The following is a 57,527-nucleotide window of genomic DNA, read 5'->3' as shown; positions in this document are numbered from 1 at the left end:
CACATCTGTTGAAAACAAAAACAGGGAGAACGTCATGAGCGTCAAACCCATTCCCGAGGGGTATCACAGCATTACCCCGTATCTCGGCATCCAACAGGCCGCCGAGGCCATCGAGTTCTACAAGAAAGCCTTCAATGCCAGCGAAGTCATGCGCCTGACCATGCCCGACGGCAACATCGGCCATGCCGAGCTGCGCATCGGCGACAGCGCGATCATGCTCGGCACGCCTTGCGACCAAGGGCCGTTGAGCAATCCACAGCAGGCGGTGTCGATCGGCTTGCACCTGTATGTCACCGATGTCGACCAGTCCTTTCAACAGGCGCTGGATGCCGGGGCGCAAAGCGTCTCCGAGGTCAAAGACCAGTTTTACGGTGACCGCAGCGGCACGCTGAGAGATCCGTTCGGCCATCTGTGGTTTCTCGCCACGCACAAAGAGGATCTGAGCGAAGAGCAGATTCGCCAGCGTGCGATGGAGATGTTCAGCCAAGGCTGAGGGCTTTTTTGCCTCGGATCGACCGGCAAAAATGCACTGCCGATGTAATTGCGAAACATTTACTTTCATATCCGCTTTCGGGATTTTCTTCGCTCATCCGTCTTATAGGAATGCAGGCCGTTCGCGTAGGCAAAAGCCACGAACGGCCTCCCGGGGAGTTCCGTGCTGCGAAGCCCGTAGCCCGGCCCCTTCCACCGCAATCAAGACGCGCAATCATGTCGAAGAAATCCCGTTCCAAACTGTGGTTCCTGGTGCATAGCTGGCTGGCGTTGCCGATCTGGTTCTTTGTATTGATCGTCTGTGTCACCGGCACGCTGGCAGTGGTCAGCCAGGAGATTGTCTGGCTGGCCAACCCGCAAATGCGCGCCAGTCAGCCGTCGGACGACGCGCCGCGACTGAGCTATGACCAGATTCTCGCCGCGATCAAACAGGCCGAGCCGCAAACCCTGGTGCAGAGCATCAATCGTCCGGACGAGTCGCACTTTGCCCTCGACGTCGAAGTCAGCTACCCCGACGGGCGCTCGTTGACGGTCTATGTCAATCCGTACACCGGCGTCATCCAGGGCACCGCGCCGGCCTTCGATTTCAAGGCGTTCACCCGCGCCCTGCATGGCTGGTGGCTGGTGCCGTTCACCAATGGCTACAGCTGGGGCTGGTATCTGGTGTCATTGCTCGGCGTGCCGATGCTGGTGTCGCTGATTACCGGGCTGGTGGTGTACAAGCGCTTCTGGAAAGGTTTTCTGCGCCCGACCCTGCGCGTGCGCCACGGCGCGCGGATTTTTTGGGGCGACTTTCATCGCCTGTGCGGCATCTGGTCAATCTGGTTCATCGCGGTGATTTCCATCACCGGCATCTGGTTCCTGATCAAGGCGATCCTGTTCGATAACCAGATTTCCATTTCCAGCGAACCGATCATTCCGGCGATGTCCCGCGAAAGTGTGCCGATCTCGGCCGCCGGCACCCCGCCGCCGCGTATCAGCCTGGATCGCGCCATCGAAATCGCCCAGCAGAAGATTCCGGGCCTGGAAGCCAGCTACGTCAACCTGCCGGGCAATGCCTACTCGCACATGAGCGTCAGCGGCCGTGGCTGGTATCCGCTGATGTATCAGACCGCGACTCTCAACCCGTACAACGGCGAAATGGCCTCCTCACGGTTGCTGTCCGATCGGTCCTCGCTGGAATTCGTCACCGAATCCATGCGCCCGCTGCACACCGGCGACTTCGGCGGCATCTGGATCAAATTGATCTGGTTCTTCTTCGGTCTGTTGCTGAGCATGATGATTCTCAGCGGCCTGCTGATCTGGACCAAGCGCACCGCGTTGGCCACCGCCAATGCGCTGAAACGCGAGGACAAGAAAAACCGCGTCACCGCCCAACCGGCGCTGCGCCATGAAACTTCGGAGGCGAGCCTGTGAACAAAGCCATCTCGGTCACACCGCCCTCGCGCCTGTCGCGTTTCTGGCACAAGTGGCGTTTCCACATCAATGTCCTGCTGTTGCTGATCCCGCTGGGCTTCATGCCGAAATACTTTGCCGATGCTTCGCTGTTTCGCGGCGACAGTGGCCTGGGCCAACGGGAAATAGGCACGGTTCAGGTCGGCCCGTGGAGCCTGCGCCTGGCCGAACTGCGTGACGAGGCGCCGCACCTTAGCGGTCCGGCTGGTTATATGAAGGATTTCACTGCCGCCGTCTGCGATACCTGTGTCGAACAGGTCAAGGCTACTTACCTGCGCATCGGCAAGCCGCGCAGTCTGCGCGCCGCTGGCACGATCTTCTTCGGTACGCCTTATCGCATGGGCACGCAAATGCCGATCCCGGCAAAGACCAAACCTGACGCCGAGCTGTGGATCACCATGGAAGGCTGGGACGGCAGCATGCACCAAGCCGCGATTCCCCTGAGCCAAGCCTCCCCCGCCACGGTTGCGTGGCTGAACAAACAAGGAGCCAAACCATGACTCGCTCACCCCTTCAGACCCGTTTGCTCGCCAGCGCCGCGCTGCTGCTGAGCGCCGGTTTCAGCGCCAGCGCCCTGGCGCACAACCCGATGTGCGAATGCAAAGCCATCGATGCCGAACAGATCAAATGCACCGGCGGTTTCTCCGACGGCAGCGGCGCGCCCGGGGTGACCCTCGATGTGATCGGCTATGACGAAACCATTCTGGTGCCGGGCAAACTCGGTGACGACTCAACGCTGACGTTCAAGAAACCCGGCAGCGAGTTCTATGTGCTATTCGATGCCGGCCCAGGCCACGTTGTGGAAATCGACCAAGCGGATATCGAAGCCCCATGAGTAGCCCGACGACGCAAGTGGTACGCCCGGCCGGCGCCGGTCATGAAACCCTCAATGTGCTGCTGTTGTGCCTGCTGATTCTCGCGGTCGCCGGCTCGGTGGTGGCGTGGCGCGGGGTTTCCCATGAACCGGAGCCGGTCGCGAGCAACCAGTACGACGCCCGCCGCGATCTCAGCGCCGCCGAGCAAGGCATCTATGCCGACCTGCGCGTGACCCTCGACGAAATCCGCTTGCTGCGCGAAGAGCAAAAAACCCTGCCGACGCCACAAATGCTCGCCGACGAAGGCTTCGCGCCGTTCGCGCAGGACGCCAGTTCGGTCAGCCGTGGTGGTCACGCATGGCAGATGCTCGCCGACCGCGCGTATTTCGGCCGTAGTGCGACGCCTGACGTCGCCGGCTCGTTTCTGATGCGTGTCGGCACTGACGCCAACGCGGCGCCGGACATCTGGCTGAACCGCAGCGCCGATTCCGCGCCTGCTGAAGATCTGTCTGACGCCGCGCTGTCCGCCGCTGGCTGGAAACAGATCGTCGCGCAATTCGATGCCGGGGTTACCCGCGAACATCGCCATTGATTCCTCGCCTTTATCCGAGAGAAGACTGCTTGCCCATGTCCATTTCATCTCCTCGCCGTTCCTTGTTACGCCTGTTTCTGCTTGGCCTGTGCGCCTGCCTGCTGAGCTCGTTGGCCAGCGCCGAGCAAGGCAAACGCCTGCGTATCGGCATCACTCTGCATCCGTATTACAGCTACGTCGCCAACATCGTCGGCGACAAGGCAGAAGTGGTGCCGCTGATTCCTGCGGGCTTCAATCCGCACGCCTACGAACCGCGCGCCGAGGACATCAAGCGCATCAGCGGACTGGACGTGATCGTGCTCAACGGCGTCGGTCATGACGACTTCGCCGACCGGATGATCGCCGCCAGCGAAACACCCAACGTCAAAACCATCGAAGCGAACGAAAACGTGCCATTACTGGCAGCCACCGGTGTCGCTGCGCGCGGCGCCGGCAAAGTGGTCAATCCGCACACGTTCCTGTCGATCAGCGCCTCCATCGCCCAGGTCAACAACATCGCCCGCGAGCTGGGCAAGATCGATCCGGACAACGCCAAGATCTACACGCAAAACGCGCGCGCCTATGGCAAACGCCTGCGGCAGATGCGCGCCGACGCTTTGGCCAAACTGACCCAGGCACCGAACGCCGAACTGCGCGTGGCCACAGTGCATGCGGCTTACGACTATCTTTTGCGCGAATTCGGTCTGGAAGTGACGGCCGTGGTCGAGCCGGCCCACGGCATCGAGCCAAGCCCGAGTCAGCTGAAAAAGACCATCGACCAGTTGCGGGAACTCGACGTCAAAGTGATCTTCTCGGAGATGGATTTCCCGTCCAGCTACGTCGACACCATCCAGCGCGAATCCGGGGTGAAGCTGTACCCGCTGTCGCACATTTCCTACGGCGAATACACCGCCGACAAGTACGAAAAGGAAATGACCGGCAACCTCAACACCGTGGTTCGGGCGATTCAGGAGTCGGGGGCATGACGTCGAAAGAAACCCTGATCCCTGACAACACCGATAACCCGGTGGGAGCGAGCCTGCTCGCGAAGGCGCCGGATCAGGCAACATCTTCGTTGAATGACGCACCACATTCGCGAGCAGGCTCGCTCTCACAGGGGATAACCGGGCCGGCGCTGGAGTTTGCGGATATCAGCCTGACCTTGGGGCGCACGACGATTCTCGACAAGGTCAGCTTCCAGGTGCAGCCCGGCAGCGTGCATGCGCTGGTCGGCCCCAACGGCGGTGGCAAGAGTTCGCTGATCAAGACCCTGCTCGGGCAGATGCCGCATCAGGGCCAGCTCAGTCTGCACTGGCCCGGCGAGCCCGGCACCATTGGTTACGTTCCGCAGGCGCTGGAGTTCGATCGTGGCCTGCCGATGACCGTCGACGATTTCATGGCCGCCATGTGTCAACGCCGCCCGGCCTTTCTCGGTTTGAGCAAACACTACGCCGGCGCCATCGGCGAAGCACTGGAGCGCGTCGGCATGCAGGACAAGCGCAAGCGGCGCATGGGCGCGCTGTCCGGCGGCGAGCGGCAGCGGGTGCTGCTCGCGCAGGGTTTGATTCCGGCGCCGCAACTGCTGGTGCTCGACGAGCCGATGTCGGCCCTCGATGAGGCCGGGATCCAGGTGTTCGAACGCCTGCTGACTGACTGGCGCGCGGCGGGCATCACGGTGTTGTGGATCGAACATGACCTGGAAGCGGTAGGTCGGCTGGCCGATCGGGTTACCGGTCTCAACCGCCGCGTGCTGTTCGATGCCACACCGCAACAGGCGCTGACTCCGGAACGTCTGCTGACGCTGTTTTCCACCCATCCACGGAGCGCGGTCTGATGAGCTACGAAGCCTTTCGTTTGATGGTCCAGGGTTGGGCATCGTCAGGTTATCTGCCCGAGGCGCTGGCCTACGGTTTTGTGGTCAATGCGCTGCTCGCCGGCCTGCTGATCGGCCCGGTGCTGGGCGGGCTCGGCACGCTGGTGGTGGTCAAGCGCTTCGCGTTCTTTTCCGAAGCAGTCGGCCATGCCGCGTTGACCGGTGTCGCCATCGGCATCCTGCTCGGCGAACCCTACACCGGCCCGTACGGCAGTCTGTTCGGCTACTGCCTGCTGTTCGGCATCCTGCTCAATTACCTGCGCAACCGCACCGGACTGGCACCGGATACGCTGATCGGCGTGTTTCTCTCGGTGTCACTGGCACTGGGCGCGAGCCTGCTGCTGATTCTCGCCGGCAAGATCAACGTGCACATTCTGGAAAACGTGCTGTTCGGTTCGGTGTTGACCGTCAACGGCAATGACCTGGCGGTGCTGGCCATCGTCGGTTCGCTGGTCATGGCCCTCGCCCTGCCGCTGTACAACCGCATCATGCTCGCCAGTTTCAATCCGCAACTGGCGGCGGTGCGTGGCGTAGCGGTGAAGACCCTGGATTACCTGTTCGTGATCCTGGTGACCTTGATCACCGTCGCGGCAGTGAAGGTGATTGGCGCGATTCTGGTCGGTGCCTTGCTGGTGATTCCGGCGGCAGCGGCGCGCTTGCTCAGTCAGTCGCTGAAAGGGTTTTTCTGGTGCTCGGTGCTGATCGCTACCGTCAGCACCCTGTGCGGGATTCTTGCGCCAATCGTCTTCGATCTGCCGATCCCGTCCGGCGCTGCGATCATTCTGGTCGCCGGCATCGCTTTCGCCCTCGCCGCCATTGCGCGCGGCGTCGTCCCCAGCCTGAAAGGGAACCTTGGATAAATGGCTTTTTCATTGCGTAACCTGACTCTGGCCATGGCCCTGTGTGGCGTGGTCTGCACTCCGTTGATGGCGGCTGAAACTGCGAAACCGTTACGCGTTCTGGCCTCGTTACCGATCACCTATGGATTGGGCGAAGCATTGCTCAAGGGTACCGACGTCAAACTTGAACGTGCGGCGCCGGCCAACCTGCCCGGCAGCCGCCAGACCGCCTATTTCACCGGCCGTGGCGCTCCGGCGCTGAGCAAACTGGCCACCGACGCGGACGCGGTAATCGGTCTGCGTTCGCTGTGGGCCGATGATCCGCTGTACCCGATCGCGCGGCGCAGCAATATCCGTATCGTCGAAGTCGACGCTGCGCGCCCGGTCGACGGCGCCCTGCCCGGCATCGCCGTGCAGCCGGGCCTGCAGGTTGATGGGCTGAACAGTCAGCCATGGCTGGCGAGCAACAACATGGGGCGCATGGCCGATGTGATGGCCGCAGACCTGGTGCGCCTGGCACCGAGCGCCAAGCCTGCAATCGAAGCCAACCTGGCGGCGTTGAAACAGCGTTTGCTGAAACTCAGCGCGGACACCGAAGCGCGTCTGGCCGAGGCGGACAACCTGAGCGTGATGAGCCTGAGCGATCACTTCGGCTATCTGATTGGCAGCCTCAACCTTGAACTGGCCGGACAGGATGCGCGTCCCGATGCCGATTGGACCCCAGAGGAGTTGAAGAAGCTGACAGCGACGCTCAAGGACAATGACGTGGCGGTGGTGCTGCACCATCGCCAGCCAGCGGAGCCGGTGAAAGCAGCGATTGCCGAATCCGGCAGCCGCCTGGTGGTGTTGAGTACCGATGCGGCGGATCCGCTGGCGGAGCTGGAGGGGAATGTGGATTTGTTGCTCAAGGGGTTGAGCGGAGCGTAGTTTTAGTAAGTCCGCGTTATCGTTCTTCGCGAGCAGGCTCGCTCCCACAGTTGAAATGCGATCCCCTGTGGGAGCGAGCCTGCTCGCGAAGAGGCCCGCACCCACAACGTCACTCTCCAGACATGAAAAAACCCGCTGACCATCACTGGTCCAGCGGGTTTTTTATGCCCGGTCGCTTATTGCGCCGCGACTTGTGCATCCATCTTCTGGCGCAGGCTCAACGGACGCATGTCGGTCCAGACTTCTTCGATATAGGCCAGGCATTCCTTTTTCAGGCCGCTCTTGCCCACGGTGCGCCAGCCTTGCGGCACAGCTTTGTAATCGGGCCAGATCGAGTATTGCTCTTCGTGGTTGACCACGACCTGAAAGAGGATGTCCTCGCGGTCGAATACTGACGTCATGCTGGTTCTCCATCGTTGTAAGGTCGGCTGCACAAAGAATGCAGCCGGGTATGTAGAAAGAACGTTCGCCGCGCGGAAAAATTTACAGCGCGGCGCTGGCAGCGGCCAATGCGCGACCGAAAATCTCGGCCACCCGGTCGATTTCCGCGGCAGTGATCACCAGCGGCGGCAGGAAGCGCACCACCGCGCCATGGCGACCGCCCAGCTCCAGAATCAGGCCACGCTTGAGGCACTCACGCTGGACCAGCGGCGCCAGACGCGCAAACGCTGGCGGATGACCGAGCGCGTCGGGCGCGCCGTTCGGGTCGACCAGTTCAACGCCGAGCATCAGGCCACGCCCACGGATATCGCCCAGCTGCGGGAAGTCGCGTTGCAGGATGTGCAGATGCTCGCTGAGTCGATCACCCATGGCGGCTGCGTGCTCGCAAACCTTGTGCTCCACCAGATAGCGCATCACCGCTGAACCGGCGGCCATGGCCATCTGATTGCCGCGGAACGTGCCGGCATGGGCGCCCGGTTGCCAAGTGTCGAGCCAGTCGCGGTACACCACCACCGCCAACGGCAGGCTGCCACCGATAGCTTTGGACAGTACAACCACATCCGGAACGATATCCGCGTGTTCAAAGGCAAACATCTTGCCGGTACGGGCGAAACCGCTCTGGATCTCATCAACGATCAACGCCACACCGGCCTTCTCGGTAATCCGGCGCAAGCCGCGCAACCACTCGATGTCCGCCGGTATCACGCCGCCCTCGCCCTGCACCGCCTCGACAATGACCGCCGCCGGCAATTGCACCCCGGCCTCGGGATCGTTGAGCAGGCTTTCCAGATAACTCAGATTGGCGTTGACGCCCGCTGCGCCGCCGAGACCGAACGGGCAGCGGTAGTCGTAGGGAAAGGGCATGAACTGCACGCCGTTGCTGAGCAAGGCACCCAGTGGTTTTTTCGGCCCCAGGCTGCCCATCAGGCTCAACGCCCCCTGACTCATGCCGTGATAACCGCCGGAAAATGACAGCACGGTGCCGCGCCCGGTTGCGGTGCGCACCAGTTTCAGCGCTGCTTCCACGGCGTCGGTGCCGGTCGGGCCGCAGAACTGGATCTTCGCTTGCGCCGCCAGCTCTGTCGGCAGCAGCCCGAACAGGTCCTGGACGAATTGATCCTTGACCGGCGTAGTCAGGTCGAGGGTGTGCAGCGGCAACTCATCGGCCAGCACTTGCTGGATCGCCTCGATCACCACCGGGTGGTTATGCCCCAGCGCCAGCGTGCCGGCTCCAGCCAGGCAGTCGATGAATGTACGTCCTTCAACATCCTCGACATACAAGCCCTTGGCACGCTTGAGCGCCAAGGGAATACGCCGAGGGTAACTGCGCGCGTTGGACTCCTGCCGGCTCTGCCGCGCCAACAACGGTGATTCGTTGAATTCGAACAACGTTTCCGCCGGCGCCGAGGCGACCCGGGCCGACGACGCTTCGATAAGACTGGTGGCGACTGACATCTCTCGACCCCTCAATTCGCTATGGATAGTGACCAGAACAGCACACCGACAGGTGCGCGTTCCGGTCGCGGGGCGCACTTGCAGGTTTTCCTGTTCTGGAAACGCTTCAGCGCGGTTCGGATTTACACCCTTGATCGAGTTGTCCGGCCGGTGAGGACAAAGGTTTGCGCAGCGGCACGGTTTGCAAGCCGTTGGAAAGACCGGGTGGCGCTGCCTGTTGGTAACCCAGGTGCCGATAGAACCCCTCGGCGGTGCGGGTGCTGTTGAGGTGAGCATTGCGCACACCGCGAACCCGCAACCAGCCTTCGACATTCTGCATCAGCGCCCTGCCGACGCCTCGGCGGAAGGATTCCGGCTGGACGTAACACAGCAGGATTTCGCCACTGACCCGGGCCATGCCGACACCGACCGGTTTGTCATCAAGCAAAGCGACGCAGAGATAGAAATGTGGGTCGGCGAGCCGGCTACTGATGAAATCGGCGGAGGAGCGGTTGAGCCAGTGGTTGACCAGAAGCGGATGGTTGCGGTGATCGAGTGCACATCCGATGCGGATCGAGCGCTCGACTATACGGTTGATGATGCCGGTGTCGGCCAGGGTGGCCGAACGTACGCAGACGGGTGCTTCCATGGCGCAGTTCCCTCAATCCATTGAGTCAAAGCTGGGTTGACCTTAGCCCCAACCCTGGCGGATAGCGAACGCCGAGAAGTTACATTTGATGTGGCAGAACATGTTTTTTTGTGGGAGCGAGCCTGCTTGCGAAAGCGTCGGACCAGTCAACGTCGATGTTGAGTGAGTTACCGCATTCGCGAGCAGGCTCGCTCCCACATGGGACGGTCAGAGGGCTTGCAACGGCATGGTCAGTTCGACCCGCAAGCCATCGGGGCGGCTGTCGAAATGCAGGGCGCAGTCACAGCGCTGAACAATCGCCTGGACAATCGCCAGACCCAGCCCGCAACCGGTGCTCTGCCCGTTGCGCCAGAAGCGTTGGGTCAGATGCTGCAAATCATCTGGCGCAATGCCAGGACCATGGTCACGCACGACAAAACGCACGCGATTGCCGATGTTTTCCAGATGGACCTCGACCGCGCAATCTTCAGGCGTATGGCGCAGGGCGTTGTCGAGCAGGTTACGCAGTGCAGCAATCGCCAGCACGGCGGGCATTTGCAGCGGCGCGGCGGACAGGTCGTCCGGCACGTGCAGTTTGATCCGCAGCCGTTCACCGCCGGTGGCGTCCTGGATCGCCAGTCGGGCCACTTGCTCGGCGCTGCATTGCGAGCCGTCATCGAACGACAGACTGCCTTCGACCCGCGCCAGCAGCAGCAACTGTTCAAGGGTGCGATGCAGGCGATCGGCGCCCTCCTCGGCGCGGGCCAGCGATTGATCGCGGGCACTGCCGTCGGTCATGCGCGCGACTTGCAGGTGGGTCTTGATCGCCGTCAGCGGACTGCGCAGTTCATGCGCGGCGTCACCGGTCAAGCGACGTTCACGCTCGATGGTCTTGCCGATGCGCTGGAACAATTGATTCTGGGTTTCCAGCAACGGCTTCAATTCGCTGGGAAACGCCTGCAACTGCAATGGCTCAAGGGAATCGGCATTGCGCCGCATCAGCGCCTCGCGCAGACGATTGAGCGGAGCCAGCCCCTGACCGATGCCCAGCCACAGCAGGCACAGGCAACCCAGCAAGGCCACACCGACCGGCACCGAAGCGGCGAGCAGAATCGACATGTTCAAGGCTTCGCGTTCGATCTGCCGATCCGCCGTAGTGATGCGCACATCGCCCCGGGCCAGGGTGAAACTGCGCCACGGTGCGCCGTCGATCATCTGATCGTGGAAGCCCATTTTCTCGGCTTCCAGCGCTTGCTCGGGGTTGTTGTGGCTTCGCGCGAGAATCTCGCCGCGCAATGAGCTGACCTGACAGGCCATGCCGCCGGGAATGTTCAGCTGTTCAGCACTGAAGTGGGTGCCCTCACCTTTGCTCGGCAGCGTCGGCAATTGCTCGAGCAAGCCGGCGACCATGCGCGCGGAGGCAACCAGACGCTGGTCGAGAGAAAACATCATCTGATTGCGTAGATCGCTGAGCATCCACGCCGCCGCCAGCGCCCAGATCAACGCGAAGGCAGCGCCGAGCGTCAGACTCAGGCGCAGGCGCAGACTCATCACTTGCCTTGCTCTCCGCCATCGGCAGGCCCGAGGCGATAGCCCAGACCACGCACGGTTTCGACGATGCCTTTGCCAAGCTTGCTGCGCAGATGATGGATATGCACGTTCAGTGCGTTGCTTTCCAGTTCGTCGTTGAAGCCGTAGACGCTGTCCTTCAGTTGCTCGGTGGACAGCACCCGGCCGCGATTGTGCAGCAATGCCTGCAACAGCGACTGCTCGCGGCGCGACAGGTCCACCGGTTGCCCGGCGAGGCGGGTTTCGCGGCTGCTCGGGTCGTAAGTAAGCGCGCCATGCTCGATCAGATTGACACTGCGCCCGGCCACTCGGCGCAACAGGGTTTGCAGGCGAGCGAACAGTTCGCGCAGGTCGAAAGGCTTGAGCAGGTAGTCGTCAGCGCCGGCCTGCAGACCGTCGACACGATCGGTCACCGAGTCACGGGCAGTGAGGATGAGAACCGGGATTTCCAGGCCGCTCTGCCGCAATTGCTGGAGCAACTTTAGGCCATCTTCGTCGGGCAACCCGAGATCGAGAACCATCACGTCGAATTCGGCGACCTTGAGCATCGCCCGCGCCTTGGACGCGGTATTGACGTGCTCGACGGTCAGGCCCTGTGCCTTGAGCCCGGCGACGATGCCGCTGGCGATCAGCTCATCGTCTTCGCAAACCAGTACGTGCATAGGGGCTCCGGAAATAAAAAAGGCGAGTGAAGCAGGCAAGGATTAAGGGGCAATTATGGCGGCACACGTCGACTTCGCAAAGCTGCAAGAGAATGCAATCAGGTTGTCGCAGCCCAGCAACCCACGCGAGCCTGCCATGCAAACTTTATCACCCCGCTATCCATTCAGAAACAATTCCAGCCTTTATCGCCATCGCAACTTCATCTAGTTTCAACTGGCAACTTCAACCCCACACTTAAATGGACTTTTAAACATGACCAACTTGAATAACTTTGTTGCCATAGACTGGCGCTCCGGCCCTGATCGTATTTATTTTTTCTTCAAGGACACCGATACCTATTCGCGCTTTGATCTTGGCGACAATAGTGTCCCGTCCAATTATCCAGCCGCCACGGCAGGCAACTGGGACAACTTTGCCCCGTATACCAAAGATCTGCGCTTTGGCTTGACTACCACTTCCTTCGGCTGGAACGCCGGAAGTGACGAGGATATTGCCTGGCTTTTCTTTTATGACGGAACAACTCCGATGGTCTGCAAATACGATCAGGACAGCGATAAAGTTGCCGCCTTCTACAAGGTAGCCGACTCGGTATGGAAGCCGATTCTTCCATATTTTGACAAGATCATCGCCGGCACCTGGTTTCAACTGACCGGCCACCCTTTCCTGTTTCGATTCATCCTCGATGACGGCCACTACTTGTCTTTCGACTACAAGGCCAAGACCGTCAAGTACAACCGTTTCGGCGAATATCAGCTGGCCGCGCTGAAACCTTACAAGGACCGGATAATCACCGCGGCGCAGAATGACCGGACATTTGCAGACAGTTACTGGTATATCTTCCTGACCAACAATCAGTACCTCACTTACAACATTCAGTCCGACCGACTCGTTGCCGGCCCCAGAACCATTGATGACGGTAATTGGCCCGGCCTGCTGCGCGGCTGATTGGTCAATCCCGGCGAGCCTAGTAGGATAGGGTTAATTATCGGTTAATCGCCGCCGCCCATCCTGCACCCCACTTGCACAGGGACAAGGCTCCTCCATGCGTCATTTTTTTCTTCTGTTTGTTCTACTGGTTTCCGGTCTGGCTCAGGCCGGAAACAATCCGTTCGAGTCCAAGCCGGACTTTTTACCCGTCGACAAGGCATTCGTACTCACCTCCGAGCTTCTGGACTCGGGCGAAACCCAGCTGTTCTGGCAGATCACTGACGGCTACTACCTGTATCAGAAACGCCTGAAATTCGACGGGCTGGCCGCCGATCAGCAGCCGGTGTTGCCTGAAGGCGAATCCCACAGCGATGAGTTTTTCGGCGAGCAGCCGGTGTACCGCCAAGGCCTGGAAGTGAAAATCCCGGCAGCGGCCAGCGGTCAGATCAAGGTCAGTTATCAGGGCTGCGCCGATGCCGGTCTGTGCTATCCACCGCAAACCCGGGTGATTGACCTGGGTGGCAAAGCCGCAGCAACAACAGGCGCTGAAGCCCCGGATCAGGCTTTGGCCAGCAGTCTGCAACAACGGGCGCTGGGCTGGAGTCTGCTGGTGTTCTTCGGCCTTGGCCTGCTGTTGGCGTTTACCCCGTGTTCGCTGCCGATGCTGCCTATTCTCGCCGGGATGATCGTCGGCAGTGGCGCCACACCACGGCGCGGGTTTGCCTTGGCCAGCAGCTACGTGATCTGCATGGCACTGGTTTATGCGGCGATGGGCGTGATTGCTGCGCTGCTCGGTGCGAACCTGCAGGCGTGGTTGCAGAATCCTTGGTTGCTCGGCGCATTTGCCGCCATTTTCGTGGTGCTGGCATTGCCGATGTTCGGCTTCTTCGAGCTGCAACTGCCGGTGGCCCTGCGTGATCGTCTTGAACATGCGTCGCGCAGCCGCAGCGGCGGCAGCCTGATCGGCGCCGGTGTGCTGGGCGCATTGTCCGGTCTCTTGGTCGGGCCGTGCATGACCGCGCCACTGGCCGGCGCGCTGCTGTACATCGCACAGAGCGGTAACGCGTTGCACGGCGGTCTGATTCTGTTTGCACTGGGCATCGGCATCGGTGTGCCGCTGTTGCTGCTGGTCACCGTGGGCAACCGCTTCCTGCCAAAACCCGGGGCGTGGATGAATCTGCTCAAGGGCATATTCGGCTTCCTCTTTCTTGCCACTGCATTGTTGATGCTGCGCCCGGTACTGGACCCTTCGTTGTGGTTGGGGCTGTGCGGCGCTCTGCTGTTGATCGCCGCTTACAGCGCCTGGAAACAATCCGCAGGCTTTGGCCGCGTCGCACAGGTGTTTGGCGCCCTGTCCTTGTTGCTCGGTTTGTGGGGCAGCTTGTTGGTGATCGGTGCGGCGGGCGGCAGTGATGATCCGTATCAGCCATTGCAGGTCTACAGCGCCGGCCCTGTCGCCAGCGCGGCGCCGGCGGGTCACGATGCCTTCACCACGATCAAGGAACCTGCCGCCCTGCAACGCGAACTCGATGCAGCCAAGGCTCAAGGCCAGTGGGTACTGCTCGATTACTACGCCGACTGGTGCGTGTCGTGCAAGGTCATGGAGAAGAAGGTGTTCGGTGAAGCCAAGGTCATGCAGGCCCTGAGCGATGTGCGCCTGCTGCGCCTGGATGTGACCGCCGACAACGCTGCCAGCCGCGAGCTGCTCAGTCGCTATAAAGTGCCGGGGCCGCCGACGTTCATCTGGATCGGCGCTGACGGCGAAGAACGCCGCAGCCAGCGCATCACCGGCGAGGTCGATGCCGATACCTTCCTGCAACGCTGGTCCGCCACCCGAGATGCCAACTGATGCTGACGTTCACCCTCGGCACCTTCGCCATCGCGCTCAACCACCTGCTGCTGATCAGTGCTCTGGCGCTGGCGACATTTGTCGGCTGGCGGGTGGCCAAGCGCGGCGGCGATAACCCCGAGTCGGCGCTGTTCAGCCTGTTCTTGCTGGGCATGCTCGCGGCGCGCATTGCGTTTGTCGCGTTGTACTGGTCGCACTATCGCAATGACCCGTGGCAGATCATCGATCTGCGCGACGGCGGTTTCCTCGCCTGGCCCGGAGTGATCGTGCTGTTGCTGGCGGCGTTGTATCGCGGCTGGCGTCGGCCCGCTTTGCGTCGACCGTTGGGCTTCGGCGTGGTCAGTGGCGTGGCGTTCTGGCTGCTTGCCAGCCTGTCGCTGAATATCTACGAACAGGGTACGCGGCTGCCGGATATATCCCTGCGCAACGCCGCCGGGGAAAAGATCAAGCTCAGTGACTATCAGGGCGGCCCGCTGGTGATCAACCTGTGGGCGACCTGGTGCCCGCCGTGCCGACGAGAAATGCCGGTGCTGGAAAACGCCCAACAGCAGCGCCCGGATCTGACGTTCTTGTTCGTCAATCAGGCCGAAAGCATGCAAAGCGTGGCAACGTTCCTGGAAACCCAGGGCCTGAGCCTGAACAACGTGCTGTTCGACCGCGGCGGCCGTCTCGGTCAGGCCGTTGGTTCCATGGCGTTACCGACTACGCTGTTCTATAGCCCGGACGGTCGCTTGCTGACCAGTCATCTCGGTGAACTGTCGAATGCCAGCCTCGCCCGCGCCTTGGAAACCTTCGACACTTCGCCTTCAAGCCCGAATCAGGCCGTTGCCCCGGCCACCTCTGCAAGGAAACTGCCATGCCCCGCCTCCGCCACCTGCTGACGCTGACCCTGGGCACTGCCCTGCTGCACTTGCCGTCGGTACAGGCTGCTGAAGAACTGCCTGCGGCGATCAAAAAGATCGAAGCCAAGGGCGCGAAAATCGTCGGCCAGTTCGACGCCCCCGACGGCCTGCGCGGGTACGCCGCGCAATACCAGAACCGCGGCATGGCGCTGTACCTGACCCCGGACGGCAAACACGTCGTGGTGGGTAACCTGTACGACGCCGATGGCAAGGACCTAAGCAGCGAGCCTTTGCAGAAACTGGTCTACGCGCCGATGTCCAAGGAAGTCTGGGCCAAGTTCGAGGCGAGCAACTGGATTCAGGACGGCAACAAGGATGCACCGCGCACGGTGTACCTGTTCAGCGATCCGAATTGCCCCTACTGCAACATGTTCTGGGAACAGGCGCGGCCATGGGTCAAGGCCGGCAAAGTGCAGTTGCGCCACATCATGGTCGGCATCATCCGCGAAGACAGCCCGGGCAAATCAGCCGCGCTGCTGGCGGCGAAAGACCCGGCCAAGGCCCTGGAAGATCACGAAAAGGCCGGCAAGGGCAGCGCGCTAAAGGCCATGAAAGACATCCCGGTCGCCGTGCAAACCAAACTCGCGGCGAACATGCAGTTGATGGAAGACCTCGAACTGCAAGCCACCCCGGCGATTTTCTACATGGACGACAAAGGCGAACTGCAACAGCAGCAAGGCGCGCCATCGCCGGACAAGCTGGTGAAGATTCTCGGGCCTAAGTAGCTTTTTCATTGCTTGGACCGGCCCTTTCGCGAGCAGGCTCGCTCCACAGTTGACGCATTCCCTCAGCCAGAATGCGATTAACTGTGGGAGCGAGCCTGCTCGCGAATGAAGCTCACTCGGTGTGTCAGTTGCGCTCGGCCAGAAACGCCAGCAGCGCCTCAGTGACAAACTCGGGATTCTCCAGATTGGAGATATGCCCCGCCTCCGGTACCAGCACGCACGGGCAACCAATCAATTCAGCCATTTCCCGTGCTTCCGAGGGTGGTCGCGGTTTGTCCTGATCGCCGCACAGCACCAGTGTCGTCGCCGGGTTCAGCTCGCTCAGACGTGGCAACAGGTCGTCGCGGCCAAACGTGATGCGTCCCATCGGTACGATGCTGTCGCGCAGACGCTCGGGCGAGTAGCTCTTCAATTTCGCGCGGAAGTCCTGATATAGCGCCGACTGCGGGTCGATGCCCGGGCGGAAGAAGATCGGTACGACAATGTCGAGCAATTGTTCGGAGATGGTGCCGCTGTCTTCGATCTGCTTGAACAACGAGAAGTAATACTGCCGGGTCGGTTCCGGCTCGACGCCGACGTAGGTGTCCATCAGCACCAGACCGTTGAGACGTTGCGGTGCGGACAGTGCCAGGCGCACGCCCCACATGCCACCGACGGATAGTCCGACGAGGGTGACGCGATCAATGTCCAGATGATCGAGCAAGGCCTGCGTCTGACGGGCAATGTCGTCCAGCGAGGTTGTGCCTTCGGGTAACTTGCCGGACTCGCCATGCCCCCACAGATCCACGGCAATGACGCGATAGTGCGGGTTCAGCGCGGCGATCTGCGGCGCCCACATCGCCTGGTCCCAAAGGTAACTGCCGGCCAGCAACACGGCGGGGCCGGTGCCTTGATCAATGTAGTGCAGTGCTTGTCCGTCAACCGTGAAAAAGGGCATCGACCACCTCCGCGAGAAAAAACAGAACCGGCAGACTGAGCTGCCGGTTGTTGATCGTCAAGGATGGAAATGTACGGCAATGTACAGACGCCATTCGCGAGCAGGCTCGCTCCCACAGGGGTTTTGTAAACAACACAGATCCTGTGTGGGAGCGAGCCTGCTCGCGAAGCGGCCGGCCCAGGCGCCGGAGGACTACAACCCCTCCAGCTCCGCCATCAGATCATTCAACCGATCAACCTTCTCCTCTGTAATGTCGCTGGCCGCCAGCCCACCGATGTATTCGGCCAGTTCCTCCACCGTGCTGCATTCGAACATTGCGCGCAGCGGCACGTTGCGTTGCAGGGCTTTTTGTACCCGCGATGCAATTTGCGTAGCCAGCAACGAGTGCCCGCCCAGTTCGAAGAAGTTGTCGCGCACGCCGACCTTTTCCACCTTCAGCACCTCAGCCCAGATATCAGCCAGGGTCTGCTCCAGCTCATTGCGCGGCGCCAGATAATCCTCGCTCTGCAACTGACCGATCTCCAGCGTTGGCAAGGCTTTGCGGTCGAGTTTTCCGTTAGCATTGAGTGGCATCTGCTCCAGCCACAGCCAGTGCAGCGGCACCATGTATTCCGGTAGTTCGGCGCGCAGGCGCTGCTTGATCCGCTCCAGGCGTTCACCCGGATTGAGCGCTGCATCGGCCGCGACCAGGTAGCCCACCAGATGCTTGCCGTTGACGCCTTCCTGCACACCCACCGCCGCGTCGCGCACTTCCGGTTGTTCATGCAGGCGCGCTTCGATTTCACCGAGCTCGATGCGGTAACCGCGAATCTTCACTTGATGATCGACGCGGCCGACGTATTCCAGCACGCCGTCGGTGCGGCGCCGTGCCAGGTCACCGGTGCGGTACAGGCGTTCGCCCGGCGCGCCGAACGGATTCGGCACAAACACCGGCGCGGTGCGCAGCGGATCGCTGACGTAACCGCGACCGACGCCGGTCCCGGCAACACACAACTCACCCACCGCGCCCAATGGCACCAGTTCCAGCGCGCCATCGACCAGGTACAGCAAGTTGTTATCGGTCGGCGTGCCGATCGGCAAGTAACTGCCGCGCGTTGAAGCCATGTCGACACGGAAGAACGCCACATCATCCGAGCATTCCGCCGGGCCGTAAGCATTGACCAGACCAATGTCCGGGTAACGCAGCAGCCATTGATGGGCCAGTTCCGGCGGCATCGCTTCACCGGTCGGCAGCATCCAGCGCAAACCATCAAGGCTCAAACGCTCGGAGCCGAGCATGCCCTGAATCAGCGACGGCACACTTTCCAGCACGGTGATGCCCTGCGCCTGTACATGCGCCAGCAGACCTTGCGGATCGTGGGCAATCGCATTCGGTACGATGTCGACCCGTGCGCCGAACAACGGCGCGGCAAGGAACTGCCAGACGGAAATGTCGAAGCTTTGCGAGGCGGTCTGCGCGATCACATCGGCCTCGCTCAAGTCGAGGTACGGGCGTTTGCTCAACTGGTTGTTGAGCATGCCGCGCTGCTCGACCATCACGCCTTTTGGCAGACCGGTCGAACCCGAGGTGTAGATCACATAGGCGAGATTGTCCGGGCCGCTGTGAATGCCGAGATTGTGCGTCGCTGCCACCGATGCCTGGACCTCTTCCCACACCAGCAGGCGCGGGCGATTCGAACAGCCAAACTCTTCGAGCAAGGTCTGCGCCTGCTCTAGGCAGGCTGCGCTGCACACCAGCAACGGCGTGCGGCTCAGCTCGATGATGCGGCTCAGGCGCTGGCTCGGCAGACCCGGGTCCAGCGGCAGGTAACCGGCACCGGCCTTGAAGCTGCCGATGATCATGCCGAGCAGGTCGAGATTACGCTCGGCCAGCAGCGCCACCGGTTGATCCATGCGCACACCGGCAGCGACCAGGGCATGGCCGAGACGGTTGGCGTTGTGATTCAGTTCGGCATAGCTCAATTGCTGATCGAGGCAACTGGCGGCAACGCGCTGCGGATGCGCCGCGACCTGCGCTTCGAACAACGCCACGTAGCTTTGCTCCAGCGGATAGTCATGGCCGCTCTGGTTGCAACCGTGCAGCAGGAAGTCGCGCTCTTCGTCGCCCAGCAGCGGCAAATCGGCCATGTCGCCATGGAAGCCGTCGACCAGCGCCAGCAGCAGGCGCTTGAACTCACTGAGCATGCGCTCGACCGTCGCCTCGTCGAAGTAACGCTGGTCATAGGACAGGTGCAGGCCAAGGTCATCGCCCGGGTAACATACCGCCGTCAGCGGGAAGTTGGTGTGGGTACGGCCGGAATCCGAGGTCGCATTCAGGCTCTGTGCACGATCAAGCACCGAGACTTCCACCGGGGCGTTTTCGAAGACGAACAGGCTGTCGAACAGCGGCTGGCCTTTGGGCAATTCGCTCTGTTCCTGGATGTTTACCAGTGGCAGGTATTCGTACTCGCGCAGTTGCATGTTGCTGTCGAGCAACGCGCTGAGCCATTGACGCACGCTGCTGCGCTGATCGTCCGCAGGCATCTTCACCCGCAGGGCGATGCTGTTGATGAACAGGCCGACGGTGCGTTGCATTTCCGGCATCTCCACCGGCCGCCCGGCCACAGTCACGCCGAAGAGCACGTCGCGATCGCCGCTCAGGCGCCGCAAAACCAGCGCCCATGCAGCCTGGGCGAAGGTGTTGACGGTCAGTTGATGGGCCTGCGCCAGTTCCCGCAGCCGTGCGCCGTCCTCGACATTGAGGCGGGTGTAGCGGTCGCCGACGATCATGCCGCCGCTTTCACCGGCGTGTTCGCGCAGGAACGGCCGGTCGCTCGGGATCGGCGTGGTGCGCTCGAAGCCTTGCAGATTCTGCCGCCACCACTGCCGCGCCTCGGCCAGGCTCTGGCGTTGCAGCCAACCGATGTAATCGCGATAACGCGGCGGCACGCTCAACTGCGCTTCACGACCTTCACCGAGGGCGGTGTAGATCTCGAAGAAGTCGTTCATCAGCAGAGAACGGCACCAGGCGTCGATGAGGATGTGGTGGTTGCTCATCATGAACCAGTAGCGCGCCGCGCCGACCTTGATCAGGCGCAGGTGAAACGGCGCCTGATTGAGCAGATCGAACCCGGCTTCGCGCTCGCTTTTCAGCAGCGCTTGCAGCTGTGGTTCCTGCTCGGTTTCGGCGACGGCGCTCCAGTCCAGATACTCGATCGGCGTGCGCCCCGGCATGTGAATCACTTGCAGCATGTCTTCGCCAACGTTCCAGCAGAACGAAGCGCGCAATGCTTCATGGCGAGCGACCACCGCTTGCCAGGCCTGGGCGAAACGCTCGGGGTCGAGCTCGCTGTTGATGCGATATCGATCCTGCATGTAGTACAGACCGGTGCCCGGCTCGAGCAAGGTGTGCAGCAACATGCCTTCCTGCATCGGCGTCAGCGGGTAGACATCTTCGATGTGCGCGGCCGGCACCGGCAGCGCATCGAGTTGCGCCTGAGTCAGTTTCGCCAGTGGGAAGTCCGATGGTGTCAGGCCGCCGGCCTCGCCTTGCAGACAATGGGCGATCAGGCTTTGCAACTCACCGAGGTAGGCGGCGGCCAGATCGTTAATGGTTTGCGCCTCGTAACGCTCGGCACTGAAAGTCCAGCGCAGCAGCAGTTCTCCACCGTAAACCTGACTGTCGACACTCAGCTCGTTGGGCAACGGCGCCTGCGGATCGTGGGCTGCACCGATTGGCTCATCGAGAGGACGGAACAGCGCATCGCTGCCGAAGCTCTGGTCGAACTGGCCGAGATAGTTGAAGGTGACCTGCGCCTGCGGCAGCGCGGCCATGCTCTGCCGGCAGCCGTCATCGGCCAGATAACGCAACACGCCATAACCGAGACCTTTATGCGGAACGGCGCGCAGTTGTTCTTTGATCGCCTTGATCGAAGCACCCTGCCCGGCGGCCTCTTCGATATTTTGCGGAGTCAGGCGCAGCGGATAAGCGCTGGTGAACCAACCGACGGTGCGGGTCAGGTCGATCTCGTCGAACAGGGTTTCGCGCCCGTGGCCTTCCAGTTGAATCAGTGCCGAGGGCTGGCCGCTCCAGCGGCACAGCACACGGGCCAGCGCGGTCAGCAGCAGGTCGTTGACCTGAGTGCGATAAGCGCTCGGTGCCTGTTGCAGCAACTGCCGGGTGCGCTCGGCATCGAGGCGTACGCTGACGGTTTGCGCATGGCGATTCTGCCTGCCGCCCTGCGGGTTTTCGCAAGGCAAATCGGCGCTCGGCCCGGCCAGTTGCGCTTGCCACCAACCGAGTTCTTCACGCAGGGATTCGCTGCCGGCGTAGGCCTGCAAACGCGCGGCCCAGTCCTTGAAGGCGCTGGTTTTCGCCGGCAGTTTCAGCGGCTGCGCAGCGTCGAGTTGGCGATAGGCGGTTTGCAGATCATCCAGCAACACGCGCCAGGAAACGCCGTCGACGACCAAGTGGTGGATGGCGATGAACAGGCGTTGCTGAACATCCGCAACATCGACCAGCACTGCGCGCAGTAACGGGCCGTTTTGCAGATTCAGGCTGCGTTGCGCGTCGGCGAACAGAGATTCGCACCGATCCAGCGAATCGACGCTGACTTGCCTGAGCACATCCTCATTCGTCAGCGCTTGATGCGTCGCTTGCCATGCTTCATCGGTTTCAGTGAAACGCAGACGCAGCGCATCGTGCTGCTCGATCACGGCCAGCAAAGCTTGCTGCAATCGTTGCGGCTCGAGGCGCGCAGTCGGTTCCAGCAACAGCGCCTGATTCCAGTGCTGGCGCTGGGGAATGACCGTATCAAAGAACCAGTGCTGAATCGGCGTCAGGCGCGACTCGCCGACCACCAGGCCCTGCTCGGCCGTCACTTGCTGGGTGCGGCTGGCCACGGCGGCGAGCGTTTGCACGGTCTGATGCTGGAACAGGTCGCGCGGGCTGAAATGAATGCCCTGCTGACGCGCGCGGCTGACCACCTGAATCGACAGAATCGAGTCGCCGCCGAGTTCGAAGAAGTTATCGTTGAGGCCGACCTGCCTGACGTTAAGCACATCGCACCAGATCTGCGCCAGGGTCTGCTCCAGCTCATTGCTTGGCGCGACATAGTCCTGACGATTGAGCTGCGGATCCGGCGCCGGCAAGGCGCGGCGGTCGAGTTTGCCGTTGGCGGTCAGCGGCATGCTTGCCAGCAGCATCAGCTGGGCCGGCACCATGTAGTCCGGCAGTTGCGCCTTGAGGTGCGACTTGAGCGCTTCGCGCAGTTCAGCCTGTTGCGCTTCGCCGTGTCCGGCGACATCGGTAACGAGATAACCCACCAACTGCTTGCCACTCGGCGCATCCAGCGCCAGCACCACCGCTTCGCGGATCGAAGGGTGATCGAGCAGGCGCGTTTCGATTTCGCCCAGCTCGATGCGGAAACCGCGGATTTTCACTTGATGGTCTATCCGGCCCAGATACTCGACCAGACCATCGGCACGCTGGCGCACCAGGTCGCCGGTGCGGTACATGCGCCCGCCATCAGCGGCAAACGGGTCAGCGACAAAACGCTCGGCGCTGATGCCCGGGCGGTCGTGATAGGCCTGAGCCAGACCGGCGCCGCCGACAAACAATTCACCGGTCGCGCCTTGCGGCACCAAGGCCAGATCGGCGTCGAGAATGTAGGCGACTCGCGACCCGATCACGCTGCCGATCGGCACACTGCCGGCGCCCTCTTCCAGTACCTGCGGCGCCAGACTGGCCAGCGGCATGACCACGGTTTCAGTCGGGCCGTAAGCATTGAAAAACTGCGCCGGTTGGAATGCCGCGCGGATGCGCTGTAGATGCTCGCCGGTCAGCGCTTCACCGCCGGTGATGATCATCCGCACCGGGAGGACTTCATTCTGCGTGGCAAGGAACTGCGCCAACTGGCTGCCGTAGCTCGGCGTGAAGCCGAGGACGTTGATCCGATGCGCACGAATCAAGCCGCAGATTTCTTCCGCGTCCCACTGCCCTTGCGCCCGCAACACCACCTGCGCACCGCTGAGCAGCGGCACCAGCAAACGTTCGGTGGCGGCGTCGAAGTTGATCGAATAGAAATGCAGTTCACAGTCGTCCGGGCGCATGCCGAAGCGTTCGATCACGGCCTGGCAGTGCATGGCGATTTCACCGTGGGAGACCACCACGCCTTTCGGTTTGCCGGTCGAGCCGGAGGTGTAAATCAGATAAGCCTGATGTTGCGGCAGGCTGATAAACGGCAGCTCGCTGGCCGGGTAGTCGGCCAATCCCGGGCTGTCATCTTCCAGACACCAGCGCGCCACGTCTGACGGCAAGTCACCCAGGGCCTGAAACATCGCCCGATCGCTGAGCAGCAGGCCGATGCGGCTGTCTTCGATCATGTAATGCAGACGGTCGAGCGGGTACTCCGGATCCAGCGGCACATAGGCGCCGCCAGCCTTGAGAATCGCCAGCAGGCCGATGACCATTTCCAGCGAACGCTCCAGCGCCAGACCGACCCGCACCTGCGGGCCGACCCCACGCTCACGCAGCGCCCAGGCCAGACGATTGGCACGGGCATCGAGTTCGGCGTAGCTCAGGGTCTGTCCGGCGAAGGTCAGCGCCGGCGCGTCTTGGCGCGCCAGTGCCTGTTCGGCAAACAGATGATGGATGCACTGGTCGAGACGATGTTCGCCCGGCTCGACGCCAAGGCTGTCGAGCAGGTGCTGTTGCTCGGTGTTGTCGAGCAACGGCAGTTCGCTGAGGCGTTGCTGCGGATCAGCGATCAACGCTTCAAGCAGGTTGCGCCAATGCCTGGCCATGCGTTCGATGGTCGGCTCGTCGAACAGATCGGTGCTGTAAGTCAGGCAGCAGCCGAGGCGATGGTCGAGGTCGGTGACTTCCAGATTGAGGTCGAACTTGGTCGCCCGCGCATCGTTGGCCAGATACTCGACAGTCATCCCAGCGAGCGTGCGGCTCTGCTGGAATTCCCAGCGCTGCACGTTGCACATCACCTGGAACAGCGGGTTGTAGGCCGCGCTGCGTGGCGGCTGCAAGGCTTCGACCAGATGATCGAACGGCAGATCCTGATGGGACTGGCCTTCGATCACGGTGTGGCGCACCTGCTCGAACAGTTCGCCGACCGACATCTGCCCGTCGAGCTGGCAACGCAGCACCTGGGTGTTGAGAAACGCCCCGATCAGCCCTTCACTCTCCGGGCGGATACGGTTGGCCACCGGCGCGCCGATGCGCAGGTCGGTCTGGCCGCTGTAGCGGTAGAGCAGCGTGGCGAGTGCGGCGGTCATGGTCATGAACAGGGTCAGACCGTTTTGCGCATTGAACGCCCGCACCCGCGCAGCGAGATCGTCGCTCAGATCGAAACGGAACAGCTCGCCCTGATGGCTCTGCACCGGTGGACGCGGGCGGTCGCCGGGCAGTTCCAGCAGCGGGTGTTCGCGACCGAGTTGCGCGGTCCAGTAGTCGAGCTGGCGCTGGCGCTCGCCGGACTCCAGCCACTGGCGCTGCCAGACGCTGTAGTCGAGGTATTGCACCGGCAGCGGCGCGAGCGGTGATTCGCGTTCATCGACGAACGCTTCATACAACGCACTGAGTTCACGGGCAAAGATGTCCATCGCCCAGCCTTCGGTGACGATGTGGTGCAAGGTCAGGACGAAGTAATGCTCGTGTTCGGCAGTCTTGACCAGGCAGGCGCGCAGCAGCGGTCCGGTTTCCAGATTGAACGGCTGGTGCGCTTCTGCATCAGCCAGTTGCTGGACTTGTAGCTCCCGGACTTCTGCCGGCAGGCTGGAGAAATCCTTCCAGCCCATGCGCACGCCGGTCTCGGCATGCACCTGTTGGCGGGCGACGCCATCGACACTTGGGAATGTGGTGCGCAGGGTTTCGTGGCGCAGGATCAGCGCCTGCAACGCCGCCTCGAAATGCTCGACATGCAGCACGCCGCGCAAGCGCGCCATGCCGCCGACGTTGTAAGCCGGGCTGTCCGGTTCCATCTGCCAGAGGAACCACATGCGCTGCTGCGAATAGGACAGCGGCACCGCTTGGCTGCGGTCGATTTTTGCAATCGGCAACTGTTGATTGGTGCGGCCGCTGGCCTGGATCAGGCGAATCTGTTCGGCGTAATCGCCCAGTTCGCTGTGCTCGAACAAGGTGCGCAGCGGCAGTTCGACGTCACAGGCCTGACGTGTGCGTGAAATGATCTGCGTGGCCAGTAGCGAGTGACCGCCGAGGGCGAAGAAATCATCACGCAGGCCAACCTGCTTCAGACCCAGCACTTCGCGCCAGATCGCGGCGAGCTGTTGCTCCAGATCGCTGACCGGCTCGACGTGTTCACGCACCTGCCACTGCGGCTCGGGCAAGGCGCGGCGATCGAGTTTGCCGCTGGGGCTCAGCGGCATCGCATCAAGGCGCAGCAATTGTGCGGGCACCATGTATTCCGGCAGCTCGGCAGCGAGGGCATCTTTCAGCCGAATAATTTGCTCATCGGCATTTTCATGCGCATCGGTCGCCGTGAAGTAGCCGATCAGTTGCGCACCGGCAGCGGTTTCCCGCACCAGGACCACGGCTTGGGCGACGCCATTTTGCGCCAGTAGTCGCGCCTGGATTTCTTCCGGTTCGACGCGAAAGCCACGCAGTTTGACCTGCTGATCGAGACGGCCGAGGTATTCGATCACGCCATCCGAGGACCAGCGCGCACGGTCGCCGGTGCGGTACAAGCGGGCGCCCTGCTCGCCCAGTGGATCGACGACGAAGCGTTCAGCGGTCAACGCCGGACGCCCGAGATAACCACGCGCCAGACCGATGCCGCTGATGCACAACTCGCCCGGCACGCCCGCTGGCACTGGATTGAGATCGGCGTCGAGAATGCGGCAGACCACATTGCCCAGCGGCCGGCCAATCGGCGAGCGCTCACCATCGGCAGTTGTACAGTGCCAATGGGTGACATTGATCGCGGTTTCAGTCGGGCCATAACGGTTGTGCAATTGCACCGCCGGCAGTTGCGTCAGCACACGGTTGCGCAACTCGGCGGGCAAGGCTTCACCGCCGGAAAACAGCCGGCGCAGGCTGGTGCACTCGGCACTCAGCGGCTCGTCAATGAACAGCGCCAGCAGCGGCGGGACGAAGTGCAGCGTGGTCACGCCGTATTGCTGGACCCGTTGCGCGATGCGATGCGGGTCGCGGTGCTCGCCGGGGGCGGCAAGCAGCAGACGCGCGCCGCTGATCAGCGGCCAGAAGCATTCCCACACCGAGACGTCGAAACTGATCGGCGCTTTTTGCATCAGCACATCGGCTTGGTCGAGACGGTAAGTGTCCTGCATCCATTGCAGGCGCTCGGCCAGCGCGGCGTGGGTGTTGCCGACGCCTTTCGGTTGCCCGGTGGAACCCGAGGTGTAAATCACGTAGGCGAGGTTGTCGCCGTGCAGGTGCAGGCCCGGTGCCTGGCTCGGCCATTTATCCAGGTGCAGCGCATCCATGGCGATCACGCTGACGCCATCGCTGGCCGGCAGACGCTCGAGCAATTGCGTCTGGGTCAGGAGCAGTTCGACGCCGCTGTCGCGGAGCATGTACGCGAGACGCTCGGCCGGATAATCCGGATCAAGCGGCACATAGGCGCCGCCGGCCTTGATGATCGCCAGCAGACCGATCAGCAGTTGCGGCGAACGCTCGGCGGCAATGGCCACGCACACGTCCGGGCCAACGCCTTTGTCGCGCAGGTAATGGGCGAGCCGGTTGGCTTGCGCGTGCAGCTCGGCAAAATCCAGACTACCGCCGTCCCACACCAGCGCGGTGCGTTGCGGGGTGTTGCGCAATTGTTGCTCGAGCAGTTCCGGCAGCCATTGTTGCGCCGGGGTGCACGGAGCGACGCTCCAGTCCTTCTGCTGATTCTGCTCGCTGGCGGCCAGCAAGCGCAGATCGCCGATGGCCTGCTGTGGCTGTTCGCAGACTTCGCTGAGCAGATTATGGAAATGCTCGGCCAGACGCTCGATGGTCGTGGCCTCGAACAGTTCGCTGGCGTAGTCGAACGCCAAGCTCAGGCGCCCGTTGCGATCCTCTTCGCTGTGCAATTGCAGATCGAACTTGGCCTCGCGACTGTGCCACGGCAGTTCTTCGGCGAGCAGACCCGGCAGGCGCTTGAGCGCACTGAGGTCGCGCTGCTGATGGTTGAACATGACCTGGAACAGTCCCTGTTCGCGGGCCTGTGGGAACGCTTCGAGCAGTTGTTCGAAGGGCAGATCCTGATGGGCCTGGGCGCCGAGTGCGGCCTGGCGGGTCTGGTTCAGCAGCTCGGCAAATGTAAGGCGCGAATCGATTTGCGCACGCAACACCTGGGTATTGATGAAGAAGCCGATCAGGCTTTGGGTTTCCAGGCGCGGACGGTTGGCGTTGGGCACGCCGATGCGAATGTCGCGCTGACCGCTGTAGCGGTGCAGCAAACTTTGCAACGCAGCGAGCAGAAGCATGAACGGCGTGGCTTCGTGGGCCTGCGCAGTCTGACGGATCGCCTCGCTGAGTTTGCTACTCAAGCGCACGCTGTAGCGTGCGGCGCTGTGGTTGTGTCTGGCCGAGCGCGGGTGATCGGTGTCCAGTTCCAGTGGCGGATGCTCTTCGCCCAACTGCGCTTTCCAGTACGCCAGTTGCCGCTCGCCCTCGCCTTGCGCCAGCCATTGCCGCTGCCAGTTGCCGTAGTCGGCGTATTGCACCGGCAGCGCTGCCAGCGTCGCCGTTGCACCTTGGGTAGCGGCGGCATAGAGACGCGAGAATTCGTCGAGGAGAATATTCAGCGACCAGCCGTCGGCGATGATGTGGTGCAGGGTCATCAGCAGTTGATGTTCTTCGTCATCGAGACGCACCAGTGTCACCGCCAGCAGCGGGCCTTTTTCCAGATCGAACCGAGTGCGCGCCTCGTCTTCGCGAATCTGCTCTGCACGGGCTTCACGCTCGGCCATTGGCAGGTCGCTGATGTCGATCAGTTGTAGGTTGAATTCGGCAGCAGCAAGCACTTGCTGCAATGCCACGCCGTCGCGTTCGAAGAAACGTGTGCGCAGTGATTCATGGCGTTCGATCAGTTGCTGGAAGCTGCTGCGCACGGCGTCTTCGTCCAGCTCGCCACGCAGGCGCAGGCCGCCGGGAATGTTGTAGGCGCTACTCTGTGGATCGAGTTGCCAAGTGATCCACAGACGGTTTTGTGCCAGCGACTGCGGCATCGGCTCGCTGCGCGACAAGGTGCTGATCGGACCTTGAGCGCTGCCGCCGTCCTGGTTTAGCTGCGCCACAGCGGCGGCGAAGGCAGACAGGGTTGGCGCTTCGAACAGCAGGCGCAGGCTCAGCTCGACACCGAGTGCTTCGCGAACCCGCGCGACCACTTGCGTGGCAGCGATCGAGTTGCCGCCGAGCAGAAAGAAATGGTCGTCGCCACTGACCTGCTTGACGTTGAGTTGCTCGGCCCAGATTTGCCCGATCAACGCTTCAAGGTCCGAGGTGCTGCTGATCGCGTTTTCCGTTGCGGCTGTGATTGAAGGGAACAGCGCGTAACTGTCGAGGCTGCCATCAGCCAGACGATTGCGGCACGCCGAGCGCTGCAGTTTGCCGCTGGAGGTTTTCGGCAACGCGCCCGGATTGAGCAGCACCACCACGCTTGGCGCCTCCTGATATGCCTCGGCCACGGCTTGGCGAATGGCTTTGATCAGCGCATCTGGCGCAAGGATTTTCTGCACGCTGCGGCTGATTTCCGCAGCGATGCCGATGCCCTCTTCGCCGTTGTGAGTGACCGCGAACGCCGCCACGCGGCCCTTGCGCACCACTTCGACTTCGCGCTCGACAGTCTGCTCGATGTCCTGCGGATAGAGGTTGTGTCCGCGGACGATGAGCATGTCTTTCAGGCGCCCGGTGACGAACAACTCGCCCGCACGGATAAAACCCAGGTCGCCGGTGCGCAACCAGGTGCGGCCGGCGTGCTGGACAAAAGTCTTGGCGCTGGCTTCGGGGTTGCGCCAATAACCGTGGGCGATGCTCGGGCCGGCGGCCCAGACTTCGCCGACGGCGTTATCGGCGAGTTCCTCGAGCGTGTTGGGTTCGACTATCAGCATCGCGTGCTCAGGCTGGCTGATGCCGCAACTCATGACCGCGCTGCCGTCGCCCGGCTCGGCGCGGTTTTGCGCCAGCGCCTGATCGTCCACGCGCAGCGCCGGGATGCCGGTGCCGCGCGGTGTGCCAGCGACAAACAGGGTCGCCTCGGCCAGACCGTACGAGGCCATGAAACTGTTGTCGCTGAAACCGCAAGCAGCGAATTTTTCCGCGAAGCGCTCGAGGGTATCGAGACGGATGGGCTCGGAACCGGAATAGGCCACGCGCCAGCGGCTCAGATCGAGGCGCTCAAGGGCCGATTCGCTGACCCGCTCACTGCACAAACGGTAGGCGAAATCCGGGCCGCCGCTGATGGTGCCGCCGTATTCGGCGATCGCTTCCAGCCAGCGCAACGGCCGGCCGAGGAAGTAGGCCGGCGACATCAGAATGCACGGCACGCCGCTGAATATCGGTTGCAGCAGACCACCGATCAAACCCATGTCGTGATACAGCGGCAACCAGCTGACGATGACGTCGTCCGGGTTGACGTTGATGCCGAAACCGTGACGGATCAGCAGTTCGTTGGCGACCAGATTGCCATGGCTGACCTGCACGCCCTTGGGCAGCGCGGTGGAGCCGGAAGTGTATTGCAGAAAGGCGATGTGTTCGGGCGGCAGGCTCGGCTCAACCCAGCGTTCGGCCAGTGCGCTGTCGAGGGTGTCGACACACAACAGCGGCGGCGCGCCGTCGATTTGTTGCAAGGCATCGCGCAGGTCGGCGCTGGTCAGCAACAGCGTGGGCTCGGCGTCGGCGATGATCGACAGCAAACGCTCCTGATGATGACGACGGGTGGATTCCGGCGGATAGGCCGGCACCGCAATCACACCGGCATACAGGCAGCCGAAAAACGCCGCGACGTAATCCGCGCCGCTGGGAAACAGCAGCACCGCACGCTCACCGAATCCAGCCTGAGCCTGCAACGCAGCGGCGATGGTGCGCGCGCGTTGATCCAGTTCCAGATAGCTGAGCACCACGGTTTGCTCCGGGTTTTCGGCGAGAAAACGCAAGGCCAGTCGGTCCGGCGTCAGGGCCGCGCGACGCTTGAGGGCATGGACCAGGGTGCTGGGGAGTTCGAACGCGTCGGTCATGAGGTTTCCTGCCTGAATTCGGCTTGCAAGTGGAATCGGGTGGCTGCGTCACACCTGTCGAGAGGCGTGCGGGGCGCGGTCTGTGCCGACCGCGCAAGGCATCGGAATGCGCTGAGGCCGGGGATCTGCACCCGGGCCATTCACCAATGAGAACGGATGGAGTGGGGAAATAATTAGTCGGCAGGCGCGACGTCCAGCGGGGCTGGGGTGCGGCGGCGTGTCGCAGGCGGCAAAACACATCGCCTTACAGCAATACCTCTCTTTCTCATTTGACAATCATTATCATTCAACATAATTTGTCGCTCGATGTGTAGGACGGCGCCGTCCCCCGAGGCCCTCCCACTAACCTATTGGCAGCAAGGTGATTTCCATGACGGAACGAGTATCCACAAGCAGGTGCGATTCACCGCTACTTCAGGCATTCGTCGACAATCGACTGATTCTGGTCAAGATTGCAGCCCGCATTACCGGTTGCAGGTCTCGTGCCGAAGATGTGGTTCAGGATGCGTTTTTCCGACTGCAATCGGCGCCGCCGATCACGTCGTCGATCAAGGCTCAGCTGAGCTACCTGTTCCAGATCGTGCGCAACCTCGCCATCGATCACTACCGCAAGCAGGCGCTCGAACAGAAATACTCAGGCCCGGAAGAGGAAGGCTTGAACGTGGTGATTCAGGGCGCTTCGCCGGAAACTTCGCACATCAACTTCTCGACCCTCGAACACATCGCCGATGCGCTGACCGAACTGCCCAGCCGCACCCGTTATGCCTTCGAGATGTACCGCTTGCACGGCGTGCCGCAGAAAGACATCGCCAAGGAACTGGGCGTATCACCCACCCTGGTCAACTTCATGATTCGTGATGCGCTGGTGCACTGCCGCAAGGTCTCGGGCAGTCGGCGGGATGCGGTGATTGCGGGTCGTCGTTAGGATCCGGATTTTGCGTCAAGCCATTCGCGAGCAGGCTCGCTCCCACACTGGATTTGTGTCGTTCATCAAACCCTGTGGGAGCGAGCCTGCTCGCGAAAGCGACCTCAGTTTCAAACGAAACCCGAGGCCGAACGCATCAGGCCAGGCTGCACCGATCAAAAAACCGCTCCCGCCCCAGAATCATCAACGCCGCGCGCTTGTGCGGAAAATCGAATTCCTTCTCGCAGTGAAAGCATTGGTTGTGCATATGGTCGATCATCTTCGCGTTGTCGGCACGCGGTTCGGCGACCACGCGCTGGGTCCGTGGATCATCGAGAAACAGGTAATGCACCAGCGCCGATAACCAGCTCGCCACTTTGTGCGGGCCGCGATGACTTTCTTCGCCGACCAGCATGTGAATGCCACGGTCGTAATCGCCGGCATCGTAGAACGGCGCGATGCGATCTTCCTTGGCCCAGTAGGCTTCGAAATAAGCGAACGGCTGATCATCGAAACAGCCGATCAGCGTCAGCGTGTGCGGATCGGCATCGAGCTTGTTGAGATAGTCGCGATGCTGCTCAAGGCTGCCCTCCTCCTGCCAGAAACTCGCCACGCGCGGGCTGTTCTGCCAGCGATTGAAGCGCGACAGATCTTCCTCGATTTCCAGCGTTCGCAAGGAAATCCACGCGCCGAGCCGCGCATCGAAACGCCGGTAGACTTCACCGCGCGGCTTCACCGGTCGCAGCGGATGGCGCTTGCCATGGCTGATAACCATTTGCTGCGGATAGCTGCCGGTCAGTGAAGTGCCCAGCCACGGCTGCGGCAGTTGCCAGAACAGCGTGCGCTCGCAGCGATACTCACCGGCGACTTCGGTGTTGATCAGCAGACCACTGCGCAAGGCTTCGGTCGGTGGCTGATCGAGTTGCCAGGTCAATTGCTGGCACGCCGGGTCACGGGCGAACAACCAATAACAGGCGGCCCACAAGGTTTGCCCGGGCGGCAGGGCAAAACGTTCATCAAGCTGAATCGGGCCATTGGCCTCGCGGTCCAGGCGCAGCCGAATCAGCGGTTGCCCGTCCAGGCTCAGGCTCAAGCGGCTCTCGGTAGCATCAGCGATCAAGCGACTGCCCGAGGGCAACGCCAAGGCAGTCAGGTCATTCAGATTGGACATGGGTAGGGCTCACGTAATCGTCGACAGTTCAACGAAGTGACGTGAGCCGGGAAGGGAAATTTAAGCGCGGGACGAAAACAGCGCTTCAGTGATGCGGCACGGGCACTACGGCAATCTTGTAAGGCTCGAAAATCTTCAGCAATTCGCCATTGTCACGCAGACGCTGCAACAGATTGCCGAAGGCGTCGCCGGTGATCGGAGCGCTTGGCCGCAGAATCGCGTAATGGTGATAGATCTGATCGGTACGCTGCGACGCCAACAGCTCATCGCGGACCTTCTCGTTGCGCAGCAGGTAATCGAACAGATAGGAACGGGTCACCAGGGCAATGTCGGCGCGCCCGCGCAGGACCATCAGCAGGTTGCTGTCGTGGGAATAGGTCAGCGTGGCGTTGTAGTTGTGCGCGAGATATTTCGGGTCGGCGTTGAAGTTGGCAAATTCGTAGTGATAACCGCTGAACAGCGCCAGACGTTTGCCTGACAGGCTCGAGAAGTAGTTTTGCTGGCGGCCGTCCTCGCGTTGCGCGACGAAAATCTCGGCGTCTTCCAGGCCCATGTCGACGTCGTCATGGGGAATGTCCTTCCAGCCCCACTCGGGGTTCTCGAAGATCGCCATATCGATGCGGCCCTGCTTGAAATCACCGAAGCGGCGCGGGATCGAGGTTGGCACCAGGACGAACTGATAGTCGCTCTGCGAGCGGTTCAGCGCCTCGATCAATTGCGGCAACAGGCCGGTGTCGGCGCCGTTTTCCGGGCGAATCGTATAAGGCGGGAAATGCGCGGCGCCGACCCGGACCAATTGCGCTGACTGAGCGGGCAATACCCATAACGCAGCCAGCGCAGCGAGCATCAGCCCGGCGGCTGTCCGAATTGGCGAAGACTTCAAAACACCCCACTCCCCGAAAAAAATAGCGATCAATGCATTCAAGCTAGGCGGTTTCGGCGACTTAGCCAGTTTGTCGGCCGGTCCGACAACCGTTCAACGCGCTTCGAGGACCAGAATCAGCGCTTCATCGGCGAGCTGATCGAGGCTCAAACTGCCGCCGGCACGGAACCAGGTGGTGGTCCAGGACAGTGCGCCGGTAAGGAAACGTCGGGTAATAAAAACGTCGCCGCGAATATAGCCGGCGTCCTTGGCCTCGCCCAGAACCTGCAGCCAGATGTCTTCATAAACGTCACGTAAAGCAAGGACTTTAGCCTGGCCGTCTTCGGACAATGAGCGCCATTCGTACACCAGCACCGCCATCGCCTCGCCACTGCCGCCCATGATCGACTGCAACTCGCAACGAATCAGCGCCAGCACTTTCTCGCGCACGTCGCCGGCTTCGGCCAGGGCTGCGCGCATCAGCGCGGTGTTGTAGCGGATGGTTTCCTCCATCACCGCGCGGAGAATTTCATCCTTGCTTTTGAAGTGATGAAAAATACTGCCCGACTGGATGCCCACAGCGCTGGCCAGATCGCGCACCGTGGTGCGCTCGTAGCCTTTGTTGCGAAACAGATGAGCCGCCACTTGCAGCAATTTGCCGCGGGCGCTGTCCGGGTCGGTCAACTGGCCCTGGTCGACCAGTTCGCGCATGACCCGCAGGGCTTTTTGCTCGTCCACCCGTTCTCTCCTACAGTCGATCAGTGTGTTGCCCCCTGTAACCGCAGGGTTGCGCGCAATTTAAGCCGCGCGCGGGCACCAAGCAAGCGCTTGGGCAGAAGAATGTTTCGCCTGTTTACAAACCAAGCGCTTGCTTGGTAGCCTCCAGACACTTCTGTCGCAGGTCCCTGAGTCGGAGATAAAAATGCCAACCACCGTGCGAATCGGCTGCGCCAGTGCTTTTTGGGGCGACACTTCCACTGCTGCCGCCCAGCTTGTCTCCGGCGGAAACCTGGATTATCTGGTGTTCGATTATCTGGCCGAGATCACCATGTCGCTGATGGCCGGCGCGCGCCTGAAAGACCCGCAGGCCGGGTTCGCCGGAGACTTCATCGAAGTGCTGGCGCCGCTGCTGACGCAACTGGCCGAACAGAACATCCGCGTGATCAGCAATGCCGGTGGGGTCAATCCGCAGGCTTGCGCGGCGGCCCTGCAAGCAGCCTGCGACCAGGCTGGGGTCCAGCTGAAGATCGCCGTGTTGCTCGGCGACGACTTGCAAGGACAGCTCAAAAACCCCGCCGATATCCGCGAAATGTTCAGCTGCGCGCCGCTTCCGCGCATGTGCGTGTCGACCAACGCCTACCTCGGCGCGCCGGGGATTGTCGAAGCGCTGCGCCTGGGTGCCGACATTGTCATCACCGGCCGGGTGGTCGACAGCGCCGTGGTCAGTGCGGCGCTGGTTCACGAATTCGGTTGGTCGTGGCATGACTACGACAAACTCGCCCAGGCCGCGCTGGCCGGGCACATCATCGAATGCGGCGCGCAGTGCACCGGCGGTAATTTCACCGACTGGCGCGAGGTGCCGGATTACGAGCACATCGGTTTTCCGATCATCGAGGTCAGCGCCGATGGCCAGTTCCTCGTCAGCAAACCCGAAGGCTCCGGCGGCCTGGTCACGCCGCTGACCGTTGGCGAGCAGATGCTCTACGAAATCGGCGATCCGCAGGCCTATCTGTTACCCGACGTTATCTGCGATTTCACTGAGGTCAAACTCCAGCAACAAGGCAAAAACGTCGTGCAGGTGCACGGTGCCAAAGGCCTGCCGCCCAGCGACAAATACAAGGTCAGCGCCACGTACCCGGACGGTTTTCGCTGCACCGCCAGTTGCCTGATGGCCGGCATCGACGCGGTGGACAAGGCGCGGCGGGTCAGTCAGGCGATCATCGACAAGACCGCCGAGATGTTCAGCCTGCGCGGCTGGGCGCCGTACAGCGAAACCCATGTCGAACTGCTCGGCAGCGAAGCCACCTACGGCCCCCACGGCCAGCGCCGCGACAGCCGTGAAGTGGTGATCAAAATCGCCGTACGCCATCCTGACAAACGCGCGCTGGTGCTGTTTTCCAAAGAGATCGCCCAGGCCGCGACCGGTATGGCGCCCGGTCTGACCGGCATTGTCGGGGGACGTCCGACCGTGTACCCGGTCATCCGCCTGTTCTCATTTCTCATAGATAAAAATGCCTGCACGCTGCAAATCGACATGGCCGGTGAGCGCAATCCGTGCACCCTCCCCGACCCAGTGGCCCTCGACAGCGCAGATTTGCCCCTCGCCCATCAGCCACCCAAACCCCAGGGCCGCGCCGATGCCAGTGTGCCGCTGGTGAAACTGGCGGTGGCGCGCTCCGGCGACAAGGGTAACCACAGCAACATCGGCGTGATGCCGCGCCATCCCGATTACCTGCCGTGGATCGCCGAAGCGCTGACCACCTCGGTGGTGGTCGACTGGATGCGCCACGTCCTCGATCCGCTTCTCGGGCGTGTCGAACGCTGGTATCTGCCCGGCACCCACAGCCTCAACTTTCTTTTGGAAAACGCCCTCGGCGGTGGCGGTGTCGCCAGTCTGCGCATCGACCCGCAAGGCAAAGCCTTCGCCCAGCAACTATTGGAAATCCAGATCCCGGTGCCGCAGAGCATCGCCGAACAGCTCGACTAGAGGATGGTGTGCATGGCTTACGCGTCGATTTTTCGCGCCGATCTGTTCAGCGGCCAGAACATGATTGTCACCGGTGGCGGCAGCGGCATCGGTCGCTGCACCGCCCATGAACTGGCGGCCCTTGGCGCCAATGTGCTGCTGGTCGGGCGCAAGCCGGAAAAACTCGAAAAGGTCGCCGCCGAAATCGCCGAGGACGGCGGCCGCGCGCACTGGAGGGCCTGCGATATCCGCGATGAAGAAGCGGTCAAGCAACTGGTCAAAGAGCTGATCGCCGAACACGGGCCGATCCACGGCCTGGTCAATAATGCCGGCGGCCAATACCCGTCGCCCTTGGCCTCGATCAATCAGAAGGGCTTCGAAACCGTGCTGCGGACCAATCTGGTCGGCGGTTTTCTGATGGCCCGGGAAGTGTTCAACCAGTCGATGAGCAAACACGGCGGCAGCATCGTCAACATGCTTGCCGATATGTGGGGCGGCATGCCCGGCATGGGCCACTCGGGCGCCGCGCGTTCGGGCATGGACAACTTCACCAAGACTGCCGCGTTCGAGTGGGGTTACGCCGGGGTCCGGGTCAACGCCGTGGCGCCGGGCTGGATCGCGTCCAGCGGCATGGACACTTACGAGGGCGCATTCAAAGCAGTGATTCCGACCCTGCGCGAGCATGTGCCGCTCAAGCGTATCGGCACCGAATCGGAAGTCAGTGCGGCGATCGTGTTTCTGCTCAGCCCGGCGGCGGCATTCATCAGCGGCACCACGGTGAAAATCGACGGCGCCGCCAGCCTCGGCAGTCGCGCCTGGCCGCTGCACAAGGCCAGCCACAGCGAATCGTTCAACGGTTTCCACCGCGCGTATTTACCAGAAGTGTTGCGTCCTGACGTGCTCAAGGACAAGGAATAAGCCATGGCGCAGATTCAGTCGCAACTCGATCCGCACAGCGAAACATTCGCGCGCAACCGCGCGGCCATGCTCGCCGCCATCGAGCAGGTGCAGCAGCTCGAACAGAACCTGTTGAACAAGGCCGCCGAAGCCAAAGACAAATTCAGCAAACGCGGGCAACTGTTGCCCCGCGAACGCCTGAACCTTTTGCTCGACCCCGGCGCGCCGTTCCTCGAACTGGCCAGCCTCGCCGGCTACAAGTTGCATGACGACAAGGACGGCAGTTCGGCCGGTGGCGGGCTGATTGCCGGCATCGGTTATGTCTGCGGCATCCGCGCGATGGTGGTCGCCAACAACAGCGCAATCAAGGGCGGCACGATCTCGCCGAGCGGCCTGAAAAAATCCCTGCGCCTGCAACAGATCGCGCGGGAAAACAAACTGCCGATGATCACCCTCGCCGAAAGCGGCGGTGCCAACCTCAATTACGCGGCAGAGATCTTTGTCGAAGGTGCGCGCAGTTTCGCCAATCAGGCGCGCATGTCAGCGATGGGTTTGCCGCAGATCACCGTGGTGCACGGCTCGGCCACGGCGGGCGGCGCCTATCAACCGGGGTTGTCGGATTACGTGGTGGTGGTGCGCGGCAAGGCCAAGCTGTTTCTCGCCGGCCCGCCATTGCTCAAAGCAGCGACCGGCGAAGTGGCCACCGATGAAGAACTCGGTGGCGCCGAGATGCACGCGCAGGTCGCCGGCACTGCCGAATATCTCGCCGAAAACGACGCTGACGGCATACGCCAGGTCCGCGAGATCATGCGCATGCTGCCCTGGAACGAGCAGTTGCCGTGGCTGCCGGAGCGGCAATTCAAAGAACCGCTTTACCCCATCGACGAACTGCTCGGGCTGATCCCGGACGATGCAAAAAAGCCCTACGACGTGCGCGAAATCATCGCGCGGATTGCCGATGAATCGGACTTTCTCGAGTTCAAAGGCGAGTTCGATCAGCAAACCCTTTGCGGCCAATTGAAAATCCAGGGCCGCGCCTGCGGCTTAGTTGGCAACAACGGCCCGATCACCCCGCAAGGTGCGAGCAAGGCGGCGCAGTTCATCCAGTTGTGCGACCAGAGCCAGACGCCGCTGCTGTTTTTCCACAACACCACGGGTTTCATGGTCGGCACCGAATCGGAACAGCAAGGCGTGATCAAGCACGGCTCGAAACTGATCCAAGCGGTGGCCAACGCACGGGTGCCTAAACTGACCATTGTCGTCGGCGGTTCCTACGGCGCCGGCAACTACGCCATGTGCGGGCGCGGGCTCGATCCGCGCTTCATCTTCGCCTGGCCCAACAGCCGCACGGCAGTAATGGGCGGCGCACAGGCCGGCAAGGTCTTGCGCATCGTTACCGAAGCCAAACAGCTCAAGGACGGCATCGAGCCGGATCCGAAAATGCTCGACATGCTCGAACAGATGACCGCGCAGAAACTCGACAGCCAATCCACCGCCCTGTACGGCAGCGCCAACCTGTGGGACGACGGCCTGATCGACCCGCGCGACACCCGCACCCTGCTCGGTTACTTGCTGGATATCTGCCACGAAGCCGACACGCGCAAGCTGCAACCCAACAGCTTCGGCGTCAGCCGCTTCTGACCGCCACGGATCCTACGGAGAACAACAACAATGATCTTCACCCCGGAACACGAAGCCCTGCGCCGCACCGTCCGCCAGTTCGTCACGCACGAGATCAACCCGCACGTCGAAGAATGGGAAAAGGCCGGGCGCTTTCCCATCCACGAAATTTTCCGCAAGGCCGGCGACCTGGGTCTGCTGGGCATTTCCAAGCCGGAAAAATTCGGCGGCATGGGCCTCGATTACAGCTATTCGATTGTCGCCGCCGAAGAGTTCGGCACCATTCATTGCGGCGGGATTCCGATGTCGATCGGCGTGCAGACCGATATGTGCACACCGGCCCTCGCCCGCTTCGGCTCCGATGAACTGCGCGAAGAATTCCTCCGCCCGGCCATCGCTGGCGAACAGGTCGGCTGCATCGGCGTTTCCGAAGTCGGCGCCGGCTCCGATGTCGCCGGGCTGAAAACCACAGCACGCAAGGACGGCGATGACTACGTGATCAACGGCAGCAAGATGTGGATCACCAACTCGCCGAGCGCCGATTTCATCTGCCTGCTGGCCAACACTTCGGACGACAAGCCGCACATCAATAAGTCGCTGATCATGGTGCCGATGAACACCCCGGGAATCAGCCTCAGTTCGCACCTGGACAAGCTCGGCATGCGCAGCTCGGAAACCGCGCAGGTGTTCTTCGACAACGTGCGCGTGCCCCAGCGCAACCGCATCGGCCATGAAGGCGCGGGGTTCATGATGCAGATGCTGCAGTTCCAGGAAGAACGTCTGTTCGGCGCGGCGAACATGATCAAGGGCCTGGAATATTGCATCGACAGCACCATCGAGTACTGCAAGGAGCGCAAGACCTTCGGTAATGCGCTGATCGATAACCAGGTGATCCACTTCCGCCTCGCCGAATTGCAGACCGAAATCGAATGCCTGCGCGCGCTGGTCTATCAGGCCACCGAGCAGTACATCAAAGGTCAGGACGTCACGCGCCTGGCATCGATGGCCAAGCTCAAGGCCGGACGGCTCGGCCGTGAAGTCAGCGACAGCTGCCTGCAATATTGGGGCGGCATGGGCTTCATGTGGGACAACCCGGTGGCCCGCGCCTACCGCGATGTGCGCCTGGTGTCGATTGGCGGCGGCGCCGACGAAATCATGCTGGGGATCATCTGCAAACTGATGGGCATCCTGCCGGGGAAAAAGAAATGAGCCGCCTGCCCGATTGCCAGACGCTGTTGCTGGAACTGCATGGCGGCGTGCTGCACATCACCCTCAACCGCCCGGACAGCCGCAACGCGATGAGCCTGCAAATGGTCGCCGAACTGCGCGCGGTGCTGACGGCGATGCACGATGACCGCACAGTGCGGGCCTTGGTGCTCAGCGGTGCCGGCGGGCACTTCTGCGCCGGTGGCGACATCAAGGACATGGCCAGCGCACGGGTTCAAGGGGCGGACGCTTACCGCGAGTTGAACCGGGCGTTTGGCGCGTTAATGGAACAAGCCCAACATGCGCCGCAAGTGCTGATCACTGTGCTGCAAGGCGCCGTGCTCGGCGGCGGCTTCGGCCTGGCCTGCGTCAGCGATGTTGCGATTAGCGATCACAAGGCGCAGTTCGGCTTGCCGGAAACCAGCCTCGGCCTGATCCCGGCGCAAATCGCACCGTTTGTGGTGCAACGGATCGGCTTGACCGAAACCCGCCGGCTCGCGCTGACGGCGGCGCGTTTCGATGGCGCTGAGGCGCAGCGATTGGGCCTGGTGCATTTCGTTGAACAGGATGCGCAAGCGTTGGCCGAGCGACTGGATGAGGTCTTGCAACAGGTACTGCGCTGCGCGCCGGAAGCGAATGCCGCGACCAAAGCATTGTTGCTGGCGAGTGCCGGACAGCCGTCGAGTGAGTTGCTTGATGAGGCGGCGCAGTGGTTCAGCGCGGCGGTGACTGGAGAGGAAGGGATTGAAGGCACCATGGCTTTTATGCAGAAACGCAAACCTCGGTGGGTCAGCTAAAAGCTTCGTGAGCAGGCTCGCTCCCACAGGTTGAAATGCATTCCAAATGTGGGAGCGAGCCTGCTGGCGATGAGGCCCGCACCTTCGCCGCCCAAAACTCAGGAGCGCCCGAATTCGCGGTTGAAATGCGTTCCAACTGTGGGAGCGAGCCTGCTCGCGATGAGGCCATCCCATTCACCGCTATCATTTCAGGAACCCCACCATGCCCACCCTCCACAAAATCCTGATCGCCAACCGCGGTGAAATCGCCTGCCGCATCCAGCGCACGGCCCAGGCGCTGGGTTATCGCACCGTTGCCGTTTTCAGCGACGCCGACGCCGATGCGCTACACGTGCAGATGGCCGACCAAGCCGTACACATCGGCCCGGCGCCGGTGCAGCAGTCGTACCTCAACATTGCGGCGATCCTCGACGCCGCCCGCCGCAGCGGCGCCGACGCGATTCACCCGGGCTACGGCTTCCTCTCGGAAAACGCCGATTTCGCTCGCGCCTGCGCCGAAGCCGGGCTGATTTTCATCGGCCCCAGCGTCGAAGCGATCGAACTGATGGGCAGCAAACGCCTGTCGAAAATCGCCATGCTCGACGCCGGCGTGCCGTGCATTGCCGGCTATCAAGGCGCAGCGCAGGACGACGCGACGCTGCTGGCCGAAGCCGAGCGCATCGGTTATCCGCTGATGATCAAGGCCAGCGCCGGCGGCGGAGGACGCGGCATGCGCCTGGTCCACGAGGCCAGCGAACTGGCGGCGCAACTGCGCACCGCGCGGTCCGAAGCAATGAACGGTTTCGGCAGCGACGAGTTGATTCTCGAACAGGCATTGATCGAACCGCGCCACGTCGAAGTGCAATTGTTCGGCGACCAGCACGGCCATCTGGTCTATCTCGGCGAACGCGATTGCTCGATCCAGCGCCGCCATCAGAAAGTCATCGAAGAAGCGCCGTGCCCGGTGATGACCGCCGAGCTGCGCCAGGCCATGGGCGAAGCAGCACTCAAGGCCGGGCGCGCGGTGGATTACGTCGGCGCTGGCACCGTGGAGTTCCTGCTCGACGCGCGCGGCCAGTTCTACTTTCTGGAGATGAACACCCGCCTGCAGGTCGAGCATCCGGTGACGGAATTGATCACCGGCCTCGATCTGGTCGCGTGGCAACTGCTGGTTGCCGAGGGCCAGCCGTTACCGCTGACGCAGGAGCAGATCCGTCTCGACGGTCACGCCATGGAAGTGCGCCTCTACGCTGAAGATCCCGCTGCGGATTTTCTTCCGCAAACCGGCCGAATTGCCGCATGGCAACCGGCTTCGGATCACGGTGCGCGCATCGATCACGGTCTGCTTGAAGGTCAGTCGGTCAGCCCGTTCTACGACCCGCTGCTGGGCAAACTGATCGCCCACGGCGCCACCCGCGAAGAGGCGCGACGCAAATTGTTGCGTGCGGTGCAGGACACCGTGCTGCTCGGCGTGCAAAGCAATCAACGCTTGCTCGAAGGCCTGCTGCAACATCCGCAGTTCATCAGTGGCGATTTCAGCACCGCCTTCATCCAAGAACATTTTTCCAGCCATGCCAGCCTAAACACTTATGTGCCGACAACGGCGCAACTGGCGATTGCCGTGGTGTTGTTCTATCAGGCCAGCGCCCTGCCCCATCGCGCCCCATTGAATGGCTGGCGCAACAACGCCAGCGTGCCGTTGCACTATCGACTCGGCAGTGACGAGCAGGACTGGACGCTGTCGGTGCTGGCGCGCAAAACCGGCGAGTTGGTCGTGCAGGCTGGCGAAAGCACTGTGGCGGTGAAAATCATTGAGCACGCCGCGCAATCAATCACCATCGAAGTCGACGGCCTGCGCCAGCGCCACGCCTATCGTCTGCACGATCGGCTGCTGTGGCTGTTCACCCATCCGGGCAGCCTGCGCCTGGAGGATCGAACTCATGCGCCGATCGACAGTCAGACCAGCGTCGCCTCCGGCACCCTGAAAGCCCCGATGGACGGTGCCATTGTCGATGTGCTGGTCAGCGAAGGCAGTACGGTCAGCAAGGGTCAATTGCTGGTGGTACTGGAGGCAATGAAAATGGAGCATCCGTTGAAGGCCGGCATCGATGGCGTGCTCAAACGGGTGCAAGTGAAGGTCGGCGATCAGGTAAAAAATCGTCAGGTTCTGTTGCAGGTCGAGTAGTCGCCCGGGCACAAGCGCGGGGTTTGACTACGCTCTGATAAATCAGAACGCGGAAATCAGGAACCCTGCGATGCCCCATTGGCTGGTCATAGATCTGGAAGCCACCACAGACGAGGGTGGCTGGCCGGTCACGGAAATGGAAATTATCGAGATCGGTGCGACCCTGGTCGACCGCGCCGGGCGCGAGCAGGATCACTTCCAGCGCTTCGTCAAACCGACCCGCCGGCCATTGCTGACGCCGTTCTGTCGGGAGCTGACACACATCACCCAGGCCAACATCGATTCGGCGCAACCGCTGAGCGAAGTCTGGCCGGCCTTTGAGCGTTGGCTGGCGCAGCATCAGGCTCGCCTTGAAGGCTGGGCCAGTTGGGGCGGTTACGATCGCCAGCAGTTGCTCCAGGAGTGGCAGCGCCTGAACATCGACAGCGGCCTGAGCAAAGTCCCGCACATGAACCTCAAACAGCGCTTCGCCAAGGCTCGGCGCCTGGAACGACCGTTGGGGCTCAATGGCGCGCTGCAACTGGCGGGCATGCAGTTCAACGGCCAACAACATCGCGCGCTGGAAGATGCCCGCAATACTGCACGGTTATTGCCGCTGGTCCTGCCGCTTTAGACGCGTGACGGCGCGAAAAGCCTTGTGCATACTGGCCGCCCCCTTTTAAGCCCTTTTCGAGGAATCCGCCCATGTTTAAAGTCAACGAGTACTTCGACGGCACCGTCAAGTCGATCGCCTTTGGCACCGCTGAAGGTCCGGCGACCATTGGCGTCATGGCCCCGGGCGAATACGAATTCGGCACCAGCCAGCGCGAGATCATGCACGTGGTTTCCGGCGCGCTGAGCGTAAAACTGCCAGACAGCAACGACTGGGAAACCTTCGCCGCCGGCAGCCAGTTCAACGTTCCGGCCAACAGCAAGTTCCAACTGAAAGTCGAAGTGGATACCGCTTACCTGTGCGAATACCGCGGCTGATCCCGCCGGTTTCACAGCGCAAAAAAATGCCCGTGTCCAAAAGACCCGGGCATTTTTCGTTTCAGCGACAGCCTATTCGAGAATCTCCACCGGCATGCCGACTTCCAGGCGGCCATTGCCGTCGTTGACCAGATTCTGTCCGAACATCGCGCCATCAGCGGTTGAGCGATGTTTCTGCAACGTCGCGAACGGCTCGCGATCGGCGCTGCGTTCACCGGTTTGCGGGTCGACAGTGGTCATGATGCAACGCGCGCACGGCTTTACCACGCGAAACTCGATATCGCCGATGCGAATACGTTTCCAGTTGTCCTCGGCGTAAGGCGCGCTGCCTTCGATCACTAGATTTGGACGGAAGCGCAGCATCTCCAGCTCTCGCCCTACCGTTTCCGAGAGGGCCAGCCGCGAGGCTTCGCCGATCAGCAGCAATGGATAACCGTCGGCGAACGCCACTTGATCGTCATCCTTGCCGAAACCCGACTGCGTGATGCGTGCCCGCTCGAGCGGCATTTGCACCAGACGTGTCGGCTTGCCAAGGAAGTCGCTGACAAAACGCGCGGCTTGATCACCGGCGTCCGGCACCCGCAGGGTGTCACGCCAGATCGTCACACCGCGCAGCTCGGCGTCGGCAGCGGGCAGCGCGACTTCGATAGCACCCTGCTCGGGAGCGCTGAGGGTCAGACCGCCGCCGGCATTCCATAACGCCGACAACTGACTCATCTTCGCTTCGGCACGCTGGGTCAGAAAGCGCCCGCTGGCCTCGTCCACCAGCATCCAGCGTCGGTCGCCCGCCAGCCCGAGCTTGTCCAGCTCGATGCTTTGCAGGATTTCGCCCTTGCCGGATTTCAACGGGTAACGATAAAGCGCGCTCAGACGCAGCATGGCCAGCTTCCTTGGAGGAAAAACGCCACCCTATACGAGCTCGATCTGGAATCAAAGACCAGGCTCACTCCTACAATGGGTGTGTGGTCAGGCCGGCACGGCGTCGAGCATCAGACGCTGGCGCACCACGTCGACCAGTTTGTCCGGCTGGAATTTGGAGAGGAAGTTGTCGCAGCCGACCTTCTTCACCATCGAGTCGTTGAAACTGCCCGATAGCGAGGTGTGCAGTACGACGTACAGGCCACGCAGGCGAGGGTCGTTGCGGATCTCCGTGGTCAGGCGATAACCGTCCATTTCCGGCATTTCCGCGTCGGTGAAAATCATCAGCAGTTTGTCGGTCATGTGCACGCCGGTATCGGCCCAGGCCTTGAGCATGTTCAAGGCTTTCAGACCGTCGCTGGCAATGTGCATTTTCACCCCGAGCTGGCCGAGGGTATCGCGCAATTGCGAGAGCGCTACATTGGAGTCGTCCACCAGCAAGACTTCGCGGCCCCGGGCGCGCTCCAGTACCGGGTCGTCGAGTTTCTCGCGCGAGACCTTGGCGTTGTACGGGACGATTTCAGCGAGGACTTTCTCGACGTCGATGATCTCCACCAGTTGATCATCGACCTTACTGATCGCGGTCAGATAATGCTGGCGGCCAGCACTGGTCGGCGGCGGCAGAATGGCTTCCCAGTTCATGTTGACGATGCGGTCGACACCGCCGACGAGGAAGGCCTGCACCGAACGGTTGTATTCGGTGACGATGATCGTGCTGTTCGGGCCCGGCACCAGTGGGCGCATGCCGATTGCCTGCGACAGGTCGATCACCGGCAGGGTCTGTCCGCGCAGATTTACCACGCCGCAGACGAAGGGATGACGCTGCGGCATCAGGGTCAGCTTCGGCAGTTGCAGCACCTCCTGAACCTTGAACACGTTGATCGCGAACAGCTGGCGTCCGGCCAGGCGAAACATGAGGATTTCCAGGCGATTCTCACCCACCAGTTGCGTGCGTTGGTCTACCGTGTCGAGAATGCCGGCCATCAATGACTCCTGGGCTTGTTCTGATGAATTCACTATGGGGGTTTATCGGCTGCATTCAGCTAATCTTGATTGCTGTAAAGCGCGCCGCTAAAAATGCCACAAACGGCCATTGATGTCACACTGACATCATGCTTTACTGGCAATCGTGATTTCATCTGCTAGATTCATTGCGGCGCGACCTCGGTTTGCACGTTAGGTTCCCGCGCCTAAGGGATTCCCCTAGGATCAATCAGGCCCAACCTGATATTCGCCATTTCCAATAGCCATTACTGTGACGCCATTCTCATTGCATGAACGGAGTCAGGCTATTGTGTGCGATCGCAATTCAGTGGCAACCCACCCTCTGGAACCCCTCGGTCCGTGCACCTGCACCGCCGGGCGCGATCTGCCGACGATTCACGATCGTCGCCACACACGGCCATCCGTCAACCAACACGACGTGGTGGAGATGAACATGCCAATCGACCGTAAAGACTGGGCGCAACGCTTCCCCGAATTTCTGGTCGAGGCCGAAACGCTTCTCGCCAAGTCCGAAGAATGCCTGAGCCATCTGCAACTGATCAGCAATGACAAGGATGCCATCGACTGCATGCTCGGCACTCTGCTGAAGCTGGCCGGCCGGGCCGAAGCACTGGCGCTGGAAGCGATCTCCGAGTTTTCCCTGCACATCTACAGCCTGCTGAATCTGACCCAGGATCGCGTCGACCTGCACGAACAGGCCCTCGATGCCTTGCGAGACTGTTTCACCCTGATGGCATGGCAGCTTGAGCTGGTCGATCATAAAACCGGACAACTGAGCCTTGATGGCAGCGAGCAGACAGCCTTGCTTGAGGCCTTCGCGGCACAAATGGGCCAGGACACGTTCGAACCGAAGATGATGAGCAAACGTTTGCTCTCCGGGTCTCTGATAGCTCACCAGGCTTGAGAAAACCGGCCGCGAAACTGTCGTAATTGAATAGTGCATACCTGCCAGCGACGATCCGGGGCAAATAATCTGCCCGACCAACGGCTGATTTCCAGATGCCGCCATCAGGGTTTTCCCTGTGTGCTCCCAGAGACACTTCCAGGCAAAATCGAAGTCGTCCAACTACAAAAACTCCAACTTTTTCCAATATGGAACTTGCGTCCACGATCCGGTATTTCCTGACTGAATGGACATATATAGCGACCGCGACCAACGGTATGTTAAGTGGTATTATGCCGCCGGTTAATTATCTGCCGTTTAATGGCACAGTGACTTCAGCGTTTCATTAGCAATATTACTGCCGGTCAATGATTGCTTAACGAATGCGGTATGAATCAATAACATAATTGACAGTATTTCCACACAGAGATCCGCCAGTCACCGGTCGGTCTGCCCGCAGCGAACATCCATTGGCTCCATCCGTTATGTACGCCAGTCTCAAGTCACTCATTACATGGCCACCTTCTCGGGAAAACGCCCGGCGCTTCACACTTGTTCTGTGTGTTCTGGCGACCTTGGGCAGTCTGCTGGCGTATGTTGTTTCGGCACGCCTTCCCTTGGGATTGCTGGCACTCGACATCGCCGCCACCGCGTGCGTCTGGGTGCAATATCGCTTGTCGCGCAAATCGATCAAGTTTCAGCCACAAGAGTTGGCTGATCGACTGCTGCAAGTCCAGGAAAACGAACGACATCGCCTCAGCCGTGAATTGCACGACGATATCGGCCAGTTGCTCACCGCCGCGAAGCTGCAAAGTGACTGGCTCAAACGCCGCCTGCCGGAAGATCTGCAGGAACAATGCAAGGTCCTCTGCGACACGCTGGATGAAACCCTGAACAAGGTGCGTGACGTCTCGGCGATTCTCAATCCACGGCAATTGACCAGCCTGGGCCTCGAAGCCAGCCTGCGTGCACACTTGCTCAAGACGTTGGCCAACACGCCGGTCAACTGGAGTCTCGATTGCCAGCAGCGGCTCAACGGCATCCCCGAGGAAATGGCCGTCGCCGCGTTTCGCATCGCCCAGGAAGCCGTGACCAACATCCTGCGCCACGCACAGGCAAAAAATCTGTTGATTCGGGTACAGCGATTGCCGCAAGGTCTGACGCTGTTGATCAGTGATGACGGCCTGGGTTTTGCCCCGGCGGCCGACCCGGCCAGAGAAGGTCAACGCGGCATGGCCGGAATGGCCGAGCGCATCGAACAGTTGGGCGGCACATTGAGCGTTATCAGCGAGCCGGGCAAAGGCACTCGAATCGAAGCACTTTTCCCGTGGGCGCCGCGAGCGCTCGAACGGGCCAGTACGAATAAGGTTATGCGTTGACTTGTAACTTACTTCTGGTGGATGACCACTCGCTGATCAGAGCCGGCGTGCGCGCTCTGGTACTGGATATTCCCGGTTACGCGGTAATCGGCGAAGCCAGTGATGGTTCGCAATTGCTTGAAATGGTCGAGCAATTGAGCCCGGACATCGTATTGCTCGACATCTCGATGAGAGAAACCGGTGGCCTGGAAGCGCTGCAACGGCTCAAGCGCGTGCGGCCGCAGAGCAAAGTGCTGATTCTGTCGATGCACACCGATCCGGCGCTGATCATGCAGGCGCTGGAGTCCGGTGCCCATGGCTACCTGCTCAAGGACACCACGGCCACCGAGCTCGAGCACGCGCTGGAAGCGCTGCGCAACAACGAACGCTACCTCAGCCCGGCCATCGCTCATACGGTGATCAATCAGGCACTGACGCGAAACCAGAAGAGCCAGCCGGACGTCGCCGATTCGCACAATCTGACCGCGCGCCAGCTGGAAATCCTTCGCCTGATCGTGCGCGGCAAATCGACCCGGGAAATTGCCAACGGTCTGGGCTTGAGCGTCAAGACCGTCGAAACCCACCGCGCGCAGATCATGAAACGCCTGCAAATCTACGACGTGGCGGGTCTGGTGCTGTTCGCCGTGCGTGAGCAGATCATCAGCCTTGATGACTGATTGACGGTTGTTGGCCCAATAACGGCGAGTCCTTTGGCAGATGCACCTGCAACGCTGCAGGTTTCGCAACAAATCGCAGACTGTCGCCCTCCAGCGGCTCGCCATCGAGATTGATGCTCAGCCCTTCGGCGACCTTGATCTCGACCCACGGCAATCGTGCCCGCACAAACATGTTGTCGAGGCCGAAGCCCTCGCTCAGCAGATTCTTCAACGTGCCGACCAGCTCCTGCGGTGCTGGCAAAATGCTGATGTCCAGCAAACCGTCGTCGACTCGCGCCTCGGGGCACAGCACATGGCCGCCACCCGCCTGCCGTCCGTTGCCGATTCCCAGTGCGAGCAGTTCACCCTGCCAATGAAAATCCGGGCCTTGCAACTCGCCGTAAGCGGCATGCAGTTCGCTGAACCGGGTCAGGCCGGTAAACAGATAAGCGGCGCCGCCCAAGACCTTTTTCAGGTCTTCCGAAGTATTGGCGGTCACCTGGCTACCGAATCCGCCGGTCGCCATGTTCAGGAAAATCTGCCCGCCCACCTCGCCCAGATCGATATCCGAGGGCTGAATGTCCAGTAGCTCAAGGGCTTCGGCCGGCTCCAGGGAAATACCGGCGGCGCGGGAAAAATCATTGGCGGTGCCCAGCGGCAGGAGGACTAGACTGGCTTTTTGCGGATGCTGAGCCAGCGCCTCGGCAATATCGCGCAACGTGCCATCACCGCCACCGGCGATGATTTTGCTGTAGCCGGCCGCCAACGCTTCCTCAACCAGACGCTGGGCGTCGCCAGCCTCCCACGTCACTCGCACAGCCAGTTCCCAGCCTTGCTCACGCTTGGCTTCGACGGCAGCGCGGACATCTTCGTTGAGTGCCTGTTTGCCATGCAAGATCAGCAGTGCCCGGCGTTCACTCATAACGTCACTCCAAGAATTGAAATCGATTGAAACATCTTGACCACTGCGCGCGTTAAAAAAGCCGCAGGGATGGCAATTAATTGCTTTTCAAACGGCCAGCGTCCTACACAGCGGTATTTTTTCGTACGGAACAAGAGGAATCGGCTTAATTGACCCCGTCCGATCATTGGGTCACCGTGTGCCGGCAGCACCAACTTTCAACTCAATAACACAAGGATGTGCCGGTAATGAACGGATACCCCGCGATTCATTTCCATGAATCGAGCAATGGAATAATCAGCAAGCGCGCAGTTGCTACGACCAGCGAGTACTTCCATGCGCAACCATGAAACCAAGGCACCGGTGAGCCCGGTCGCCGCTCTCGCCGAAAGTCGTGCCAGCAAGAAACCAGACTTCTGTAACAGCGCCAAGACCCCTGGAGAGTTTGATATGGAACCCCGAGTCAGCGAGCTGGAGACTCACTTCAAATACATGCGCCGCGACATGGACGAAGTGCTCAATGATGTCCGGACGATCAAACACCGTCTGGCGTATTCGGCGGGTGCCACCGCTGTCATCCTTGGACTGCTGGGATGGGTGGCCAACAGCCGATTCGACCAGTTGGTGACATTGATCAGCAACTGACCGAATCAATTGTTGCACGCGCCGTGCTTACCCGCCGACGCGTGCATGGGCAAGACCGGCTACCCCAGCAGGTCACTGAGGGGAATGAAGCTCACTTCATCACCCTCGCTCAGCGTGCGGCCCTCTCGGACTTCCACCAACCCGTCGGCCCACGCGGCGCTACGCAGCACACCCGAACTCTGGTTGCGGTAAATGATCGCCCGCCCCTGTTCCAAGCGCCCGCGCAGATATTCACGACGGTTGCCGGCCACCGGCCAGACAAAGCCTGCTGGCACTGCAAACTTGAGTGGTTCGACGGCTTGCACACCCAGGCGACGCAAAAGATAAGGCCGCGTCAGCAGGGCGAACGTCACCAGCGTCGAGGCGGGATTGCCCGGCAGGCCAATCACCGGCACGTTGCGAAAATGGCCGAAGGTCAACGGTTTCCCGGGCTTGATGGCCAGCTTCCACAGGGCCAACTCGCCTTCTTCACGCAGGGCAATGCCGAGGAAATCCGCCTCACCGACCGAGACCCCGCCGGTAGACAGAATCAGATCGACATTTTGTAGCTCGCCCAACCGCGCCCGCGTGGTGGGCAGATCGTCCGGGAGAATTCCGCCATCAATCACTTCACAACCCAGACGCTGCAGCCAACTGCACAGAAGTACGCGGTTGCTGTTGTAGATCTGGCCCGGACCCAATGCCTGACCGGGTTCAACCAGCTCGTCGCCGGTGGACAAAACAGCGACGCGAGGTTTGCGCACGACATTTAGGCCGGCACAGCCAAGCGAAGCAGCCAGGCCCTGCTCAATCGGTCCGAGTCGGGTGCCAGCTTGCAGCACCAATTCACCGACCGTGGTTTCCTGCCCTTGCGGACGAATGTTCTGCCCGGCCTTCAAAGGCTCAAGAAAGCGCACTCGGCCGTCGGCCTGAACTTCGGCGTTTTCCTGCATCTCGACACAGTCAGCGCCCGGCGGCAGCGGTGCCCCGGTAAAGATGCGTGCGCAGGTACCAGGCTCCAACGGCTGTGGAGACTGCCCGGCAAAAACTTTTTGGCTGACTGGCAGCGGCTCGCCCTGCCAATCCGCCAGGTTCAAGGCGTAGCCGTCCATGGCGCTGTTCGGCCATGGCGGCAGATCCAGTGTCGAGATCAAATCTTCCGCCAGCACCCGCCCTTCGACTTGAGCCAGCGGCAAGTGCTCGCGCTCGACAATGCGCGACGCATCGGCCATGGCCAGCAAACGCTCGAGCGCCGTTTCGACAGGCAGCAAACTGCCGGTCTTGCCCGGCTTACCCACGGGATTCACAAGGCGCCGCCTGCTTGAGATGGGTGACGAAGTTGCAGGGACGATGACGGGCGTCCAGTTGCTCAGCGAGAATGCCGTCCCAACCGGTGCGCACTGCATTGGTCGAACCCGGCAGGCAGCACACCAGCGTGCCGTTGGCCAGACCAGCCAGGGCCCGGGACTGCACAGTCGAAGTGCCGATATCGGCTACGGAAATCTGGCGGAACAGTTCGCCGAATCCGTCGACCTGTTTGTCGAGCAGGCATGCCACCGCTTCCGGCGTGCTGTCACGCCCGGTGAAGCCGGTGCCGCCGGTGATCAGCACGACTTGAACCACATCGTCGGCAATCCAGTTGGCGACTTGCGCGCGAATTTTGTAGAGATCATCTTTAAGCAAAACACGCTCGGCCAGCGCGTGACCGGCCGCGATCAAGCGATCGACGAAGACCTGGCCGGAGGTATCGGTTTCCAGGGTTCGGGTGTCGCTGACAGTCAGCACCGCAATATTGAGCGGCACGAAAGGTACATCAGCCTTGGCTTTCATAGGCTCTTCCAGTTGTAGGGGAAACAGCCCGGTGTTATATCACAGCGGCTCATTTTTCCGCCGCCCCTCTGGAGAGTCATCATGCCCTCGAACAACCCATTGCCACCCTGCTCCGTCCTGCTTCTGGCCGGTGGACGCGGCCAGCGCATGGGCGGTCAGGACAAGGGGCTTATCGAGTGGCTGGGCGAGCCTTTGATCGCGCATTTGCAGCGCAAGGTACGGCCGTTGACCGACGATCTGATCATCTCCTGCAACCGCAATCGCGAGCGTTATGCCGGGTTTGCCGATCAGTTGGTGATGGATGATGAAGGCGATTTCCCCGGGCCGCTTGCCGGTATTCGTGCCGGGCTGAAAGCGGCGCGCCATGCGCATCTGCTGGTGTTGCCATGTGATGTGCCGCGAATCGACGAGGCCTTGCTCGAAGACATGCTGATTACTGCCAATCTGCAACGTGAAAAACCTTTAATGCTGCGCCACGGCGAGCATTGGGAACCGCTGCTGTGCGTGATTCCCGTGGCGCTGTTGCCGGCATTCGAAGCAGCCTGGAATGCAGGCGAGCGCAGCCCGGGGCGGGTAATGCGCAGCCTCGGCGCCGTCGCATTGCAATGCCCTGACAACGACCCGCGACTGGCCAACCTCAACACCCCGGAATTGTTACATCTGCACAACACTGTGTCAGACTGACATTATCCAAGGAACTCTCACGCCTTGTTTACGTCTCAAGCTCAGTAACCAGAAGATTTCCCATTCGGAGACACACTCATGACTCAACGGACCCTCGCCACTTTCATGCTCGCACTGGGCCTGGCAACCCTCGCAGGTTGCTCCTCGCCAACAGTGATCACCTTGAATGACGGTCGCGAAATCCAGGCCGTCGACACCCCGAAATACGATGATGATTCGGGCTTCTACGAGTTCCAGCAGCTGGACGGCAAAGAGACCCGCATCAACAAGGATCAGGTTCGTACCGTTAAAGAGCTGTAAGGCTCCGCGTCGTTACCGGATACAGAAAAGCCCGCATTGTCATGCGGGCTTTTTCATGGGCGCTCGGAAAGCAGTTTCAGCATTACCACTGCAAGGTGATTTGACTCTCGAACTCCCGCAACTCACCGGTCACCGGGTCAATGAAGCGCAGGCCCTGCGCAAGCAGCTTCAACGGGTTGGCGTAGTCGTCCTCGACATCTTTCAACACAGTCGGATAAAACGGATCGTTGCAAATACTCGCGCCCAGCGCCGTCATGTGCACCCGCAACTGATGCTTCTTGCCCGTCACGGGATACAGGCCATAGCGCCACAGATCACCATTTTTCTCACGCACCTCCACCGCCGTTTCGGTATTGCTGGCGCCAGGCTCTTCTTGCATGCGGAAAAACGGCTCGCCATCGACCAAACGGCTTTTGTGCACCAAAGGGAAATTCAGCTCTGGCAGCGCCGGGGCAATCGCTTCGTAGCGCTTGTCGATCTGCCGGGTCGGAAACAATGACTGATAGGCCGAGCGGGTCTGCGGATTGGCCGAGAAGATCACCAGCCCCGCCGTATGCCGATCGATGCGGTGCAGCGGCACCAGATGCGGATTGTCCAGCCGACGGATCAGCCGCCGCAGCAGGGTTTGTTCGACATATTCTCCGGCCGGGGTGACTGGCAGAAAGTGAGGTTTGTCGGCCACCACCAAGTGTTCATCGGCATAGAGAATCGACTCGAGAACCGGGATCGGCTTTTCGTCCGGCACCTCACGAAAGTAATGAATGCGCAGCCCTTCCCTGTACGGCAAGTCCAGCGCAATTGGCTGGCCCTGCGCATCCAGCACCCGTCCGCGAGCAATCCGGTCAAGCCACTGTTCGCGGCCGATGGCACTGAAGTGCTCGCACAGGCAATCGAGTACCGTCAGCCAGGGACCGGGCGGCAAATACAAGGTGCTGGCCTGATTGTGCGCAGCGGAAAATACGGGGCTGGTCATACGAAACTGAAATCCTCAATGCAGGCCGGCATTATCCAACAGTGAGGCAAAGCCACCTAGCGCAGTTTGATCAGGCCGGAATCGATTTGAGAGCCGCTGCTTCGGTGAACTCCTTCAGCCAGCGCAACACATCGACCGCTTCCCAACGCCCTGGATCGTACAACGCGTATAACAGTCCCTGATAACCGACCACATCCAGCTGCTTGTGATAACCGGCGCGTTGAAAAAGGGCTTCGATTTCGGCAAAGCAGGTATTGAAATGCAGCTTGTTGAATGGCGTCTTGCCTTCCGTGACCAGCCCGTCCAGGCGCAATTCGAGGACGGCCTCGCGCACCACGTCCACCGACATCCGGTTAACGCTGCTCTTCAACTGTTCGACATTGACCACGGTTCATCCCTCTGACTCGATTGCTGTATGGACATACAGTAACCGAAGAATTCAGCGAGCGCCAACGCAAGGATGTATCGCTGCGACCAGCGGAAGGATCAAGGCAAAATCAACAGCCTAAAAATGCCACTACCTGGTCGCCACTGAACGGCCAATCCAGCTCAGCGCCAGTGTCGACCCGCCGCAGTACCGGGATGCGCAAGCTGTATTTTTCGAACCACGATTCGTCTTCGGTGATGTCCACCAATTCAACCAGCAGACCATGCTCGACGAAGGGCATCAGCTCGGCTTCGGCAACTTCACACAGATGACACCCGAGGGTGCCGAACAGCTGACATTCTGGAGACATGACGGCATTACCGGAAACAAGTGAGCCCATTCTAGGACGCCACTAAACCCTCGTCGACCCGGCGCCGCCCAAAGGACCCAGCGCTCCCGGCGCAAAATCCTGACGCAAATCATTCAGCGCAAATTGCAAATGCGTCATCCTCGCGGACTTTTTGCCTCTACGCTTCAGAGGCCAACGCCCTGACAGCGGAGTGTCCCGTGTTTGCAAATCTGTTGATCATCCTCGCCTCATCCCTGGTGGTGATTGCCCTGTTCCGGCGCCTGCGACTGCCGCCGGTGCTGGGTTACCTGTGCGTGGGATTACTGGTCGGGCCGAACGCATTCGACTGGGTCAACGAGAGCGAACATCTGCCCGATGTCGCCGAGCTGGGCGTGGTGTTTCTGCTGTTTTCGCTGGGTCTGGAGTTCTCCCTGTCGAAGATGATTGCGCTGCGTCAGGTGGTGTTTCGCCTCGGCAGTCAGCAAGTGCTGATCAGCACAGCGCTGCTCGGCACACTGTTGATGGGCCTGGGCATGCCGCTGATGCCGGCGCTGTTGCTCGGCGCAGGGTTATCGCTGTCATCCACGGCGATCGTGACCAAGGAGCTGGGCAGTCTTGGTGAAGTATTCAGCAGCCACGGCCAGAACGCGGTCGGCGTGTTGCTGTTTCAGGACGTTGTCGCGGTATTGCTGCTGACACTGGTTCCGGTCTTCGCCGGCACCAGCGAGCAGGCCTGGTATTGGGCCTTGCCGTTGACCCTGGGCAAAACCGTGGTGCTGTTCTTCGGCCTGCTGCTCGCCAGTCGCTGGTTATTGCCACGGCTGTTTCATGAGGTGGCGGCCTCGCGCTCTGCGGAGCTGTTCGTCCTGCTGGCGCTGGTGATCGTGCTGCTGACTGCCTGGCTCACGCACTTGTTGGGGCTGTCGCCTGCACTCGGCGCTTTCCTCGCCGGCATGTTGCTCGGGGAAAGCCATTACCGGCACCAGATCGAAGCTGACATCCGGCCCTTTCGCGACATTCTGCTCGGCGTGTTCTTCGTCAGCATCGGCATGCTGATCGACCTGCAATTGTTCGTCAGTCACAGCCTGTTGATCATCGGCCTGACGCTCGGCCTGATGCTGATCAAGGGCATCGTGGTCGCGCTGCTGGTGAAGTGGCGCGGCAGTGACAGCGAAACCGCATGGCGCAGCGGCCTGGCCCTGGCCCAGGGTGGCGAATTCTGTTTTGCCTTGATGGCGCAGATGCAGCAGAACAGCCTGTTGCCGGCCGAACCGGGCGCCCTGCTGCTCGCGGCGACGTTCTGTTCGATGCTGCTCACGCCATTGCTTTTGCGTGCGGCGCCGCGCATTGCCGCCGTGCTGCACCGCAAGCCCAATCAGGAAGCGCAGATCGAACAGATCAGCGCGCTCAACGCCGACCTCGACCAGCACGTGGTGATCTGCGGCTACGGGCGCGTCGGCCAATCCATCGGCCGCTTCATGGGCAACGCCGGGCAAGCCTATGTTGCGCTGGACAACGATCCGGTGCGGGTGCAGGAAGCCGCATCCGCGGAAAGCGACGTGCATTACGGCGACTCGGCGCGTGGCGATCTGCTTACTGCGGTTGGCCTGTTGCGCGCCAGGCTGCTGGTAATCGCCGTGGATCAGAGCGACGTGGCGTTGCGCATTCTGCGCGAAGCCCGGCGACTCAACCGACAGGTGCCGATTCTGGTACGCACCCGTGACGACAGCCAATCGGCGGAACTCAGAGCTGCCGGCGCCACCGAGGTGGTGCCGGAGCTTTTGGAGTCGAGCCTGATGCTCGCTTCACACGCGCTGATCATGCTTGGCCTGCCCGCACACAAAGTGCAGGAGAAGGTCGATCAAGTGCGTATCGATCGCTATCGCCTGCTCCACGGTTTCTATCCCGGAGCCAATGATGAGGAAATCTAGTCCTGACTCACCGCGCCGATCTTGTGCAGCGACAGGTCGGCGCCGTAATACTCTTGTTCCTGAGTCAGGCGCAGCCCATGCAATGCCTTGATCGCGCCGTAGACGACGAAACCGCCGACCAGCGCGACCGCGACGCCAAGCGCAGTGCCGATCAACTGGCTGATCAGGCTGACACCGCCCAGGCCACCCAGCACAGACTGACCGAAGATGCCGCAGGCAATCCCGCCCCACACTCCACACAAACCATGCAGCGGCCATACGCCCAGCACATCGTCGATGCGCCATTTGACTTGGGCAGCGGTAAAGCACCAGACAAACAAGGCTCCGGCGATCGCGCCGGTCACCAGCGCACCGACCGGATGCATCAGGTCGGAGCCGGCGCAAATCGCCACCAGCCCGGCCAGCGGGCCGTTGTGCAGAAAGCCAGGGTCATTGCGCCCGACGATCAACGCGGCGACGGTACCGCCAACCATGGCCATCAGCGAGTTGACCGCGACCAGGCCACTGACACCTTGCAGGGTTTGCGCGCTCATCACGTTGAAGCCGAACCAGCCGACAATCAGGATCCACGAGCCCAGCGCCAGAAACGGAATGCTCGACGGCGCGAACGCGACCAGGCGTCCATCGCGATAGCGACCATTGCGCGGGCCGAGCAGCAGAACAGCGGCCAACGCCAGCCAACCGCCCACGGCATGCACCACCACCGAGCCGGCGAAATCATGGAATGCCGCGCCAAACTGCGTCGTCAGCCAGCCTTGCAAGCCGAAGTTGCCGTTCCAGATCAGCCCTTCGAAAAACGGATAGATAAACGCTACGATCAGCGCCGTCGCGCACAACTGCGGGACGAACCGCGCGCGTTCGGCAATGCCGCCGGAAATGATCGCCGGGATGGCGGCAGCAAAGGTCAGCAGGAAGAAAAACTTCACCAGTCCATAGCCATGGTCAGCCGTGAGCACCGCCGCCGGTTGCATGAAGGTGACGCCATAGGAGATCCAATAGCCTATAAAGAAATAGGCCAGGGTCGAGACGGCGAAGTCGCTGAGGATTTTCGCCAGTGCGTTGACCTGGTTCTTCTGCCGGACCGTGCCGACCTCCAGAAAGGCGAAACCGGCGTGCATCGCCAGTACCATCACCGCACCGATCAGAATGAACAACGTGTTGGAGCTGTGAACCAGCGTGTCCACAGCGCTTTGCAGATTTTCCATGAGGAGGCAGACCCAAGGCTAAAAGGCAC

At 61.3% G+C, this 57,527-nt stretch carries 48 protein-coding genes and 2 pseudogenes; 31 read left to right on the top strand and 19 right to left on the bottom strand.

The genetic code is table 11. The annotated features are described in order from the left end of the window. The first annotated feature begins 34 nt into the window (after positions 1 to 34). From JWU58_RS09250 to JWU58_RS09210, 9 genes are all read left to right on the top strand, one after another. Positions 35 to 493, top strand: a complete 459-nt coding sequence (locus tag JWU58_RS09250) for a VOC family protein (RefSeq protein ID WP_095182163.1) — start codon at positions 35 to 37, stop codon at positions 491 to 493. 215 nt (positions 494 to 708) lie between these two features. Then, a complete protein-coding gene (locus tag JWU58_RS09245) occupies positions 709 to 1,908 on the top strand; it encodes a PepSY-associated TM helix domain-containing protein (protein WP_024013663.1) in 1,200 nt (399 codons plus the stop codon). Then, complete coding sequence (locus tag JWU58_RS09240; protein WP_016770801.1) at positions 1,905 to 2,447, top strand: hypothetical protein; 543 nt, start codon at positions 1,905 to 1,907, stop codon at positions 2,445 to 2,447. Before JWU58_RS09245 ends, JWU58_RS09240 begins: the two co-directional genes overlap by 4 nt. Beyond that, positions 2,444 to 2,782 carry a hypothetical protein gene (locus tag JWU58_RS09235; RefSeq protein WP_016770802.1) on the top strand — a complete coding sequence of 113 codons (339 nt, stop codon included), beginning with the start codon at positions 2,444 to 2,446 and terminating at the stop codon, positions 2,780 to 2,782. The genes JWU58_RS09240 and JWU58_RS09235 overlap by 4 nt, the downstream gene beginning before the upstream one ends. Further along, a complete protein-coding gene (locus JWU58_RS09230; protein WP_206421806.1) occupies positions 2,779 to 3,354 on the top strand; it encodes a DUF6162 family protein in 576 nt (191 codons plus the stop codon). The genes JWU58_RS09235 and JWU58_RS09230 overlap by 4 nt, the downstream gene beginning before the upstream one ends. A gap of 35 nt (positions 3,355 to 3,389) precedes the next feature. After that, positions 3,390 to 4,319 (top strand): metal ABC transporter substrate-binding protein, encoded by a 930-nt coding sequence (locus JWU58_RS09225; RefSeq protein WP_123443495.1) that lies wholly within the window; start codon positions 3,390 to 3,392, stop codon positions 4,317 to 4,319. Then, the gene (locus JWU58_RS09220) at positions 4,316 to 5,167 is read left to right on the top strand and encodes a metal ABC transporter ATP-binding protein (protein ID WP_123443496.1); all 852 of its coding nucleotides are present in this window, start codon (positions 4,316 to 4,318) and stop codon (positions 5,165 to 5,167) included. Before JWU58_RS09225 ends, JWU58_RS09220 begins: the two co-directional genes overlap by 4 nt. Then, complete coding sequence (locus JWU58_RS09215) at positions 5,167 to 6,066, top strand: metal ABC transporter permease (RefSeq protein ID WP_007917717.1); 900 nt, start codon at positions 5,167 to 5,169, stop codon at positions 6,064 to 6,066. Before JWU58_RS09220 ends, JWU58_RS09215 begins: the two co-directional genes overlap by 1 nt. Next, a complete protein-coding gene (locus JWU58_RS09210; protein WP_024013667.1) occupies positions 6,067 to 6,972 on the top strand; it encodes a metal ABC transporter substrate-binding protein in 906 nt (301 codons plus the stop codon). A 176-nt stretch (positions 6,973 to 7,148) separates the two neighbouring features. Here JWU58_RS09210 and JWU58_RS09205 read toward each other — a convergent pair whose 3' ends face one another. The 5 genes from JWU58_RS09205 to JWU58_RS09185 all read right to left on the bottom strand — a co-directional run bounded on the left by JWU58_RS09205 (position 7,149) and on the right by JWU58_RS09185 (position 11,706). Beyond that, complete coding sequence (locus tag JWU58_RS09205) at positions 7,149 to 7,373, bottom strand: MbtH family protein (protein WP_016770808.1); 225 nt, start codon at positions 7,371 to 7,373, stop codon at positions 7,149 to 7,151. Positions 7,374 to 7,455: 82 nt separating this feature from the next. Then, positions 7,456 to 8,868: an aspartate aminotransferase family protein gene (locus JWU58_RS09200; protein WP_123443497.1), complete on the bottom strand. Its 1,413-nt coding sequence runs from the start codon at positions 8,866 to 8,868 to the stop codon at positions 7,456 to 7,458. Between the two features lie 106 nt (positions 8,869 to 8,974). Then, positions 8,975 to 9,496 (bottom strand): GNAT family N-acetyltransferase, encoded by a 522-nt coding sequence (locus JWU58_RS09195; protein WP_123443498.1) that lies wholly within the window; start codon positions 9,494 to 9,496, stop codon positions 8,975 to 8,977. Between the two features lie 207 nt (positions 9,497 to 9,703). Continuing rightward, positions 9,704 to 11,026 (bottom strand): ATP-binding protein, encoded by a 1,323-nt coding sequence (locus JWU58_RS09190; protein ID WP_123443499.1) that lies wholly within the window; start codon positions 11,024 to 11,026, stop codon positions 9,704 to 9,706. After that, the gene (locus tag JWU58_RS09185; protein WP_016770812.1) at positions 11,026 to 11,706 is read right to left on the bottom strand and encodes a response regulator; all 681 of its coding nucleotides are present in this window, start codon (positions 11,704 to 11,706) and stop codon (positions 11,026 to 11,028) included. The genes JWU58_RS09190 and JWU58_RS09185 overlap by 1 nt, the downstream gene beginning before the upstream one ends. A gap of 253 nt (positions 11,707 to 11,959) precedes the next feature. Here JWU58_RS09185 and JWU58_RS09180 point away from each other — a divergent pair, with 253 nt between their 5' ends. The 4 genes from JWU58_RS09180 to dsbG all read left to right on the top strand — a co-directional run bounded on the left by JWU58_RS09180 (position 11,960) and on the right by dsbG (position 16,110). Then, complete coding sequence (locus tag JWU58_RS09180) at positions 11,960 to 12,652, top strand: hypothetical protein (protein WP_110601462.1); 693 nt, start codon at positions 11,960 to 11,962, stop codon at positions 12,650 to 12,652. A gap of 97 nt (positions 12,653 to 12,749) precedes the next feature. Then, positions 12,750 to 14,483 (top strand): protein-disulfide reductase DsbD, encoded by a 1,734-nt coding sequence (gene dsbD, locus JWU58_RS09175; RefSeq protein ID WP_206421805.1) that lies wholly within the window; start codon positions 12,750 to 12,752, stop codon positions 14,481 to 14,483. Continuing rightward, the gene (locus tag JWU58_RS09170) at positions 14,483 to 15,364 is read left to right on the top strand and encodes a TlpA disulfide reductase family protein (RefSeq protein ID WP_123443502.1); all 882 of its coding nucleotides are present in this window, start codon (positions 14,483 to 14,485) and stop codon (positions 15,362 to 15,364) included. The genes dsbD and JWU58_RS09170 overlap by 1 nt, the downstream gene beginning before the upstream one ends. Continuing rightward, positions 15,340 to 16,110: a thiol:disulfide interchange protein DsbG gene (gene dsbG, locus JWU58_RS09165; protein ID WP_016770816.1), complete on the top strand. Its 771-nt coding sequence runs from the start codon at positions 15,340 to 15,342 to the stop codon at positions 16,108 to 16,110. The genes JWU58_RS09170 and dsbG overlap by 25 nt, the downstream gene beginning before the upstream one ends. Before the next feature lie 124 nt (positions 16,111 to 16,234). Here dsbG and JWU58_RS09160 read toward each other — a convergent pair whose 3' ends face one another. Beyond that, a complete protein-coding gene (locus JWU58_RS09160; RefSeq protein WP_206421804.1) occupies positions 16,235 to 17,047 on the bottom strand; it encodes an alpha/beta fold hydrolase in 813 nt (270 codons plus the stop codon). A 192-nt stretch (positions 17,048 to 17,239) separates the two neighbouring features. Continuing rightward, positions 17,240 to 30,238, bottom strand: a complete 12,999-nt coding sequence (locus tag JWU58_RS09155; RefSeq protein ID WP_206421803.1) for a non-ribosomal peptide synthetase — start codon at positions 30,236 to 30,238, stop codon at positions 17,240 to 17,242. Between the two features lie 370 nt (positions 30,239 to 30,608). Between JWU58_RS09155 and JWU58_RS09150 the strand changes: the two genes are divergently transcribed. After that, positions 30,609 to 31,163 (top strand): RNA polymerase factor sigma-70, encoded by a 555-nt coding sequence (locus tag JWU58_RS09150; RefSeq protein WP_101155603.1) that lies wholly within the window; start codon positions 30,609 to 30,611, stop codon positions 31,161 to 31,163. Between the two features lie 136 nt (positions 31,164 to 31,299). Here JWU58_RS09150 and JWU58_RS09145 read toward each other — a convergent pair whose 3' ends face one another. The 3 genes from JWU58_RS09145 to JWU58_RS09135 all read right to left on the bottom strand — a co-directional run bounded on the left by JWU58_RS09145 (position 31,300) and on the right by JWU58_RS09135 (position 33,913). Continuing rightward, complete coding sequence (locus JWU58_RS09145) at positions 31,300 to 32,313, bottom strand: GNAT family N-acetyltransferase (RefSeq protein WP_206421802.1); 1,014 nt, start codon at positions 32,311 to 32,313, stop codon at positions 31,300 to 31,302. Positions 32,314 to 32,398: 85 nt separating this feature from the next. Continuing rightward, positions 32,399 to 33,196: a substrate-binding periplasmic protein gene (locus tag JWU58_RS09140; RefSeq protein ID WP_024013679.1), complete on the bottom strand. Its 798-nt coding sequence runs from the start codon at positions 33,194 to 33,196 to the stop codon at positions 32,399 to 32,401. 93 nt (positions 33,197 to 33,289) lie between these two features. Then, positions 33,290 to 33,913 carry a TetR/AcrR family transcriptional regulator gene (locus JWU58_RS09135; protein WP_016770820.1) on the bottom strand — a complete coding sequence of 208 codons (624 nt, stop codon included), beginning with the start codon at positions 33,911 to 33,913 and terminating at the stop codon, positions 33,290 to 33,292. A gap of 184 nt (positions 33,914 to 34,097) precedes the next feature. Between JWU58_RS09135 and JWU58_RS09130 the strand changes: the two genes are divergently transcribed. The 10 genes and pseudogenes from JWU58_RS09130 (at position 34,098) to ppnP (ending at position 43,514) form a co-directional block, all read left to right on the top strand. Beyond that, positions 34,098 to 35,882 (top strand): acyclic terpene utilization AtuA family protein, encoded by a 1,785-nt coding sequence (locus JWU58_RS09130; RefSeq protein WP_206421801.1) that lies wholly within the window; start codon positions 34,098 to 34,100, stop codon positions 35,880 to 35,882. 12 nt (positions 35,883 to 35,894) lie between these two features. Continuing rightward, positions 35,895 to 36,779 (top strand): SDR family oxidoreductase, encoded by an 885-nt coding sequence (locus JWU58_RS09125; protein ID WP_024013681.1) that lies wholly within the window; start codon positions 35,895 to 35,897, stop codon positions 36,777 to 36,779. 3 nt (positions 36,780 to 36,782) lie between these two features. Continuing rightward, on the top strand, positions 36,783 to 38,399 hold the full coding sequence (gene atuC, locus JWU58_RS09120; RefSeq protein ID WP_206421800.1) for a geranyl-CoA carboxylase subunit beta: 1,617 nt from the start codon (positions 36,783 to 36,785) through the stop codon (positions 38,397 to 38,399). 30 nt (positions 38,400 to 38,429) lie between these two features. Beyond that, positions 38,430 to 39,587 (top strand): citronellyl-CoA dehydrogenase, encoded by a 1,158-nt coding sequence (gene atuD, locus JWU58_RS09115; protein WP_206421799.1) that lies wholly within the window; start codon positions 38,430 to 38,432, stop codon positions 39,585 to 39,587. Next, positions 39,584 to 40,381, top strand: coding sequence for an enoyl-CoA hydratase/isomerase family protein (locus JWU58_RS09110; protein WP_206421798.1), 798 nt, complete (start codon positions 39,584 to 39,586; stop codon positions 40,379 to 40,381). The genes atuD and JWU58_RS09110 overlap by 4 nt, the downstream gene beginning before the upstream one ends. 202 nt (positions 40,382 to 40,583) lie before the next feature. Then, positions 40,584 to 42,099, top strand: a pseudogene (locus tag JWU58_RS09105) (acetyl-CoA carboxylase biotin carboxylase subunit); the annotation flags it as partial. Further along, positions 42,081 to 42,236, top strand: a pseudogene (locus JWU58_RS27695) (hypothetical protein); the annotation flags it as partial. The pseudogenes JWU58_RS09105 and JWU58_RS27695, both read left to right, overlap by 19 nt. Further along, positions 42,213 to 42,545: an acyl-CoA carboxylase biotin carboxyl carrier protein subunit gene (locus JWU58_RS27525; RefSeq protein WP_455750160.1), complete on the top strand. Its 333-nt coding sequence runs from the start codon at positions 42,213 to 42,215 to the stop codon at positions 42,543 to 42,545. The pseudogene JWU58_RS27695 and the gene JWU58_RS27525, both read left to right, overlap by 24 nt. A 70-nt stretch (positions 42,546 to 42,615) precedes the next feature. Further along, positions 42,616 to 43,158: a 3'-5' exonuclease gene (locus JWU58_RS09100; protein WP_024013686.1), complete on the top strand. Its 543-nt coding sequence runs from the start codon at positions 42,616 to 42,618 to the stop codon at positions 43,156 to 43,158. 71 nt (positions 43,159 to 43,229) lie between these two features. After that, positions 43,230 to 43,514 carry a pyrimidine/purine nucleoside phosphorylase gene (gene ppnP, locus JWU58_RS09095; RefSeq protein WP_206421796.1) on the top strand — a complete coding sequence of 95 codons (285 nt, stop codon included), beginning with the start codon at positions 43,230 to 43,232 and terminating at the stop codon, positions 43,512 to 43,514. Positions 43,515 to 43,586: 72 nt separating this feature from the next. Here ppnP and JWU58_RS09090 read toward each other — a convergent pair whose 3' ends face one another. Together JWU58_RS09090 and JWU58_RS09085 are read right to left on the bottom strand one after the other, a co-directional pair. Further along, positions 43,587 to 44,393 carry an MOSC domain-containing protein gene (locus tag JWU58_RS09090; RefSeq protein WP_206421795.1) on the bottom strand — a complete coding sequence of 269 codons (807 nt, stop codon included), beginning with the start codon at positions 44,391 to 44,393 and terminating at the stop codon, positions 43,587 to 43,589. 87 nt (positions 44,394 to 44,480) lie between these two features. Continuing rightward, complete coding sequence (locus JWU58_RS09085) at positions 44,481 to 45,416, bottom strand: chemotaxis protein CheV (RefSeq protein ID WP_016770829.1); 936 nt, start codon at positions 45,414 to 45,416, stop codon at positions 44,481 to 44,483. 454 nt (positions 45,417 to 45,870) lie between these two features. Between JWU58_RS09085 and JWU58_RS09080 the strand changes: the two genes are divergently transcribed. The 3 genes from JWU58_RS09080 to JWU58_RS09070 all read left to right on the top strand — a co-directional run bounded on the left by JWU58_RS09080 (position 45,871) and on the right by JWU58_RS09070 (position 48,355). After that, positions 45,871 to 46,341, top strand: coding sequence for a hypothetical protein (locus JWU58_RS09080; protein WP_110601741.1), 471 nt, complete (start codon positions 45,871 to 45,873; stop codon positions 46,339 to 46,341). Between the two features lie 464 nt (positions 46,342 to 46,805). Further along, complete coding sequence (locus JWU58_RS09075; RefSeq protein WP_122507494.1) at positions 46,806 to 47,699, top strand: sensor histidine kinase; 894 nt, start codon at positions 46,806 to 46,808, stop codon at positions 47,697 to 47,699. Further along, complete coding sequence (locus JWU58_RS09070) at positions 47,696 to 48,355, top strand: response regulator (protein WP_016770832.1); 660 nt, start codon at positions 47,696 to 47,698, stop codon at positions 48,353 to 48,355. The genes JWU58_RS09075 and JWU58_RS09070 overlap by 4 nt, the downstream gene beginning before the upstream one ends. Here JWU58_RS09070 and yegS read toward each other — a convergent pair. Continuing rightward, positions 48,339 to 49,256 carry a lipid kinase YegS gene (gene yegS / locus JWU58_RS09065; RefSeq protein ID WP_206421794.1) on the bottom strand — a complete coding sequence of 306 codons (918 nt, stop codon included), beginning with the start codon at positions 49,254 to 49,256 and terminating at the stop codon, positions 48,339 to 48,341. The two genes, JWU58_RS09070 and yegS, sit on opposite strands and share 17 nt — an antisense overlap. A gap of 315 nt (positions 49,257 to 49,571) precedes the next feature. On the opposite strand from yegS, the gene JWU58_RS09060 reads away from it, so the two are divergent. Then, the gene (locus JWU58_RS09060) at positions 49,572 to 49,880 is read left to right on the top strand and encodes a hypothetical protein (protein WP_016770834.1); all 309 of its coding nucleotides are present in this window, start codon (positions 49,572 to 49,574) and stop codon (positions 49,878 to 49,880) included. A gap of 59 nt (positions 49,881 to 49,939) precedes the next feature. On the opposite strand, the gene JWU58_RS09055 is transcribed toward JWU58_RS09060, so the two are convergent. Together JWU58_RS09055 and moaB are read right to left on the bottom strand one after the other, a co-directional pair. Further along, the gene (locus JWU58_RS09055) at positions 49,940 to 51,166 is read right to left on the bottom strand and encodes a molybdopterin molybdotransferase MoeA (protein WP_130927529.1); all 1,227 of its coding nucleotides are present in this window, start codon (positions 51,164 to 51,166) and stop codon (positions 49,940 to 49,942) included. Beyond that, complete coding sequence (gene moaB / locus JWU58_RS09050) at positions 51,150 to 51,689, bottom strand: molybdenum cofactor biosynthesis protein B (RefSeq protein WP_016770598.1); 540 nt, start codon at positions 51,687 to 51,689, stop codon at positions 51,150 to 51,152. Before moaB ends, JWU58_RS09055 begins: the two co-directional genes overlap by 17 nt. Before the next feature lie 81 nt (positions 51,690 to 51,770). On the opposite strand from moaB, the gene mobA reads away from it, so the two are divergent. Beyond that, positions 51,771 to 52,373 carry a molybdenum cofactor guanylyltransferase MobA gene (gene mobA, locus JWU58_RS09045; RefSeq protein ID WP_016770599.1) on the top strand — a complete coding sequence of 201 codons (603 nt, stop codon included), beginning with the start codon at positions 51,771 to 51,773 and terminating at the stop codon, positions 52,371 to 52,373. Between the two features lie 78 nt (positions 52,374 to 52,451). Beyond that, on the top strand, positions 52,452 to 52,673 hold the full coding sequence (locus tag JWU58_RS09040; RefSeq protein WP_016770600.1) for a YgdI/YgdR family lipoprotein: 222 nt from the start codon (positions 52,452 to 52,454) through the stop codon (positions 52,671 to 52,673). Positions 52,674 to 52,755: 82 nt separating this feature from the next. Here the strand turns inward: JWU58_RS09040 and JWU58_RS09035 are convergent, their stop codons facing one another. The 3 genes from JWU58_RS09035 to JWU58_RS09025 form a co-directional block, all read right to left on the bottom strand. Further along, positions 52,756 to 53,646 (bottom strand): pseudouridine synthase, encoded by an 891-nt coding sequence (locus JWU58_RS09035; protein ID WP_206421792.1) that lies wholly within the window; start codon positions 53,644 to 53,646, stop codon positions 52,756 to 52,758. 70 nt (positions 53,647 to 53,716) lie between these two features. After that, on the bottom strand, positions 53,717 to 54,034 hold the full coding sequence (locus JWU58_RS09030; protein WP_016770837.1) for a hypothetical protein: 318 nt from the start codon (positions 54,032 to 54,034) through the stop codon (positions 53,717 to 53,719). A gap of 109 nt (positions 54,035 to 54,143) precedes the next feature. Continuing rightward, the gene (locus tag JWU58_RS09025) at positions 54,144 to 54,383 is read right to left on the bottom strand and encodes a glutaredoxin family protein (RefSeq protein ID WP_024013696.1); all 240 of its coding nucleotides are present in this window, start codon (positions 54,381 to 54,383) and stop codon (positions 54,144 to 54,146) included. 197 nt (positions 54,384 to 54,580) lie between these two features. Between JWU58_RS09025 and JWU58_RS09020 the strand changes: the two genes are divergently transcribed. Beyond that, positions 54,581 to 56,293 (top strand): cation:proton antiporter, encoded by a 1,713-nt coding sequence (locus JWU58_RS09020; RefSeq protein WP_016770839.1) that lies wholly within the window; start codon positions 54,581 to 54,583, stop codon positions 56,291 to 56,293. Here the strand turns inward: JWU58_RS09020 and JWU58_RS09015 are convergent. Continuing rightward, entirely contained in the window at positions 56,290 to 57,498 is a 1,209-nt protein-coding gene (locus tag JWU58_RS09015; protein WP_206421791.1) for an ammonium transporter, read from the bottom strand. The two genes, JWU58_RS09020 and JWU58_RS09015, sit on opposite strands and share 4 nt — an antisense overlap. Positions 57,499 to 57,527: the final 29 nt, after the last annotated feature.

The sequence above is a fragment of the Pseudomonas atacamensis genome, assembly GCF_017167965.1.
GTDB lineage: Bacteria > Pseudomonadota > Gammaproteobacteria > Pseudomonadales > Pseudomonadaceae > Aquipseudomonas > Aquipseudomonas atacamensis.
Note: the sequence above shows the minus strand (reverse complement) of the source record. Positions and strands in the feature narration are given on the sequence as shown.

What these genes read in the sequence shown, in the direction of transcription:
- JWU58_RS09250 (WP_095182163.1), top strand. Translation starts at nt 35, where the DNA reads ATGAGCGTCAAACCCATTCCCGAGGGGTATCACAGCATTACCCCGTAT.
- JWU58_RS09245 (WP_024013663.1), top strand. Translation starts at nt 709, where the DNA reads ATGTCGAAGAAATCCCGTTCCAAACTGTGGTTCCTGGTGCATAGCTGG.
- JWU58_RS09235 (WP_016770802.1), top strand. Translation starts at nt 2,444, where the DNA reads ATGACTCGCTCACCCCTTCAGACCCGTTTGCTCGCCAGCGCCGCGCTG.
- JWU58_RS09230 (WP_206421806.1), top strand. Translation starts at nt 2,779, where the DNA reads ATGAGTAGCCCGACGACGCAAGTGGTACGCCCGGCCGGCGCCGGTCAT.
- JWU58_RS09225 (WP_123443495.1), top strand. Translation starts at nt 3,390, where the DNA reads ATGTCCATTTCATCTCCTCGCCGTTCCTTGTTACGCCTGTTTCTGCTT.
- JWU58_RS09220 (WP_123443496.1), top strand. Translation starts at nt 4,316, where the DNA reads ATGACGTCGAAAGAAACCCTGATCCCTGACAACACCGATAACCCGGTG.
- JWU58_RS09215 (WP_007917717.1), top strand. Translation starts at nt 5,167, where the DNA reads ATGAGCTACGAAGCCTTTCGTTTGATGGTCCAGGGTTGGGCATCGTCA.
- JWU58_RS09210 (WP_024013667.1), top strand. Translation starts at nt 6,067, where the DNA reads ATGGCTTTTTCATTGCGTAACCTGACTCTGGCCATGGCCCTGTGTGGC.
- JWU58_RS09205 (WP_016770808.1), bottom strand. Translation starts at nt 7,373, where the DNA reads ATGACGTCAGTATTCGACCGCGAGGACATCCTCTTTCAGGTCGTGGTC.
- JWU58_RS09200 (WP_123443497.1), bottom strand. Translation starts at nt 8,868, where the DNA reads ATGTCAGTCGCCACCAGTCTTATCGAAGCGTCGTCGGCCCGGGTCGCC.
- JWU58_RS09195 (WP_123443498.1), bottom strand. Translation starts at nt 9,496, where the DNA reads ATGGAAGCACCCGTCTGCGTACGTTCGGCCACCCTGGCCGACACCGGC.
- JWU58_RS09190 (WP_123443499.1), bottom strand. Translation starts at nt 11,026, where the DNA reads ATGAGTCTGCGCCTGCGCCTGAGTCTGACGCTCGGCGCTGCCTTCGCG.
- JWU58_RS09185 (WP_016770812.1), bottom strand. Translation starts at nt 11,706, where the DNA reads ATGCACGTACTGGTTTGCGAAGACGATGAGCTGATCGCCAGCGGCATC.
- JWU58_RS09180 (WP_110601462.1), top strand. Translation starts at nt 11,960, where the DNA reads ATGACCAACTTGAATAACTTTGTTGCCATAGACTGGCGCTCCGGCCCT.
- dsbD (WP_206421805.1), top strand. Translation starts at nt 12,750, where the DNA reads ATGCGTCATTTTTTTCTTCTGTTTGTTCTACTGGTTTCCGGTCTGGCT.
- JWU58_RS09170 (WP_123443502.1), top strand. Translation starts at nt 14,483, where the DNA reads ATGCTGACGTTCACCCTCGGCACCTTCGCCATCGCGCTCAACCACCTG.
- dsbG (WP_016770816.1), top strand. Translation starts at nt 15,340, where the DNA reads ATGCCCCGCCTCCGCCACCTGCTGACGCTGACCCTGGGCACTGCCCTG.
- JWU58_RS09160 (WP_206421804.1), bottom strand. Translation starts at nt 17,047, where the DNA reads ATGCCCTTTTTCACGGTTGACGGACAAGCACTGCACTACATTGATCAA.
- JWU58_RS09155 (WP_206421803.1), bottom strand. Translation starts at nt 30,238, where the DNA reads ATGACCGACGCGTTCGAACTCCCCAGCACCCTGGTCCATGCCCTCAAG.
- JWU58_RS09150 (WP_101155603.1), top strand. Translation starts at nt 30,609, where the DNA reads ATGACGGAACGAGTATCCACAAGCAGGTGCGATTCACCGCTACTTCAG.
- JWU58_RS09145 (WP_206421802.1), bottom strand. Translation starts at nt 32,313, where the DNA reads ATGTCCAATCTGAATGACCTGACTGCCTTGGCGTTGCCCTCGGGCAGT.
- JWU58_RS09130 (WP_206421801.1), top strand. Translation starts at nt 34,098, where the DNA reads ATGCCAACCACCGTGCGAATCGGCTGCGCCAGTGCTTTTTGGGGCGAC.
- JWU58_RS09125 (WP_024013681.1), top strand. Translation starts at nt 35,895, where the DNA reads ATGGCTTACGCGTCGATTTTTCGCGCCGATCTGTTCAGCGGCCAGAAC.
- atuC (WP_206421800.1), top strand. Translation starts at nt 36,783, where the DNA reads ATGGCGCAGATTCAGTCGCAACTCGATCCGCACAGCGAAACATTCGCG.
- atuD (WP_206421799.1), top strand. Translation starts at nt 38,430, where the DNA reads ATGATCTTCACCCCGGAACACGAAGCCCTGCGCCGCACCGTCCGCCAG.
- JWU58_RS09110 (WP_206421798.1), top strand. Translation starts at nt 39,584, where the DNA reads ATGAGCCGCCTGCCCGATTGCCAGACGCTGTTGCTGGAACTGCATGGC.
- JWU58_RS09100 (WP_024013686.1), top strand. Translation starts at nt 42,616, where the DNA reads ATGCCCCATTGGCTGGTCATAGATCTGGAAGCCACCACAGACGAGGGT.
- ppnP (WP_206421796.1), top strand. Translation starts at nt 43,230, where the DNA reads ATGTTTAAAGTCAACGAGTACTTCGACGGCACCGTCAAGTCGATCGCC.
- JWU58_RS09090 (WP_206421795.1), bottom strand. Translation starts at nt 44,393, where the DNA reads ATGCTGCGTCTGAGCGCGCTTTATCGTTACCCGTTGAAATCCGGCAAG.
- JWU58_RS09085 (WP_016770829.1), bottom strand. Translation starts at nt 45,416, where the DNA reads ATGGCCGGCATTCTCGACACGGTAGACCAACGCACGCAACTGGTGGGT.
- JWU58_RS09080 (WP_110601741.1), top strand. Translation starts at nt 45,871, where the DNA reads ATGCCAATCGACCGTAAAGACTGGGCGCAACGCTTCCCCGAATTTCTG.
- JWU58_RS09075 (WP_122507494.1), top strand. Translation starts at nt 46,806, where the DNA reads ATGTACGCCAGTCTCAAGTCACTCATTACATGGCCACCTTCTCGGGAA.
- yegS (WP_206421794.1), bottom strand. Translation starts at nt 49,256, where the DNA reads ATGAGTGAACGCCGGGCACTGCTGATCTTGCATGGCAAACAGGCACTC.
- JWU58_RS09060 (WP_016770834.1), top strand. Translation starts at nt 49,572, where the DNA reads ATGCGCAACCATGAAACCAAGGCACCGGTGAGCCCGGTCGCCGCTCTC.
- moaB (WP_016770598.1), bottom strand. Translation starts at nt 51,689, where the DNA reads ATGAAAGCCAAGGCTGATGTACCTTTCGTGCCGCTCAATATTGCGGTG.
- mobA (WP_016770599.1), top strand. Translation starts at nt 51,771, where the DNA reads ATGCCCTCGAACAACCCATTGCCACCCTGCTCCGTCCTGCTTCTGGCC.
- JWU58_RS09040 (WP_016770600.1), top strand. Translation starts at nt 52,452, where the DNA reads ATGACTCAACGGACCCTCGCCACTTTCATGCTCGCACTGGGCCTGGCA.
- JWU58_RS09035 (WP_206421792.1), bottom strand. Translation starts at nt 53,646, where the DNA reads ATGACCAGCCCCGTATTTTCCGCTGCGCACAATCAGGCCAGCACCTTG.
- JWU58_RS09025 (WP_024013696.1), bottom strand. Translation starts at nt 54,383, where the DNA reads ATGTCTCCAGAATGTCAGCTGTTCGGCACCCTCGGGTGTCATCTGTGT.
- JWU58_RS09015 (WP_206421791.1), bottom strand. Translation starts at nt 57,498, where the DNA reads ATGGAAAATCTGCAAAGCGCTGTGGACACGCTGGTTCACAGCTCCAAC.